Below are 55,844 nucleotides of genomic sequence, written 5' to 3' on the forward strand. Positions count from 1 at the left end.
CCCGGCGTGGGGCGCGCTGTCGGACCGGGTCGGGCGCCGCCCGGTGTATCTCCTGGGCGCGGTGGGCGTGGGCGCGTGGGCCTTCCCGTTCTTCCTCCTCATCGACACCAAGGGCTTCCCGGCCCTGGTACTCGCCGTGACGGTCGGGCTGGTCTTCCACGGGGCGATGTACGCGCCCCAGGCGGCCTTCTTCTCCGAGATGTTCGCGACCCGGATGCGGTACTCGGGGGCGTCGATCGGCGCGCAGTTCGCGTCCGTCGCGGCCGGTGCGCCCGCACCGCTCATCGCCACCGCGCTGCTGGCCGACTACGACAGCGCCACGCCGATCGCCCTCTACGTGATCGCGGCGGCCCTGCTCACCCTGGTGGCCGTGGGCGTCGCCAAGGAGACCCGGGACCGCGATCTGGCCGCCGTCGAACCGACCTCGGCTCCCTCCCCGGGGTCGGCGACGGGGACGGAGAAGGCGAAGCACACGGCCCGTTCGGCCTCGCCCCGGTAGCCCACGGCCGGGGCTGGTGGCCAACGGCCGGGGCCGGTAACCAACGGGCAGCGGTTCAGTAGCCCACGGCCGAGGTCAGGCGGTGCAGCCGTAGGGCCAGCTGGATCTCCAAGGAGCGGGCGGGCGACTGCCAGTCGGGGCCGAGCAGCCGCCCGACCCGCTCCAGCCGCTGCGCCACCGTGTTGACGTGCACGTGGAGGGCGTCCTTCGTACGGGCCGGGCTCATCCCGCCGGCGAAGTACGCGTCGAGCGTGCGGATGAGTTCGGTGCCGCGCCGCTCGTCGTAGGCGATGACCGCGCCCACGGTGCGGTGCACGAAGTCCTGGACGCCGGTGCCGTCCGGGGCGCCCTCGCGGGTCCCGACCAGCAGCAGACCGAGGAAGCCGAAGTCCTCGGCGGCGGCGCCCTGTCCGGCCCGGCCGAGCACCCGCAGGGCGGCCAGACAGCGCCGCGCCTCGGCATAGCCCGCGGCGACGTCCCCGGGCCGTGCGGCGGGCGCGGGAACGGGCGCGGAGGCGCCCACGGTGACCGCGGCGTGCACGGCGGTGCCCAGTTGCCGGGCGGTGCGTCGGGCGAGGGCGTCGGCGGTGTCGCCGTCGGCGAGCGGCAGCAGCAGGACGGTGCCGCCGTCGCGGGCGGCAGCCAGAGCGTGCCGGGTGGCCGCCAGATGGGACGCGGCGGACCACAGCCGCCGACGGCCCGCGGCGTCCTCGGCGGGCGCGCCGCCGGACGTGCTGGATGTGCCGGATGTGCCGGACGTGGTTCCGGGCCCGCTCCCGTGTGTGGCGCAGTGCGGGGTGCCGTGCGGGTTGCCCTGTGCGTTTCCGGACCGGCCTCCGTGCGAGGTGCCGTGTGCGTTGCCGGACCCGGTGGTGGGTGTGCCCGTGCCCGGGGCCTCGATGCCCGCCGCGAGCACCACATGGGGCGTGTCCAGGTCCGCCTGGAGCCGCGCGGCGCGCTCGCGCAGCAGCCGGGGCTCGCGGTCGGGGGCGTCGAGGAGGTCGTCCAGGAGCTCGCCGCGTACCCGCTGTTCGGCCTCGCCCGCCGAACGGCGGGCGAGCTGGAGCAGCGAGGTGACCATCGCGGCCCGCTCCAGGGTGCGCTGGTCCACGGGGTCGAGCCGGGGGTGGCCGCGCAGCACGAGCGCGCCCAGCAGTTCGCCGCCCGCCGAGACCGCGGCGACCCAGTCCTCCTCGCCGTCGCGCACCGCGTGGCCGTCTGCCCGGGACCGATCGACGGCCGCCGCGGGCGCCTCGTCGGCCTCGAGGAACTCCACCGAGCCGCTGAGCACCTCCGCCACCGCGTCGGCCACGTCGTGCACCCCGCCACCGCGGAGCACCAGCTCGGTGAGCCGGTCGTGGACGTCTGAGGCACGCTCGATGACCCTGCTGCGGTCCCGGATGATCTCGTTGGCGGCCTCCAGCTCGGCGAGCGCCGTACGGGTCTCGGCGAGCAGATGGGCGGTGTCGATGGCCACGGCCGCGTGGGCGGCGAACGAGCCGACCAGCGCGATCTGCTCGCGTTCGAACACCCGGGCCCGGCGGTCGGCCGCGAACAGCACGCCGATGACACCGCTGCCGAGCAGCAGCGGCACCCCGAGGATGGCGACGAGCCCCTCGTCCCTGACTCCCGCGTCGATGGCGTGGGTGTGCTGGAACCGCGGATCGTGGAAGTAGCTCTCGGTCACGTAGGGGCGGGCTGTCTGGGCCACCAGACCGCCCAGCCCCTCCCCCATGCCGAGCCGCAGCTGCTGGAAGCGGGCCGAGACCGAACCGTCGGTGACCCTCATATAGGTGTCACCGACCGTCGGGTCGTTGAGCGTCAGATAGGCCACCTCGGTGCCCAGCAGGGAGCGGGCGCGCTGCACGATGGCCTGGAGCACCGCGTCCAGGTCGCGCAGCCCCGCCAGGTCGTGGGCGGTCTCGAAGAGCGCGGACAGCTCGGCCTCGCGGCGCCGTCGCCCCTCCAGCTCACCGCGCACCCGCAGGGCGAGCAGCTTGGCGGCCTCCAGGGCCGCCAGCCGGTCGGCCGGGGCCTTGTCGGCGCGGGCGCGCAGCACCGGGCGCTCGTACGCCTCGGCGGGCGCGCCGCGTACGAGCAGTTCCAGGTAGGGGTTCTCCGGCCGGTCGTCGGGCATGGGCACAGGCATACTCCCGCCGGGCGCGGCGGCGCCAGCCGTAAGGCGGCCCGGTGCCTTGCCGACGGGGCGGCCGGGCAACGGATGGTCCGGTGGCTGAGCCAATTGGCCACCGTCCGGAAGTGGCTGAGCCAATCGGCCACCGTCCGCCGGTGGCTCGGCCAATCCGGCTTCGTGGTCCAGCGGCTGAGCCAATCGGCCATCGAGGGCCGGTGGCCGATCCGCCGGGCCGCTCAGTGGGCGGTCCATCCGCCGTCCATGCTGAGCGAGGCCCCGGTGATGAAGGACGTGTGCGGACCGCAGAGGTACGCGACGGCCTCGGCGACCTCCTCGGGCTCGACCAGCCGCTTGACCGCCGCGTCGGCCAGCATGACCTCGGAGACCACCCGCTCCGGCGCGATTCCGTGGGCCTCGGCCTGGTCGGCGATCTGCCGTTCGACGAGTGGGGTGCGCACATAGCCAGGGTTGACGCAGTTGGAGGTCACCCCGTGCTCCGCACCCTCCAGGGCGGCGACCTTGGAGAGTCCTTCCAGACCGTGTTTGGCGGCCACATAGGCCGACTTGTACGGGGAGGCGCGCAACCCGTGCACCGAGGAGATGTTCACGATCCGGCCCCAGCCCTGGGCGTACATGTGCGGCAGCGCGCCGCGCATCAGCCGGAAGGGCGCCTCGAGCATCACGGTGAGCACCCGGGAGAAGACCTCGGGCGGAAAGTCCTCGATGGGCCGGACGAGTTGGAGCCCGGCGTTGTTGACCAGGATGTCGGTGCCCGCGCCGGCCCGCTCGGCGGCGTCGAGGTCGGTGAGGTCCATGGGGTGGGCCTCGACCGTGCCGGGCAGTCCGGTGGCCGCGGCGACGAGGCCGATGAGGCCCTCGGCGTCCAGGTCGGCGGCCCGCACCCGCGCCCCGGCGGTGGCCAGCCGCAGCGTGCAGGCCCGGCCGATGCCCCCGGCGGCGCCCGTGACGAGTGCGGTACGGCCGGAGAGGTCGGGGCCGCCGGACGGCCGTGAGTCCGGGCCTGGTGTGGTGGACGCGCTCATGAGGGGCACATTAGGCAGCCGTCGGGCCCGGACCGATGTGGGGGTGGCACATACTTCACTCCCCGACGATGGGCTCGAACCATGTCGGGCCGTCCTCGAGCGCCTGCTTGATCCGGGAAAGGGAGAAGTCCTCCATCTCGGGCAGCGCGTCGAGCGGGAACCAGCCGACGTCCAGCGACTCGTCGTCGTTCACCCGCGCCTCACCGCCGACCGCGCGGCAGCGGAAGCAGAGGTCCACGAACTGGCACTTGTCGTCGTTGGGGTAGGTCACCGGCGCCAGGGTCCGTACGAGCACGATGCGTTCGGGAACGCAGCGCACCGCGGTCTCCTCCTCGACCTCGCGGACCACCGCCGTGGCCGGCTGCTCACCGGGTTCGGGGATGCCGCAGATGATGGTCCAGCGGCCGTTGTCGGCCCGGCGGCCCAGCAGCACCCGATCCTGGTCGTCGAAGACCACGGCGCTCACGCCCGGCAGATAGAGCAGTTCATGACCGATGGAGGCCCTGAGGTCACGGATGAAGTCGGGGGTCGGCATGGGCCGAGGGTATCGGGCCGAAATGGGGGCGCGCGCGGCGGCCGTACGGCGCCCTCCACGGTGGGCGTTTCACGACCGACTCATCGTTTCTGCGCACCATATACACATTCCTTACGACAAGCGCTACGGTTTCGGGTGTCATGGCTCGCGCGACGGCCGTAAGGACGTCGGCGCGGTGCCCGTCACGACGGGGGGTCGGCGGGATGACGTCATCAGTGGTGGAGCCTGTCGTGCAGGACCACGGCAGACCGGCCGACGGCTGCGCCGGTGCGTCCGATGTCGCGGGGGTTCTGATCCTGGCCGGTTGCGCCGTGTGGGCGCTGATCGCCGCCATGGGGCGGCCGGCCCGCCCCGAGGGGGTCCTGCTGGCGGTGTTGGCGGTGGCCGCCGGGTACGCCTGCGGCCGGATCGCCGGATCGCTGCTGCCGGTCGCCGGGGCGGCGGCCGCCGGGCTGGCCGGGTTCGGTCTGGCCTGCACCTCGCCATACGGGCTCACCGGCCATGAGGGGCCGGGTGCGGCCCAGCTCACCCTGGCCACGGGCGCGCTCTGCTGCGCGGCCTGGGCCGCCCCGCGGGTCCTCCGCCCGGCGCTGTGGCTGCCGGCCGCGGCGATCACGCTGACGGCGGCGCTGGGCGGCTCGACGGTCGGTTCGGTGGCGAGCGGCGCCGTCCTGGTGTGCTCGCTCATCGCCGCCCGGCCACGGCGGCGGCTGCCGGCGCTCGCCGCGTGCGCGCTGATCGCCACGGTCGCGGTCGGTGGCACCTGGGCGGTGGCCAAGGGCTCGCTCCCGGGCGGACTGCCGCCCGCCCTGCGCGCCCATCTCACCGAGCACCGGATCCGGCTGTGGCAGGACGCCGCCCGTATCGAGGAGACGGATCCGCTGCGCGGTGTGGGCCCGGACCGCTTCGGCGAGCTGAGCCCCGCGGCGGCCCAGGCGCTGGGCCCGGAGGCCAAACCGCATTCGGCGCCGCTCCAGCAGGCGGCCGGTCAGGGGCTGCCGGGGGTGGCCCTGCTGGGCGCGGCCTTCGGCTGGATGCTCCATGCCCTGTGGCGCTCCCCGCGCCCCACTCCCGTGGTCCTTACGGCGGCCGTGACCCTCACGGCCCTGGCCGTCGAGTCCTGTCTGGGCAACGCCCTCAGCTTCTCCCAGGTCACCGCGGGGGCGGGCCTCCTCGCCGGACTGGCGACCGCCCGCCGCCTGGACGACGGCGGCCCGGGCGCCGTGCCATGAGCGAGCCCCGGAGGCCGCGAAGGGGCACGCGTCCCCCGAAACGGAGATCCGTCGGAAGGGCCCTAGACCTGGGAGGTGCGGGCCGCGATCAGCCGCAGCCGGTCGCGGATGACCCGGACCGCCGCCTCCGCGTCGTCCACCGTGACCGTGAAGACCCGGCCGTCCCCGAGGCGGACCACCAAGCCCTCGCCCCGGCGCACGACCACCGCCGTGCCCTTCTCGGGGCGCCAGCGGTAGCCCCAGCCGCCCCACTGGCAGGGGGTGACCTTACGGGCCACATCGGCGTGGACCACGTCGCTGAGCGGGATGCGGCGGCGTGGGAGCCCCATATGGCCGCAGCGGATCTCCAGCACCTCATCGTCGACCCGTACCGCCACATGGACGAAGGCGAGGGTGCCGAAGAGCATCAGCAGCCCGGCGGCGACACAGCCGATGACGGCCATGAGCAGCGGGGCGATGCCCGAGCCCCAGGGCGAGTCGACGGCGAGGTCGACACCGAGTGCCAGGCACGCGGCGCCCGCCACGGCCAGCAGCCACTGCACGCGGTTGTGGGCGCGTCCGATCCAGACCGCGGGCGGCTGCCCGTGGGCGCTCGGCTCTCCGTGGTCGTGGTGCCTCATGGTTGGCAGCGTACTCACCTTCCGGCACCACGGCAGCGGGGTGGGTGAATCCGCTGGTGAGGAGCGTTTCGGTCAGCTCACCGCGCGAGGCACCGCTGTCAAGCGCGGGTCGGGGCGGCGGGTGCCAGCAACACGCCTTCGGCGTAGGTCAGGGCGACCTCGGGCAGGGCGGCCTCGCGTCCGCTGAGGATGACGCTCAGACCGCCCGGGGTGACCGGGCCGTCCGGCGGGAACGGGTCGGCGCCGATCCGGCGCAGGGCCTGGGCGGCGACGGCCCCGGCCGAGCCATGGAGGACGATCGGCGGCGCGTCCGGCCGCTGTACGGCGGTCCGGATCCGGTCGGCGACGAGTTCGTAATGGGTGCAGCCCAGGACGACGGTCGTGACATCGCGCGGGGTGCGGGACGCCGCGGCGGCCACCGCGGCGTCGATCCCCTCGTTGTCGCCGTGCTGCACCGCGTCCGCGAGTCCCGGGCACGGCACCTCGGTCACCTCGACGCCGTCCGCGAAGTCACGGATCAGCCCGCGCTGGTACGGACTGCCGGTGGTGGCCGGAGTGGCCCAGATCGCGATCGGCCCTCCACCGGCCGCCGCGGGCTTGATGGCGGGCACGGTGCCGATGATCGGCAACCCTGGCTCCAGCTCGGCGCGCAGCGCGGGCAGTGCGTGGACGGAGGCGGTGTTGCAGGCGACGATCAGCGCGTCGGGGCGGTGCGCGGCGGCGGCCCGGGCGCAGCCCAGGGCCAGCCCGGTGACGTCCTCGGGGGTGCGCGGGCCCCACGGCATGGTGGCGGGGTCGGAGGAGAGGACGAGATCGGCGTCCGGCCGCAGTCGGCGCATCGCGGCGGCGGTGGGCAACAGCCCGATTCCGGAGTCCATAAGCGCGATCTTCACCCGGTCACTTTAATGGATCGGTCCCGTGCGCCCGGCGGCCGGGCACGCCTTCGGGCAGACTTCGGCGAGTGAGCGCGCTGATGTGGATCGCCGCCGGGTCGTTGGCCGCATGGCTGTGGCTGCTGCTGGGCCAGGGCTTCTTCTGGCGTACGGACGTAACGCTGCCCCGGGGCGGCCCGGACGGCTCGGGGCCGCCGGAGCCGGACGGGTTCGGGCCGCCGGAGCCCGCGGCATGGCCCTCGGTGGCCGTCGTGGTGCCCGCCCGGGACGAGTCCGCGGTGCTTCCGGCCAGTCTGCCCTCGCTGCTCGCCCAGGACTATCCGGGGCCGGCGGAGATCTTCCTGATCGACGACGGCAGCTCGGACGGCACCGGAAAGCTGGCCCGTGAACTGGCCGACGAGCACGGCGGACTGCCGCTGACCGTCGACTCCCCCGGCGAGCCCGGCCCCGGCTGGACGGGCAAGCTGTGGGCGGTGCGGCACGGCATGGCACTCGCCACGACCCGGTTCGCCGCGGACCGTGGGAACGCGGACCGTGGGAACGCGGACCGTGGGAGCGCGGACGGTGCGGACCGTAAGGACGCGGACGGCCGGGGCGCGGACCGTAACGACGACGACGGCGGCGTGGACTACCTGCTGCTGACGGACGCGGATATCGCCCATGAGCCGGACTCCCTGCGGGAGTTGGTGCGCGCGGCCGAGACGAACGGGCTGGATCTGGTCTCCCAGATGGCGCGGCTGCGGGTGGTGACCTACTGGGAGCGGCTGATCGTGCCCGCGTTCGTCTACTTCTTCGCGCAGCTCTACCCGTTTCGGTGGGTCAACCGGCCCCGGGGGCGCACCGCCGCGGCCGCGGGCGGCTGTGTGCTGCTGCGCCGGGAGGCGGCCGAGCGGGCCGGGGTCCCGGAGGCGATCCGGCAGGCGGTCATCGACGACGTGGCGCTGGCCCGCACGGTGAAACGGTCCGGCGGACGGATCTGGCTGGGGCTGGCCGACCGGGTCGACAGTGTGCGGCCGTATCCGCGGCTGGGCGAGCTGTGGCGGATGGTCTCGCGCAGCGCGTACACCCAGCTGCGCCACAATCCGCTGCTGTTGCTGGTGACGGTCGCGGGGCTGGCGGTGGTGTATCTCGTGCCGCCCGCGGCCGTGGTCGCCGGGGTAGTGACGGGGCGCCCCATGCCACTGGCGCTGGGCGCCGCCGCCTGGGCGCTGATGGCGGGCAGCTACATCCCGATGCTGCGCTACTACCGGCAGACGCTGTGGCTCGCGCCGCTGCTGCCCCTGACGGCCCTTCTCTATCTGTTGATGACGGTGGACTCGGCGGTGCGGCACCACCTGGGGCAGGGCGCGGCCTGGAAGGGGCGCACCTACGCCCGCCCCAGCGCCGCGCCCTGACGGCCGCGCCCCGTGCACCGGGGTTTCACTTGCGGCCGGGGGTCCAGTTCATGCCCCAGCCGTAGGCGTGGTCGAGGGTGCGCTGCGGGCTGGTGCCGCGCTGCGGCACCAGATAGCGGGCCTCGCGCTGCACGACGAGCTCGCCGCCGGTGTTGGTGATGAGCGCGAGCGCGCAGACCGGGGACGGGACGGTGCACTCGTCGAGCGAGAAGTCGATCGGGGCGCCGAACTGCGGTTGCAGGGTGACCGTGGCGTGGAGGTTGGCGAAGCTGCGGGCGCCCTCGTAGATGGTCACGAAGATCAGGATCCGGCGGAACAGCTTCTGTTGGTCGAGGTTGATGGTGAGGTTCTCACCGGCCGCCCGGGCACCGGTCCGGTCGTCGGCGTCCAGGTGGATGAAGGGCGGCTGGTGCAGCGAGCCGAAGGAGTTGCCGAGCGCCTGGACCACGCCCTTGCTGCCGTCGGCGAGTTCGAACAGCGCCCCCAGGTCGAGATCGAGGTCGCTGTGCATGGCCATGGCCCGGCCCAGCTTGGAGGCCCACCCCGAGAACTGCTTGTGCACCTGCCAGTTGAGGTTGATCCGCATGGTGCCGGAGGTGCCGCCCTGTTTGGTCAGCGAGACCGACGGCGCCTCCTTCGTCAGGGTGACCTTGCTGAGGCTCACCGGCGCCCCGGCCGGGGCCGGGGCCGCCGGGGCGGTGGGCGGAGGCGGTGGCAGGGGCGTGGAGGCGGCCGTGGGCGTCGGAGGCGGGTACGCCCCGGCGGGCGGGCCGGACGGCGGCGCGGGGGCGGCGGGTGGTGCCGGGGCGGCGTACGGGTTCTGCGCGGCCGGGTACGGGTTCTGCGCCGCGTACGGGTTCTGTCCGGCGTTCGGCGGGGCGGCGGGGGCCGGGGCCGGGGCGGCGGGCTGAGCCGGCGTCTGCTGCGGCTCGTCGACCGAGATGCCGAAGTCCGTGGCGAGCCCCGCGAGACCGCTCTGGTACCCCTGGCCCACCGCGCGGAACTTCCAGGCGCCCTGCCTGCGGTACAGCTCGCCGAGGACGAAGGCGGTCTCGACGGTGGCGTCCTCGCTGTCGAAGCGGGCGATCTCCGCGCCGCCCGCCGCGTTCAGCACCCGGATGTTCAGACCGGGGACCTGGCCGAACGTTCCGCCATCCGCCGAGGCCGCGAGGACCACGGTGTCGACGGCGGGCTCGACCCGGGCGAGGTCCACCGAAAGGGTGTCGGTCACGGTGTCACCCGCGGTCCGCTTCCCCTCGTGGCGCACCGCGCCGGAGGAGTGCGCCGCCTGGTTGTAGAACACGAAGTCCCCGTCGGACCTGACCTTTCCGGACACCAGCAGCAGCGCCGAGGCGTCCACGTCCGGCGCTCCCGGTCCGGCGCGCCAGCCCAGTTCGATCCGCACCGCGTCAGCCGGTACTGGCGTGTTACCGCCCTTGCGCATCGCCATTTCCGTCCCCCTGCCTTTCTGTTCACTCGGATCGGGCCGCTCGGCCGTCGCACAGCGCGGTCGACGGGTGGCTACCCGCTGAAAACGCGCTCTTTACACGATCTCAACGTACCCTGACGACCGATTTTCCCGGGTTCGCTCGGATTGGGGATCCACGGCCACTCCGAACACTGAAAACAACCCTCCTACCGGACTCCCCAATCAGCACATGGTGGGCTTAACTTATGGTCTATGACCTCCCCCCGCAGCACTTACGGTGGCGGCTACTACTCCTCGCCGTCCTTCCCGGACACCCCCATCTACGACAGTCTTGTCGCCGAGCGGGGGACACCGCAGATCGCACCCATCAGGGTGCCGTCGGCCTATGACACCGGAAGTCATCTTCCGGCGCTGCCCTCGGCGCTCCCCGCGCTGCCGGCCGCCCCCTCCCCGCAACCCATGCACCAGGGGTACCAGCAGCACACGCCGCAGCCCACCGGCCTTCAGCAGGCGCACTCGCCCTACATCCCGCCGCAGCCGACGGGACCGCGGGGCTACCCGGGCGCCCAGCAACCGCACACGCAGCGCCCCGCGCCGGCCTCGCCGATGGGGTACGAGGCGATGCGCCCGGCCATGACGCGTCCGGTCGCGCCTCGCCCGGCGGCTCCCGCGCCCTCTCCGTACGACGACCCTTACGGGCGTCAGCAGTACCCGGGCGGCCGGGGGCCGCAGCCGGGAGACGGCTACTGACACACGTCGGGAGGTGATGCGACCGGGCCGTGCCCGGTCGCGGGAAGGTCCGGGCCGGATGGGGTATCCCCGTCCGGCCCCTGATTCGTTGTGAGGGCCGTCCGTGCCCGATTTATGAGGGCCGTTCGGCCCCTCCCCGGCGGCGGGGCGCACCGCGATGCTGGACCGAGCAGTTCCGCGAGCCATCTCCGCCACCGGGGGTGGGCCGGGCTCTCACCCCACTGCGGTGATGAGCATGTCGACCGGTCCCGCCCCGTTCGGCGTGGGGCGCGGGGCCGGAAGGGGACCGGTCTCGCGCTCCGCGCGAAACGCACGCGGCCAGCGTGACGGCCACCGTAAGGGTGTCATCCGGACACCCTTACCGGGCGTCGCCCAAGGGCTCACTGACCCGCTTCGCGCTCCTTGATCCGCTCGGCGATCACCGCGGCCTGGATCCGCCGTCCCACGCCCAGCTTGGACAGGATCGAGGAGATGCGGTTCTTGACGGTCTTCTCGGCCAGGAACAGCCGCTCGGCGATCTGCCGGTTGGTCAGCCCATCGCCGATGAGCTGGAGGATCTCCCGCTCCCGCGGGGACAGCTTCTCCAGTTCCACGGGCCCGCTCGGCGCGGGGCCGCGCAGCCGGGCCATCACCCGGGAGGTGGCGCCGGGGTCCAGCATGGAGCGGCCTTCGGCCACGGTACGCACCGCCGACACCAGGTCGGACCCGTTGATCTGCTTGAGCACATAGCCCGCGGCCCCGGCCATGATGGCGTCGAACAGCGCTTCGTCGTCGTCGAAGGACGTCAGCATCAGGCAGGCGAGGTCGGGGAGACGGGCCCGCAACTCCCGGCAGACCTCGATCCCTTCGTGGTCCCCGCCCTCGCCCGAGGAGCCGAGCCGTACGTCGAGCACCGCGACGTGTGGCCGTACGGCGGGGGCGCGGGCGATGGCCTCGCGGGCGTTGGCCGCCTCGCCGACCACCTTCAGATCGGATTCGGCGTCGAGCAGATCACGCAGTCCGCGCCGCACCACCTCGTGGTCGTCGAGCAGAAAGACCCCGATGGGGCCGTCGGGGTCGGCTGTCTGGGGCACGGCCTCTCCTCCATGGCGCGCGGGTCGCCGGTCGCGATCCGGCTGCCCAGCTTTACGTTCTGGCGCGGGGAAGCGTAAGGGGCCATTCGGCCCCCGGGCCGCCCGCCGCGCCTTCCGGTCCGGTTACGGCGAGATTCCGCCCGCGTAGGGCCCGTACAGGTCCAGCAGCCGGGTGCGGGCGCTCTGTAGCCGGCGCCCGATCACCTGGGCGCAGGCCAGCGCGAGGGCGTAGCCGAGCGCCGGGTCCTCGTCGCACAGCCGGCGCACCGCCTCGGCGTTGAACTCGTGTGCGCGCACCGGGCTGAGCGCCTCCGCGCCCAGGTGCCAGGTGTCCGGCGGGAAGAGCCAGGACCAGCCGATGAGCTCTCCGGGGCCGAGGGTCTCGATCACCGCGGCCCGCCGCCCCGGGACATGCAGATCGAGGGTGACCGCGCCGGTGCGGATGATCCAGAAGCGGTCGGCCTTACGGCCTTCCTCGAAGATGCGGCCGCCCGAGGGGAAGGACACATCGTGGGCGAGCGCCATCAGCCGCTCACGGTGTTCGGTCTTCAGCGCGCTCAGCAGTCCCATCATGACCTCACTCTGCCGTCTCCTCTCCCCCCTCGCCCCTCGGCGGTCACTGTGCGTACGAACTGTGCGTACGAGAGGCAGTCGATCCAAAGCGATACACCATCGATCGGGTATCGCTTCACCCTTACCCATTTTCGGTCATGTTCCCGATATGACACGTCATTCGTGGTCCTCGTGACCAATGAGACGCCGCTCCCCGTACCCTCGGCTGCTTCACCGACCCTGTGTTGTCGCTCGTACTCGTCACCAAACGGGAGGCACTGGTGCTAGCCGACCCTCGTCGTCGGTCCGCCGATCGAGCCGGAGAACACCTGCTCCACCGTCATTTCACCGCCGATGAGCTGCCCCGGCTGCGGGTGCAGGTCGAGGAGTGCGCGGCCTGGGCCGGGCTCAGCGAGACCCGCCGCGGGGACTTCGTGCTGGCCGTGGACGAGATCGCCAACAACGCCATCGAGCACGCGGGCGGCACCGGATCCCTGCTGCTGCGGCGGATCGGCGACGAGCTGGAGTGCCGGATCAGCGACTCCGGGCCCGGCTTCTCCGAGGACGTCATCCCGCGGATCCTGCCGGGGCTGGACGGCGCGACCAGCGGCCGCGGGCTATGGCTGACCCAGCTGGTCACCGACCGGCTGGCGATCAGCGCGGGGGCGGTGGGCGCCGTGGTGACGCTGGCCATGCGGCTGCGCTGAGTGAGCCGCCGGACTCCCTCGGCGACCGCTTCGGCGGGACAATGGGAAGGGACATTTCCAGGTGCCGGCAGGAGAGGCGGTGGGCACGGTGGAGCTTCCCGTGGTCGTCGGGGTCGACGGTTCGGACGCCGCCTCGGACGCACTGGACTGGGCGGCCGAGCTGGCCGGGCGCCGCGGGCTGCCGCTGCGCGTCGTCCACGCCTCACTGTGGGAGCGGTACGAGGGCTATATCCCCGGAACGGCCGCCGACCGCCCCGCCGAGCGGCTCCACAGCGAGGCGGTGCTGGCCACCGCGGCCGAGCGGGCCGGGCGGCGGGTGCCGGCCCTGAAGGTGATGACCGACCTGGCGGCGGACGACGCGGTGACGGCCCTGCTGCGCGCCGGGAAGAGCGCCGAGGCGCTGGTGGTCGGCTCGCGCGGCCGCGGCGAGTTCGCCTCGCTGCTGCTCGGCTCGGTCGGACTGGGCATCGCGGCCCGCGCCCAGTGCCCGGTGGTCGTGGTGCGCGGCCGCCCGGAGAACGTGCGCGGCGGGATGAACCGGGTGGTGGTGGGGATCGCCGAGCGCGAGCGCCCGGGTGAGCAGGAGCCCGCGCCGCCCTCCGCCGCCGTCGCGTTCGCCCTCCGCGAGGCGCGGCTGCGCGGCGGCGAGCTGGAGGCGGTGCACGCCTGGCGCTGCGCGGGCCCGGAGGACCACACGAGGCCCGGGAATCACGGCGGGCGCGGTGACCAGGGCGCGCATGAGGAGCAGGGGGCGCGTGAGGCGCAGGGGACACGTGAGTCGCAAGGGACACGTACGACACACGGGGCACGTGAGGCACAGCGAACACGTGCGACGCACACGGCACGTGAGGCGCAAAGCGCGCGTGAGGCGCATGAGCGGCGCGCCGCCACGCTCCTGGACGAGACGCTGGGCGGCGCCACGGCGGCCGGGCTGCCGCCGGTGCCGGTGGCCCACCGCCCGGTCGAGGGCTCGGCGCGCAAGGCGCTGCTGGACGCCTCCGCGCACGCGGATCTGCTGGTGGTGGGGGCCCGGCGGCGGCAGGGGCACTTCGGTATGCAACTGGGGCTCGTCAACCACGCCGTGCTGCATCACGCCAAGTGCCCGGTCGCCGTGGTGCCGGTTTCCTAGGCTCCGGTCCCCCGGCGGCCCCCGACCCTGGCCGAGTTCCTTCCATCCCCGCCACCACCGGCCCCCGCCCCGGCTACCCTGCTGGTGAGAGGGTCATGGGGGGATGGAGGCCAGGTGTCGGGCAGTGCGGACCAGGGGCGCCATCCGGCCCTCCCCCAACTCCGGCTCGACCAGCTCCTCGACGAGCTCCAGGCGCGGCTGGACGCGGCCCGGTCCACCCAGGACCGGATGCACAGCCTCCTGGAGGCCGTGCTCAGCGTGGGCCGCGAGCTGGACCTGGAGCAGGTGTTGCGCCGGATCGTGGAGTGCGCGGTGGTGCTGGCCGACGCCGAGTACGGCGCGCTGGGCGTGGTCGACCGGCATCGGCTCTCGCAGTTCCTGCCGGTAGGCATGTCCGAGGAACAGGCGTACCGCATCGGCCCGTTACCCAGTGGCCATGGGCTGCTCGGCGAGCTGATCCGCCACCCCCAGCCGCTGCGGCTCACCGATCTGTCGGAGCATCCGGCCAGCTATGGCTTCCCCGAGCACCATCCGCCGATGCGCTCGTTCCTGGGCGTGCCGATCCGGGTCCGTGACGAGGTCTTCGGGAACCTCTATCTGACCGAGAAGCGCGGCGGCGCCCAGTTCGACGCCGATGACGAGGCGGTGCTGGCCACCTTGTCGGTCGCCGCCGGGGTGGCCATCGACAACGCCCGGCTGTACCACGAGAGCCGGCGCCGCGAGCAGTGGCTGGAAGCGCTCGGCGTCATCACCCGTACGCTGCTGGCGGGCACCCCGGCGGGCGAGGTGCTGAGCCTGATCGCCCGGCTCGCCCTCCAGGTGGCCCTCGCCGACTCGGCGGCGATACTGCTGCCGGCCACCGGCACGGACTCGCTGATGGTCGAGGTGGCCGAGGGGCATGACGCCGAGCTCATCGGCGGGCTCGTGGTGCCGTCCGACGGCTCGCTGGCCGGGCTCGCGGCCCGCACCGGGCGCCCCGCGGTCGCCTCGGACGTACGGGTGGACTCGCGGGCCCGGTGCTGGCCGCTGCCGGCTCAGGAGAGCGAGTTCGGCCCGGTGGTGGCCGTACCGCTGGTCGCGGGCGAGCGGGCCTCCGGTGCGCTGCGGCTGTGCCGGCTGGCCGGGCGGCAGCCGTTCGACGACCATGAGGTGGAGCTGCTCTCGGGGTTCGCGGCGCAGGCGGCCCTGGCCCTGGAACTGGCCCGGCACCGCGCCGAGTCCGAGCACATGGCGCTGCTCCAGGACCGGGACCGGATCGCCCGGGACCTTCACGATCTGGCCATTCAGCGGCTCTTCGCGACCGGGCTCACCCTCCAGAGCGCGGGCCGGCTGATCGAGCGCCCGGAGGCGGCCGAGCGGGTGGGGCGGGCGGTCGACGACCTGGACGAGACCATCAAGATCATCCGTTCCACGATCTTCGCCCTGCGCACGGTCGGGGACGACGGCGGTGAACCCGCGACGCTGCGGTGCCGGCTGGTCAAGGCCGTCCGCTCGGCCTCGGACACCCTGGGCTTCGCCCCGTCGCTGCTGATGGACGGCCCGGTGGACACCGATGTGCCGGACGAGACCGGCGACCATGTGCTGGCGGTGCTGGCCGAGGCGCTCAGCAACACCGTGCGGCACGCCCATGCCCAGCGGGTGGAGGTGCGGCTGACCGTCGGCGCCGACATCACCCTGGAGGTCACGGACAACGGGGTGGGCGCCGGTGGCGCCGCCCCCAGCGGAGGACTGATCAATATGCGGTCACGGGCCGAACTCCTGGGCGGCACTTTGGACATCGAGGCGCCGGAGGCGGGCGGCACCCGGCTGATCTGGTGCGTCCCCTTGCACCGCCGACGGCCCGCCGGAACGGCGAAAGGGCTGGCTCCGTGATATTGCTCTCTCTCCGTCGAATACGTCGCATATCCGGCCCGCCATGCGGTACTCACGAATGGGGAAGGGGGTATGTGATCCATGCGAATGATCTGGGGGCTGTGGCGCTGGCGGCGCAACCCGCTGCGCCGTAAGACGGACGTGCTGGAGGCGTGCGCGGCGCTGGTCGCCGCGGTGCTCATCCTGCTCGTCGCCCCCGCCGTCGGCTGGACGTCGGGGTCCCTGGCACACGGGGCACTGGTGAAGGCCGCGCAGAAGCAGCGCGCCGAGCGTCATCCGCTCTCGGCCACCGTGGTGAAGGTGCTGCCGCATCCGCCCATCGACTCCGATCCCGAGACCGCTTCCGCGAGGGACGCCCATCGCCGCGTCCTGGCCCGCTGGACGGGGCCGGACGGCAGCAGCCACGAGGGCACGCTGGGCGCTCACCCCGGCGCGGATCGCGGTGAGCGGTTCCGGATCTGGACCGACGACCACGGCCGCCCGGTGGGCCGCCCGCTGGACACCGCGACGGCCGCCACCCACGCCGTGCTGGCCGGAATCGGCGCGGCCGGGGTGACGGTGCTCCTGGTGGACGGTGCCCGGCGGCTGGTCGTATGGCGGCTCATGCGCCGGCGCTACGCGCAGTGGGGCATCGCCTGGGAGCGAGCCGGTCAGGACTGGGGACGGGCGGACGCCGACAGCTGACCTGTGCGAGCGGGCGACGCCCGGCCTGGAGTTGTCATACGAACACACAACTCCCCCCGTGCTCCACAGCCACGTCAACTCATGGCGCCTCGCGCACGCTACGGTGGGGCATTCCATATGCGCAGCGGCAGTCAGCAGCGGCGGTCAGGCGCGCACACCGGCAACGCACGAGGTGGGGGCACAGCAGCACCATGGCACAGGGCTCGGTCGTCCAGGTGACGCACAGCGGAACGTCTCGGTGGCGGCGCCGCACCGGAGAGTACGCCTCCCTCACGGCGGCCCTGGAGGCCGCCGGGGACGGCGATGTGCTCTCCATCTCGCCCGGCACCTACCGCGAGAATCTGGTGGTGGGCCGGGCCGTCACCCTGCGCGGGCCCGAGGGCTCGGCACGCGGTTCGGTGCGGATCGCGCCGGTGGACGGAGTCGCGCTGACGATACGGGCCTCCGCCGTGGTCCAGGATCTGCATGTCGAGGGCCAGGATTCGGCCGCCCCCGCGCTGCTGATCGAGGACGGCACCGCGGAGCTGACGGACGTCCGGGTGGCCACGCGCTCTGCGGTCGGCATCGAGGTGCGCGGCGGCGCCCGCCCGACCGTGCGGCGCTGCACCGTGGACAACCCCGCGGGCGTCGGGCTCAGCGTGCTGGACGGCGCGAGCGGGGTGTTCGAGGAGTGCGAGGTGGTGGCCGCCGGGCAGTCCGGGGTGGCGGTGCGCGGCGGCGCCCGCCCCCGCCTGGACCGCTGCCGGGTGCACCACGCGTCCGGGGCGGGGTTCTCGCTGACCGGCGAGGGCTCCTCGCTGGAGGCCGTCGGCTGTGAGGTGTACGAGATCCGGGGCGCCGGAGTACAGGTCTCCGGGCGTGCGACCGGGAATCTGACCGACTGCCGGGTGCACCGTACGACGGCCGACGGGGTCAATCTGGACACGGACGCGGTGCTCACGCTAGCCGACTGCGAGATCCATGACATCCCGGAGAACGCGATCGACCTGAGGTCGCGTTCGGTACTGACCCTTACCCGCTCCACGGTGCGCCGGTTCGGGCGCAACGGCCTGTCGGTGTGGGACCCGGGCACCCGGGTGGACGCCAACCAGTGCGAGCTGCACGAGAGCACCGGCGACTATCCGGCGGTGTGGGTGAGCGACGGGGCGACCGCGGTGCTCGACTCGTGCCGGGTGCGCGAGGTGCCGGACGCGCTGTTCGTCCTGGACCGGGGGTCGCGGGTGGACGTGGTCGACAGCGATCTGTCCCAGGTGCGCTCCACCGCGGTCTCGGTCAGCGACGGGGCCATCGTCCAGCTGGACGACTGCCGCATCCGGGAGGCGGCCACCGGGGCGTGGTTCCGTGACCACGGCAGCGGCGGCACGCTCGCCAACTGCACCATAGACGGCGCGGCCACCGGAGTGATCGTCACCAAGGGCGCCGATCCGACGGTCGAGCGCACCACGGTCTCCGGGCCGACGGAGGCCGGGTTCTATGTCTCCGCCGAGGGCCGCGGCACCTTCACCGGCTGCCGGGTGACCGGCAGCGGGGGCTATGGCTTCCACATCATCGACGGCTGCCGCACCACTCTGACCCGGTGCCGTACGGAGCGCTGTGCGCGCGGGGGTTACGAGTTCTCCGAGGCGGGGCCGATCGCCGAGGACTGCACCAGCGACGAGAGCGCCACCACGGCCCTGGGCTCCCCGGGCGTGCCCGCCCAGCCCCAGCTCACCGCGCCCGCCGTGGAGACCGCCTCGACGGGCGGGCTGCTGGGCGGCGTCCCGGCGCAGCGCGCCGCCCAGACCTCCGCGCCCGCCGCCGAGCCCCCGGTCGCCGTCCGCCCGTCCACGGCGGTGCTGGGCGAACTGGACGCGCTGGTCGGGCTGGAGAGCGTCAAGCGCGAGGTGCGGGCCCTCACCGACATGATCGAGGTGGGCCGGCGGCGCCAGGAGGCCGGGCTCAAGGCCGCCTCCGTCCGCCGCCATCTGGTCTTCACCGGCTCCCCCGGCACCGGTAAGACGACGGTGGCCCGGCTCTACGGGGAGATCCTGGCCTCCCTCGGGGTGCTGGAGCGCGGCCATCTGGTGGAGGTCTCCCGGGTGGACCTGGTCGGTGAGCACATCGGCTCCACGGCCATCCGCACCCAGGAGGCGTTCGACCGGGCGCGCGGCGGGGTGCTGTTCATCGACGAGGCGTACGCCCTCTCGCCGGAGGACTCCGGCCGGGACTTCGGCCGCGAGGCCATAGACACGCTGGTCAAGCTGATGGAGGACCACCGGGACTCGGTCGTGGTCATCGTCGCGGGGTACACGGCGGAGATGGAGCGCTTCCTGTCCGTCAACCCCGGTGTGGCCTCCCGTTTCTCGCGCACCATCACCTTCGGCGACTACAGCCCGGAGGAGCTGCTGCGGATCGTGGAGCAGCAGGCCGAGGAGCATGAGTACCGGATCGGCGAGGGGGCGTCGGAGGGGCTGCTGAAGTACTTCACGGCGCTCCCCAAGGGCCCGGCGTTCGGCAATGGGCGCACCGCCCGGCAGACCTTCGAGGCGATGGTGGAGCGGCACGCGGGCCGGGTCGCCCAGCTGAGCGACCCGACCACGGACGACCTCACACTGCTCTACCCCGAGGACCTGCCGGAGCTCATCTGACCGACGGCCTCCTCCGCCGCCGGTGGCGGCGTCTGCTCCGGGAGCCGGGCCAGCAGCCCGGATCGCTCCCGGTCGAAGACGGGGTCGGCCTGGTAGTCGCCGTGCCCCAGGATCGGCGCGGGCAGCGGGTGTTCGGTCGTACGGCCATAGGCCAGCGGGTCCTTGAGCGCGCCGCAGTCGACCTCGGGCCCGCTGCCGTCGGGCAGCTTGATGGGGCCGCCGATGGGGTCGGTGTAGCGCCATAGATTGCGCCAGCAGCGCACCTCGCCGTGGAGCGAGAGCAGCTGGGTGGGGCCGAAGTAGGCGGGGAACCACCGCCCGTAGAGCCGCTCCAGCGGTGAGCCGTAGGTGAGCAGCGCGACCTGGCCGCGGGTGCGGGGGTCCACCTGCCAGACCGCGGCGGCGGCCAGCACACTGCCCTGGGAGTGGCCGGAGATGACCAGCCGGCCGCCGTACCGGCGGGTCCAGGTCTCCATCCGCCAGGTGAGATCGGGCACCGCACGCTCCGCGTAGCACGGCGGCGCGAAGGGGTGGGCGGCGCGCGGCCAGAAGGTGCCCACGTCCCACAGGATGCCGATGGTGCGGCGGGCGGAGGGGCTGCGGTAGGCGCGGCGGGCCCAGGTGACCAGCATCAGGAAGGCCAGCCCCATCAGCCAGGAGCCCAGCGCCTGCGCGGTCTGGGCCGCGGCGTCCACGGCCCCGGGCGCACCGTCGGCGGCCCGGCCCGGCACCTCGTTGGTGACCCAGGCCGCGGTGACGGCCAGGGCGCCGAACAGCAGGGTGAGCAGCGCGACGGGGCCCACGATCCAGGGGGCGGAGTCGGTGAGGCCCGCGCGGGCGATGGTGCCCGCGATCCGCCGGGTGCGTACGGCGTCGGGCCGCTCCCCCGGATAGCCGTCCATGATGGTCGGCAGCAGCCGGTTGCGCACCCGCCACACCCTTACGGTGAAGACCACCAGCAGGACGACCAGGACCAGCAGCAGCGCGGGGATGGCCGTGGCCAGCCAGGTCAGCAGCACCGGCGGCGCTATCCCCGGCCCCTCACCCGGGGTGCCACCGCCGTCCAGCCAGTCGGCGAAGCGCTGGCCGACACCGCCCGCCAGCACCGCGCCGAGCCCGCAGGCGAGCACGGCGACGGCGGGCCCGGCGAGCCCGTACAGCGGGGTGCGGCCGGGCGCGGCCCGGTGCAGGACCAGGGCGCAGACCGCCATGGTCACGATCAGCGCGCCCTCCCCGATGGCGATGGCGCAGAACGCCTCGTTGCCCGGCAGCTGGCCGGTGGAGACCCAGCCGGGGCGGGACCAGCCGGCGTACAGGACGGAGAGTGCCAGCAACGCGAGGGCCGTGCCGGGCAGCGCGGTGATGGTGAGGCGGTCCAGCTCCCCGTCGATCTTGGACTCGCTGCGGCCGCGGTAGCACACTACGGCCACCACCGTGACCGCGCCCGCGCAGAGCAGGGTCAGCAGCGTCCAGCCCGCGGTGTCCTGGAGCCCGCTGCCGCCCGGTTCGCGGTCATGGGTGGTGGTGGGCAGGGTCAGGCCCGCCGCGATGGTGAGGAAGCCCGCGGCGGTGTGCGCGGCGCGCAGCCGGGCGACGACCCTGCGGCCGTACCAGAAGCCGGGCAGGCACAGCGCGGGACGGTTGCCCGACTCGGGGGCGGACTCGTCGACGGGGCGCTCCAGCGGCGGGGAGGACTCGTACGCGCTCCAGGTGCGGTTGGACAGGTACCACAGCAGTCCGGTGAGCGCGCCGGGCAGCACCGCGGCGAGCGCGAGCCTGCGGCCGGGCTGGCTCCACCAGCCGTGGTTCTCCGGGGACAGGAAGCCGAGCCAGGACTTGCCCCCGGCGCAGTCGGCCGAACCGGCGCACTGCCAGGCGACCAGGTCCAGGGCCACCTCGCAGGCCCCGGCGATCAGCAGCACGGTCAGGGTCAGCGCCACCAGCCGGACGAGCAGGCCATAGGTGCGCACGGTCCGCTCGCGCCGGTCGGCCGGGGGCCGCATCCAGTGGGCGAGGTTGGCGACCATGAACGGCAGTAAAAGCAGCCACAGTGCGCGGGAGCTGTTGCCCGAGGTGAGGTTGCACCAGACGTACGCCTCGCGGATCGGGCCGTCGCGGTCCGGGCCCTCGCGGTCCTCCGGCGGGCGCTGCTCGGCGTCGATGTCGTCCGCCCTGCGGTAGACCGCCGCGGTCTCGTCGCCGGTGACCAGGCTGGTGCGCGGATCCCCCAGCATCTCCTCGGGGGTGGTGCCGCCCACTCCGTGAACGAGGAGTTCCAGATCGGGTGGTGGCGCCCCGCCCTCGCGGGCCGTCATCGCCCGTTCCGACGCGTCGGCCGGTGTGTCCGTACGCATGGTCGATGCCACCGTGTCCCCCGATCCGGTGTGGTGCGGTCGTTCTGGCTCCAGGATTGTGCCCATCGGCCACCTTCCCCGACCCTGACACGGCGGGCGTGGCGAAATCGTAACCCCGGGTGCACCGGCACTCGGCTGTCCTCGCCTCATGCGAAGCTGTCCTCGCCTCATGCGAAGATGAACGCGCGGGCGACGAGGGCCGGCCGGAGGGAGACGTGGCAGGGTGAGCGACAACCAGAACCTGCTCGCGGAGCAGCGGCGTGCCCTGATTCTCGATGAGGTCAGGCGGCGCGGCGGGGTGCGGGTCAACGAGCTGACGCGCAAGCTCAATGTCTCGGACATGACGGTTCGTCGCGATCTCGACGCGCTGGCCAGGCTGGGCGTGGTGGAGAAGGTGCACGGCGGGGCCGTGCCGGTGGCCGAGGCGAGCACGTACGAGCCCGGGTTCGAGGCCAAGTCGGGCCTCGAGCTGAGTGCCAAGGAGGACATCGCCAAGGCGGCGGCCGCGATGGCCACGCCGGGCACCGCGATCGCCCTGGCCGGGGGCACCACGGCCTTCACGCTGGCCCAGCAGCTGCTGGAAGTGCCCGATCTGACGGTGGTCACGAACTCGGTCCGGGTGGCCGACGTGTTCTACAACGCCCAGCGGTCGGCGGCGCTCGGCGGGGTGGGCCCGCGCCCCGGCGCGGCCACCGTCGTGCTCACCGGCGGGGTGCGGACGCCGTCGGACACGCTGGTGGGACCGGTCGCGGACGCGGCGGTGCGCTCGCTCCACTTCGATGTGCTCTTCCTCGGGGTGCACGGGATATCGGTGGAGGCGGGTCTGTCGACGCCGAATCTCGCCGAGGCGGAGACCAACCGCCACTTCGTCAGGGCCGCGCGGCGGGTGGTGGTGGTCGCGGACCACACCAAGTGGGGCACGGTGGGGCTGAGTTCCTTCGCCTCGCTGGACCAGGTGGACGCGCTGGTCACCGACCCGGGGCTGCCGGAGGAGGCGCGGGCGGAGATCTCCGAGTATCTGCCGGAGCTGGTGGTGGCGGGCGAGCCGGTCCGCACCGCAGACATCTGACACCCCGCCAGCTATCGTGTGTCCATGACACACCGGTTGCGTTCCGTCGGGCTGGAGTACGCCGAGACCGCCCCGGTCCGGCTCGCCTTCGTCGCCAAGGTCTCGGCCACTCCGGAGGCGGTGTTCGAGGCGTTCACCGATGTCGAGGGCTGGCCGCGGTGGTTCCGGCAGGTGAAGGACGCCCGCTCCACGGACGGCGGCAAGGGCAGGGAGATCCGCCTCGTGGGCGGCACCCTCTTCCGCGAGACGGTCATGGCGGCGGATCCGCATGAGCGCTACGCCTACCGTGTCGACGAGACCAACGCACCGGGGCTGCGGGCGCTGCTGGAGGAGTGGACGCTGCGCCCCTCGGACGGCGGGACCGTGGTGCGCTATGTCTTCGCGGTGGACGGCACGGCGGTGCTGCGCGGCGCCGTACGGGCGATGCGGCCGGGTCTGCGGCGCGCGTTCCACCAGGCGGTGCGGAACCTGGACCGGATGGTGGCGGCGGCCTGACGACGGCCGTAAGGGCGAGGCGGTGGCCGTAAAGGCGTGATGGCGGCCGTAAGGGCGCCAATTGGCGACCGTAAGGGCGTGACGGCGGCCATCCGCGCGTGGCGGCGGCCGTAAGGGCGGAGGTCAGTCCGTCCAGTTGCCCGTGGTGAGGAAGATGTCGAGCGTCTTCACATACGGCTCGATGTCCAGCCCCTGCTCCTCGAGCCACGCGTCCGAGAAGTACTTGTCCAGATACCGCTCTCCCGGATCGCAGAGCAGCGTCACCACGCTCCCGGTCCGCCCCGCGGCGACCATCTCCGCGACGATCCGCAGCGCGCTCCACAGCCCCGTCCCGGTGGAGCCGCCCGCCTTACGGCCGATGACCCGCTCCAGGGCGCGCACGGCCGCGACGCTCGCCGCGTCCGGGACCTTCATCATCCGGTCGATCGCGCCCGGTACGAAGCTGGGCTCCATCCGGGGGCGGCCGATGCCCTCGATGCGTGAGCCGTGGTCGCTGGAGGCCTGGGCGTCGTGGTGGACCCAGCCGTCGAAGAAGCAGGAGTTCTCCGGGTCGGCGACGCACACCCGGGTGTCGTACTGCATGTAGTGGACATAGCGGGCGATGGTCGCCGAGGTGCCGCCGGTGCCCGCCGTGGCCACGACCCATGCCGGCTCTGGATAGCGCTCCAGACGCAGCTGCTGATAGATCGACTCGGCGATGTTGTTGTTGCCGCGCCAGTCCGTGGCCCGCTCGGCGTAGGTGAACTGGTCCATGTAGTGACCGCCGGACTCCGCCGCGAGAGCCGCGGACTCCTCGTACATCGTCCGCGGGTCGTCCACGAAATGGCACTGGCCGCCATGGAATTCGATCAGGCGGCACTTCTCCCGGCTGGTCGTGCGGGGCATCACCGCGATGAAGGGCACCCCGATCAGCTTGGCGAAGTACGCCTCGGATACGGCGGTCGAGCCGCTGGACGCCTCGATAACGGGCTTGCCCGGCCGGATCCAGCCGTTGCACAGCCCGTAGAGGAACAGCGAGCGCGCCAGGCGGTGCTTGAGACTTCCCGTGGGGTGGGTGGACTCGTCCTTGAGGTAGAGGTCGATCCCCCAGCGCTCGGGCAGCGGAAAGCTCAGCAGATGGGTGTCCGCGGACCGCTGGGCGTCGGCCTGCACCTTACGGACGGCTTCCTTCAGCCACTCGCGGTAGCCGTGGTCGCTGCGATCCACGTCGATCGTCTCGATACTCCCGCGCGCCGTGCCGTCCAACGCCCACTCCTCCTGCTTGTGCCTCATGCCCAGCCCAGGTGGCATACTCATGCCGTTTCGATCCTCATTGTCCCCCAGTGCGCCCTGGTGTCCGGGGCCGGTCACGGGCACACTGCGCAACAGGGAAAATGAGAGGCGGCGGCACAGTGCCAGTCGGAGCCATCGGGGAGGCGGTTGTGATGGCCGATACGGAGTTCAACGCCAGAGGAGTGCGGATCGAGCGATTCCTTCGCTCGGTCACCCGCGCCGGACAGGTCATGATCAAGGACGGCAGACTGCAATTGCTGACCAGTTACGGCAGCGAGATCGACAGCGCGCCCGTGCAGTCGGTGCGTGCGAGCAAGCCCTGGTTCGTGGACGGGGACCAGGCCATGGCCACCGTGAACGGCACCCGTTACCGCCTCACCCTCCGCTCGCAGGACGCCAAGTCCGCCTCGGCCAAGTCCGGCTCGGGCGCCGCCAGCCGCTTCCTCGACGCCGTCCGGTCCGCCCGGGGGCATGCCTCGAAGAGGTGACGCGGCCGAGTTGCGCGTGCGCGCGGTGGGACCGACCCTGGACGAGTATCAGTATCACTGAGGGTCAACAAGCGGTGACGCTGAGAACCGTCCCACCGGTCGCGCCCAGCAGCCACCACTGCTGAACGTGTTCGTCGCCCGCATCTGAATCAGGCTAGCCCCACGTCTTCAGGGAGTCGCAGCCGTGATCAGTCGTCCTAGCAGGCATTGCACGGTGGAGCTCCAGGCCCTGCCGTCGCGGATCGGACAGGTCCGCAGAATCGTGTCGGCGCAGTTGCGCTACTGGCATCTGGATCCGCTCATCGACCCGGCGGCGCTCGGCGTCACCGAACTGCTCACCAATGTCCATCGGCACGCCGAGCCGGACAAGCAGTGCACGGTGGAGATCGCCCTCATGCTGGACCGGCTGACCGTTTCGGTCCGCGACCAGGATCCGCGGCTGCCTCGCGTTCAGGCGTGTGATCCCTTCGCCACCCACGGCAGGGGGCTCGCGCTGGTCGCGGCCGTCAGCCAGAGCTGGGGGATGCACGCGCGGGACGACGGCGGCGGGAAGGTCGTCTGGTTCACGCTGGCCGTGCCGCGCCCCACCGCCCCCGCGAAGCCGCCCTTCGCCTCGCACGGAACGGGCCGCACCGCTGGAACGGTCCGCACCGCGCCGCCCCTTCGTACGGACGCCTCCCGTCCGACGCCGACGCCCACCAAGCCCCTCACCGGCCCCGCACCCGCCCCCGCACCGGCGCCCGTCACCCCGGCACCCGTCACCCCGGCGCCGGCGCCGACACCCGCGCCTGTCGCCCCCGAACCCGTCGCCGCGGCACCGGCCCCCGCTGTTGCCGCTCCGGCCCCGGCACCGGCCGCTGCCGCCGCCCCGGCGCCAGCGGTGCGCGAGCGGGCCCCCGCGGCAGCCCGGTCGGCGGCCTCCCGCTGAGCATGCGAGCGTCCCGCCTCCGGCGAGGCGGGACAGCCCGGATACGCCCGGCGGCCCGTACCGCCCCGGCCTCCGCCGTCGCCGTCAGAGGGCCCCGCCCTTCGTCGCATGGCGGCCGAACTGCTCGTCCAGAACGGACAGTCGGCGCCAGTACTCGTCCTCGTCGATCTCGCCGGCCGCGAAGCGACGGCCCAGCACCGCGATCGGCGATCGCTCGCCGAAGTCCACGGGGCCGGGGCCGTGCCGCCAGGGGGCGCGGCCGCGCCATCCGGCGCGCCGCAGCACGAAGACCGCGCCGCCGACGACCAGCGCCCACATCAGCGGGACGAGCAGAATCCACGGGCCGGGGCCATCGCCGTCGGCGAAGCCGTGCGCCAGGGTGTTCATGGTGATCGCGCTCCTCGGGAGTGGGTTTCTCATGGCCCTCATCTCGTGGCCACTCCCGAGGATCACTCCCTTACGGTGCCCCGGTCGTCGTACGGCCGACGACAGTTCCGGTACCTCCCGGGGAGTACGCACACCGGCTCGGCGCCCGACCTCACTCTGTACCTACTAGTGTGTACGATCGACGGAGCCGAGAACGAACACGCACGCGAACCCACGCCCCGCCGACAGGAGTTCACCGATGCTCGCCATGCAGTACCGGATCACCCTGCCCGCCGACTACGACATGAAGATCATCCGGCACCGGGTGGAGACGAAGGGGCCATTGCTCGACGACTTCTCAGGGCTGGGCCTCAAGGCGTACGGCATCCGGGAGCGCGGTGTGGACGGCTCGCCGGTCCATCAGTACGCCCCGTTCTATCTGTGGACCGCGCCCGAGGCCATGAACCGCTTTCTGTGGGGCCCCGGATTCCAGGGCGTCGTCCGGGACTTCGGCAGGCCCTCGGTCGAGCACTGGCAGGGGCTCGGCTTCGAGCGGGGCCCGGCAGCGGGCACCGTGCCGCGCGCGGCCACCCGCCACGCCGAGCCGGTCCCGGCCGCCGCCGATCCCGCCTCCGCGGTCGAGGGCGCCCTGGCGCGGCTGGCCGAGCGCGCCCGTAAGGACGGCGTCCACACGACGGCCCTCGGCATCGACCCGCGCGGCTGGGAGCTGATCCACTTCACGCTCTGGGAGGAGTCGGCACCGCCCTCGGAGCCCGGCGACCGCTACCAGGTGCTCCATCTGTCGGCCCCGGACCTGGACGCGCTGCCCCAGGGGCGGCACTGGTGACCAGCTGGAGGGGTCAGCCCACGCCCAATGCCGCCAGCGGATCGTCCAGCACCGGCTGCCACGCCAACTCCGCCGCTCCGACCAGGCTGTTGTGGTCCAGCGTGCACGGCAGAATGGGTACGCCCCCGCTCCGGCCCCACAGGCTGCGCTCCGCCACCACCGCGCGCAGCCGCTCCGGATCGGCCTCCAGGAGCTCGCGGTGCAGCCCGCCGAGGATGATGCGGTCCGGGTTCAGGATGTTGACCAGACCGGCGAGTCCCAGGCCGAGGCGGTCGATGAGCTGCTCGGTGGCCGCCCTTACGGACGGCGCCGTGGCGTACTCCTCGCGCAGCAGATCGCGGGCCTGCTGAAGCAGGGAGACCTCCGGGCCCGGTTCGCGCCCGGCCGCCGTGAGGAAGGCGAGCGGATCGGCCTCGATGTCCAGACAGCCACGGCTGCCGCAGTGGCAGGGCGGGCCCTCGGGGTTGACGGTCAAATGGCCCACCTCGAGGGCGAGCCCCGCGCTGCCCGTGTGCAGCCGTCCGTCGAGCACCAGCGCGCCGCCGACGCCCCGGTGCCCGGTGGCGACGCAGAGCAGGTGCTGGGCGCCGCCGCCCGCGCCATGGCGGTGTTCGGCGAGCGCGGCCAGGTTGACGTCATTGCCCGCGAAGCCGGTGACCGGCTCGCCGTCGTCGCCGCGGATCCCGGCCGCGGCCAGGCTGCGGTTGAACAGCTCGCGCACGGGGGCGCCCGCGGGCCAGGCGATGTGCAGCGGGTTCAGGGCGGTGCCCTCCGGTTCGGCGACCGCGGACGGGACGGCGAGCCCCGCACCCACACAACGGCGGCCGGTCTCCCGCAGCAGCCGGGCACCGGCCTCGACGACCGCGTCGATCACATGCGCCGGGTCGGCGGGCACGGTCATACAGCCGGGCGCGGTGGCCACGGTCTGCCCGCCGAGCCCGACCAGCGCCGCCCGGAAGCCGTCGGCGTGCACCTGGGCGGCGAGCGCGACCGGCCCGTGGGGCGCGATCGACAGCCGGTGCGAGGGACGGCCCTGTGCCCCGGCGGCCCCGAGCGGCCGCGAGTCGACCTGGATCAGGCCGAGCGCCTCCAACTCGGCGGCGACGGCGCCCGCGGTCGCGCGAGTCACCCCGAGTTCGGCGGTGAGCACGGCGCGGGTGGGGGCGCGGCCGGTGTGGACGAGTGCCAGTGCCGGGCCAAGAGCGCTTCGGCCGCGCTCGAGCCTTGTCCGTGTCTGGGTCACGCCTCTATTCTCACTTTGTGCCGACTCCAAACAAAACACGGACGGCCACTTCGGGCGCGCGCCGTTCGGTCTCCACGGATCACGGCCTCGCCCGCCTCCGCGCCGCCATCACCGCGTTCTTCTTCCTCGACGGATTCGTGTTCGCCGGGTGGGTCGCCCGGATCCCCGCGATCAAGGATCAGACGAGCGCATCGGAGGGCGCCCTGGGGCTGGCGCTGCTCGGCGTGTCGGCGGGCGGTACGGCCACGATGATGGCCACCGGACGCCTGTGCCGCCGCTTCGGCAACCATCCGACGACGGTGGCCGCCGGTGTGCTGCTCGCGGGCTCGGTCGCGCTGCCGCCGCTGACCCACTCCGCGCTCGCCCTCGGGCTGGTGCTGCTGGTCTTCGGCACCGGATTCGGCGCGCTCAACGTGGCCATGAACAGCGCGGCCGTCGACCTCATCGCCGCCCTGCGCCGCCCGGTCATGCCCGGCTTCCACGCCGCGTTCAGCCTGGGCGGGATGGCCGGGGCCGGGCTGGGCGGGCTGATCGCCGACCATCTCTCCCCCACCCGCCATCTGTCGCTGCTCGCGGTCTTCGGGCTGCTGCTCACGGCCGCCGCGGGCCGGACACTGATCTCACTGCCGGTGCCCACGCCGCGGGCCGGCCCGGGGCCCGGGGCCGGGTCCGGGCAGGCCACCGACCCCGAATCGGCCCCCGGCGCACAGCGGCCGGGCCGCGCCCGGTGGCTCGTCGCCGTGTTCGGCCTGATCGCGCTCTGCACGGCGTACGGCGAGGGCGCCATGGCCGACTGGGCCGCGCTCCATCTGCACCAGGACCTCGACACGTCCGCCGGGCTCGCCGCCGCGGGCTACGCCGTCTTCGCCCTGATGATGGCCGTCGGGCGGCTGAGCGGCACCGCGCTGCTGGAACGGCTAGGCCAGACCAGGACGTTGATCGCGGGCGGTGCCACGGCCGCGGCCGGAATGCTGCTGGGCTCGCTCGCGCCCGCGATCTGGCTCGCCCTCCTCGGCTTCGCGGTCACCGGGCTGGGGCTGGCCAACCTCTTCCCCGTCGCCATCGCGCGGGCGGGCGCGCTGACGGGGCCGGGCGGGGTCGCCGCGGCCTCCACGCTCGGCTACGGCGGCATGCTGCTGGGCCCGCCGACGATCGGCTTCCTCGCCGACTGGTACTCGCTGCCGGTCGCGCTCACCACGGTCGCGGCGCTGGCGGCCGTGGCGGCCGTCGTCGCGTACGGCACGCGGAACGCCGAGCGCACGGCCGGAAGTTGACATTCCGGCGCCCCGGCCGGGCGCTGTCGGAGGCGGCTGGCATGATTCCGACATGGAGACTGCCGAGTTGATCGAAATCGTGGACCGCGAGGGCCGGTTGCTGGCCGACGCCGCGGCCGAGGCCGGGGTCGACGCCCCCGTGCCCACCTGCCCCGACTGGCGCGTCCGTGATCTGCTGTCCCACATCGGCCGGGTGCACGGCTGGGCCGCCCGGTTCGTCGCCGAGGGCCTGACCGAGCCGGTCCGGCCCACGGTCGAGGCGGCACCGGCCGACGCCGAGCTGGTGTCGTGGTACCGCGAGGTCCATGGCCGGCTGGTCGACGCCCTCACCCATGCCGACCCCGAGGTGAAGTGCTTCACCTTCCTGCCCTCCGAGGCCCCGCTGGAGTTCTGGGCCCGGCGCCAGGCCCATGAGACGGCCATCCACCGGATCGACGCGGAGTCGGCGCGCGGCGGGGACTTCTCCCCGTTCACCCCGGAGTTCGCGGCCGACGGGGTCGATGAGCTGCTGGTCGGTTTCCACAGCCTGGACCGGTCCCGGGTGCGTACGGACACCCCGCGCACGCTCCGGGTGCGGGCCACGGACCAGGGCTCGGTCTGGACGATGCGGCTGTCCCGGGACGCTCCACGCACCGAGCGCCACGGCGAGGGGGCGGCCGACTGCGAGCTCAGCGGCCCGGCCCGCGACCTCTATCTCGCGCTCTGGAACCGGCTGCCGATCACCGCGCTGACCACGGAGGGGGACGAGAAGCTGGCCGAGCTGTGGCGGGAGCACTCGGGGATCTGACCGCCCGGCCGCTCGGGGCGCGACCGCGACCGCTCGGGCAGACCAACCGCTTGGGTAGCCCAAACACCAGAGTTACCGATGAGTAATAACCCGTGTTAGCTTCCTGTCATGTCACGTCGATCGATGTCGCCGCGCGGACTGCGCCGCGCGATGAACTGGTGGCCGCCCTATCTCTTCGCCGGAGTGCGGGTGGTCCACCTCGCGGAGGACTGGAGCAGCGCCCGCGTCAGGCTGCGGCTGCGCCGCTTCAACGCCAACTACGTGGGGACCCATTTCGGCGGCTCGCTGTTCTCGATGAGCGACCCGTTCTGGATGCTGCTGGTGATGCGACGGCTCGGCCGGGACTACATCGTCTGGGACAAGGCCGGTGAGATCGACTTCGTCTCGCCCGGCCGCGGTGACGTGTTCGCCGACTTCACGCTCACCGAGGAGCGGCTGGAGGAGATCCGCGAGGCCACGGCGGACGGCGGCAAGGCGCTGCCGTGGTTCGAGAACGAGGTGGTCGCCGCGGACGGTACGGTCGTGGCACGCGTACGGAAGCAGCTGTATGTGCGCCGGAAGCACCATGATGGGCAGCGTGGGCCGGGGCCTGGCAGGACCGACCCGGCGGTGGCCACCGGACACCAGGCGAAGGGCTGAGACGAGATGACCGGACCCCGTACCCAGGACGAACGCGACGCGCTCACCATCGAGATAGTGTTCGCCCTGGTCACGGCCGGTCTGCTGGCGGCCGCGCTCTACGTGGCGGTCGCGAGCCCCGCCCTCTTCGGCGACCTGGACCGGGCCCACGAGCGGGCCTGGCAGACAGCCGCCTTCGCGGTGGCCATCGCCGGATTCGCCATCCGCCTGGTGCGGGCGCTGTGGCCCTTCTCCCGGCAGAAGCGCTGATGCCCCAGGACCAGGGCCAGAGCCACGGCCAGAACCACGGCCAGAGCCAGGACCCGCAGCCCGCACGGTGGCAGTGCGCCGGGGCACGCTGGGGCCGCGGCGGGCCCGCGCTGGTCTGGCGCCATCCGGCCCAGGGGGAACGGCTCTCCCCGCTGACGCCGGACCGCCCGCTCTCGTTCACCACCGGGCCCCGGCGCGCCTGCGTCGGCGTCCGAAGGGGCGCCCGGCACACCCCGTGCCCCGCCGGGGCCGAGGTCCCCGCCTCCGCCGTATCGGCGCAGTGCCCGGACTGCGCCCGGCTGGACCGCTCGTACTCCGTGGCCGCCGACACCCGTACGGACGATCCGCGCCCTTACGACGTCTATCTCGCCTGGTTCGGCCCGGACTTGGTCAAGGTCGGGATCACCGCGGCCGAGCGGGAGGGGGCACGGCTGCTGGAGCAGGCCGCGCTCTCGTACTGTCTGCTGGGTCGTGGCCCGCTGATGGCCGCGCGCCGCGCCGAGGCCGTGCTGGGCGCCGCGCTCGGCGTCCCGGACCGCTTCCCGTACGCCGCCAAGCGCACCGCCCGCGAGACCCCGCCGCCCCCGGAGCGCCGGGCCGCCGACCTCGCCGCGCTCCACCAGCGGGCGCGTGGCCTTGGCGGTCTGCCGGAGTCGCTGGCCCTGGCCCCGTTCGAGCCGGTCCACCATGACGTGGCGTTCCATCTGGACCGGGTGCGCCCAGCGCCGGGGCTGATCCAGCTCGTCCCCGAGGCCACCGTGGCCGGTCATATCGACGCCGTGGCGGGCCCGGACATCCATCTGACCTCGACGGACGGCCGGGCCCTGCTGCTGGACACCCGGCAGCTGGCGGGCTGGCCACTGGCGGCGGCCGAGCCGGACGCCCCGACGACGGCGCCGGTGGCGCGGCGGGAGCGGGAGGCGGAGGCCCCGGAGGGGCTGTTCTGAGCGGAGGGGCCATTCCGAGCGCACACGGCCTCGCTCAGCCGAGCCAGCCCGGCCGGACCAGGCCCGACTCATAGGCGAGCACGACGAGTTGGGCGCGGTCCCGGGCGCCCAGTTTGACCATCGTCCGGCTCACATGGGTCTTCGCGGTGAGCGGGCTGACCACGAGCCGCCGGGCGATCTCCTGGTTCGACAGCCCCATCCCGACCAGGGCCATCACCTCCCGCTCCCGCTCGGTCAGCTCCGCCAGCGCCGCCGCGGGCGCGGGTTCCCTGGACCGGGCCGCGAACTCGGCGATCAGACGGCGGGTCACCCCGGGCGACAGCAGCGCGTCGCCGCCGACGACCGCGCGCACCGCCCGCAGCAGCTCATCCGGTTCGGTGTCCTTGACCAGGAAGCCGGAGGCGCCGGAGCGGATCGCCTCGAAGACGTACTCATCGAGTTCGAAGGTGGTCAGCATGACCACCTTCACCTCGCCGAGTGCCGGGTCCCCGGTGATCCCCCGGGTGGCGGCGAGGCCGTCGAGCACCGGCATGCGGATGTCCATGAGGACGACATCGGGGCGCCGCTCCCGTACGAGCGCCAGCGCCTGCTCCCCGTCGGCCGCCTCGCCGACCACCTCGATATCCGGCTGCGCGGCCAGCAGGGCGCGGAATCCCGCACGGACGAGGAGCTGATCGTCGGCGAGCGCGACACGGATCACGGTACCGGGCCCGTCCTCATCCCTCATGGGATCCCCTCCCACCCTTGTCCCTCATGGGGTCTCCCTCCCACCCTTGAACGGGATCCTGGCCCGGACGCGGTAGCCGCCGTCCGGGCGCGGGCCCGCCTCCACTGTGCCGCCGAGCGCGGCGGCCCGCTCGCGCATGCCGACCAGGCCGTTGCCACCGCCCGTCGCCCCGTCCCCGGTCGCGGGGCCGTCGTCGTCCACCCGCAGCTCCAGCTCACCGGGGGCATGGTGCAGCAGCACACGGGCGTTCCGGGAGCCGGAGTGGCGGACGATGTTGGTCAGGGCCTCCTGCACGATACGGAACGCCGCGAGATCGGCGCCCGGCGGCAGGGCCGTCCGTACGCCCTCCACCTCCACCCGCACCGCGAGCCCCGCATCCGCCGCCTGCCCGGTCAGCTCCGCCAGCCGGTCCAGGCCGGGCGCGGGTGAGCGCGGCGCTGCGCCGGGCGCGCCGGAGCCGGAGGTCCGCAGGGTGTCGAGGACCTGGCGGACCTCGCCCAGCGCCTCCTTGCTGGCCGCCTTGATGGTGGTCAGCGCGGTGCGGGCCTGCTCGGGGTCCTGGTCGAGGAGGGCGAGCCCGACGCCCGCCTGGACGTTGATGACCGAGATGCTGTGGGCGAGGACGTCGTGCAGTTCGCGGGCGATCCGCAGCCGCTCCTCGTCCGCCCGGCGGCGCGCCGCCGCCTCCCGTTCGGCCCGTTCCCGGGCCCACTGCTCACGGCGTACGCGGACGAGTTCGGAGGCGGCCACGATCGCCGCCGCCCAGGCGGTGACCACCAGCTCCTGCCCCCATCCGACGGGCCCGTCGTCGCCCGGCGGCAGCCAGCGGTAGAGCCAGTGGCCGATGAGCAGATGGCTCCCCCACAGCAGCCCCAGCGCGCTCCACGCGGCGATCCGCCGCCCGGCCGCGATGGCCGTCACACAGGCGACGACGACGCTGAGGAAGACGGGCCCGTACGGATATCCGGCGGCGAGGTAGACGGCGGTCACCAGCGCCGTGCCGACCACGACCGCCCCGGGACGGCGATGGCGCATGAGCAGCAGCGCGGGCCCGGCGAGCAGCAGCGCGGCGCTCCCGGGCCCGAGGGCCGCCCGGGCGGACTGATCATGCGCGGCGAACCCGGTGCCCATCATCTGGATGACGGCGATGGCGACCGAGGAGCGCCAGGGCAGGGCCGAACGCGATGGGTCGAAGGGTGCCCGGCGCCGCCATCCGCCCGGCCACTGCCCCGGGCCGTGCTCCCCCGTGAATCCGTGCATACGGGCAACGCTAAACCGGCGGCGCGGCCCTGGCGTCCCCCCTGCGCGGTGCCCGCGCCTACTCCCGGCGGAGTAGGCGCCCATGCCCTGCCGGACAAGCCATGGCCACCACGAGTGAATCGGGTCCGGATCCGGCACCGATCGCGGGACAGAACGGCCCGGCAGGGTCGCGCCCCGGCCCTACCCCCGGTCCATCGCCCCCAGGGCCCGGCGGGCGGCCGGGTGGGTGCGGACGAGGTCGGCCAGCGTGGTCGTCCCGCGGGTGATCTTCGTGAAGGCGCGCCACGCCGGGCGGAAGCCGGTGATCGCCGCGTGGAACATCCCGGGGCGGCGGGCGAAGACCGTGTGCAGACGGCGGCCGACACCCATCTCCACACCCAGCCCCGCCTTGATCGCGAAGGCGTAGTTCAGGGCCTGACGGCGGGCGTCCACCGCGTCGTGGGCCTCGGCGACGCGCACCGCCCACTCCCCCGCGAGCCGGCCCGAGCGCAGCGCGTAGGAGATGCCCTCGCGAGTCCACGGCTCCAGCAGCCCGGCCGCGTCGCCGCACACCAGGACCCGGCCGCGCGACAGCGGCGAGTCGTCGGAGCGGCAGCGGGTCAGATGGCCGGAGGAGATGCTCGGCTCGAATCCGGCGAGGCCGAGCCGGGCGATGAAGTCCTCCAGGTAGCGCTTGGTCCCTGCGCCCTCGCCGCGTGCCGAGATGACGCCGACGGTAAGGGTGTCGCCCTTGGGGAAGACCCAGCCGTAACTCCCCGGCATCGGGCCCCAGTCGATGAGCACCCGGCCCGCCCAGTCCTCCGCGACGGTCTCCGGAACCGGGATCTCCGCCTCCAGGCCGAGATCCACCTGGTCCAGCTTCACGCCGACGTGCGCGCCTATGCGGCTCGCGCTGCCGTCGGCGCCGACCACGGCCCGCGCCAGCACCGTCTCACCGTCGGAGAGCACCACGGCGACCGTGCGCCGGTCCGGCACGGCCGGGCCGTGCTGCTCGACGCGGGTGACCGCGACGCCCGTACGGACCTCGGCGCCCGCGTCCCTGGCGGCGTCGACCAGGGCCGCGTCGAACTCCGGCCGGTTGATCAGTCCGAAGAGCGCCTGCTTGGAGCGGCGGGTGCGGGACAACTTGCCGTTCAGCGAGAACGTCACCGCGTGCACCCGCTCCCGCAGCGGCAGTTCGAAACCCGGCGGAAGGGCGTCGCGCGAGGGGCCGATGATGCCACCGCCGCAGGTCTTGTAGCGCGGCAGCTCGGCCTTCTCCAACAACAGCACCCGGCGCCCGGCGCAGGCGGCGGCATGGGCCGCGGAGGCACCCGCGGGGCCCGCGCCCACCACGACGACGTCCCATACCGTCTCATTGTCCGGGGCTGCGTTGTCGCTGCTCACGTGTGGATCCGCTCCCAATCGACCGACCTGATGCGCCTACCCGGCATCCTACGGCTCCCCGGTGGATGACCCCGCTGTGGGATGATCGGCCACGCGTCATCAAGCCGTACATACGTGCCCATCGCCGCGCATCCCGCCGCCGGCCCGTCGCACCCCAGGAGGGTCCCCCATGGAGAAGGCGCCTCTCGCCGCCACCGTCGCCGCCCTGCAACCGCGCGCCAGGGCCGAGCTGGCCGAGCTGGTGGCCTTCAAGTCGGTGGCGGACCCGGCGCAGTTCCCGCCCGGCGAATGCGAGGCGGCCGCCCGCTGGGTCGCCGACGCGCTGCGCGCCGAGGGGTTCGAGGACGTGGCGCTGCTGGACACGCCCGACGGCACCCAGTCCGTCTACGGCTTCCTGCCCGGTCCGGCCGGCGCCCCGACCGTGCTGCTCTACGCGCACTACGACGTGCAGCCCCCGCTGGACGAGGCCGCCTGGCACACCCCGCCCTTCGAGCTGACCGAGCGCGACGGCCGCTGGTACGGGCGGGGCGCCGCGGACTGCAAGGGCGGCGTGATCATGCATCTCACCGCGCTGCGCGCGCTCAAGGCGAACGGCGGGGTCCCGGTCAACGTCAAGATGATCGTGGAGGGTTCGGAGGAGCAGGGCACGGGCGGTCTGGAGCGCTACGCCGAGGCCCATCCGGAGCTGCTGACCGCCGACACCATCGTGATCGGCGACGCGGGCAACTTCCGGGTCGGGCTGCCGACGGTCACCGCCACGCTGCGCGGGATGACGCTGCTGCGGGTCTCGGTGGAGACCCTGGAGGGCAATCTGCACTCCGGCCAGTTCGGCGGGGCGGCCCCGGACGCGCTCGCCGCGCTGATCCGCGTCCTGGACTCGCTGCGCGCCGAGGACGGCTCGACCACCGTCAAGGGCCTCGACGCGGACGCGGCGTGGGACGGGCTCCAGTACCCGGACGAGGAGTTCCGCAAGGACGCCAAGGTGCTCGACGGGGTCGGGCTGATCGGCTCCGGTACGGTCGCCGACCGCCTCTGGGCGCGCCCCGCGGTCACCGTGCTCGGCATCGACTGCCCGCCGGTGGTCGGCGCCACCCCCTCCGTCCATGCGGGCGCGCGGGCGCTGATCAGCCTGCGGGTGCCGCCGGGCGTGGACGCGGCCGAGGCCAACCGGCTGCTCGCCGAGCACCTCCGGTCCTCGGTGCCGTGGGGCGCGCGGCTTTCGGTGGAGCAGGTCGGCCAGGGCCAGCCGTTCCGCGCGGACACCACGAGCCCGGCGTACGCGGCGATGCGGGAGGCGATGCGCCTGGCGTACGACGGCCAGGAGATGGCCATCGCCGGGCAGGGCGGCTCGATCCCGCTGTGCAACACACTGGCCTCGCTCTACCCGGAGGCGGAGATCCTGCTGATCGGGCTGAGCGAGCCGGAGGCGCGGATCCACGCGGTCAACGAGAGCGTCTCGCCGGAGGAGTTGGAGAAGCTCTCGCTCACCGAGGCGCTGTTCCTGGGGATGTACGCGGCGGGCAGGGGCTGATCACCTTCATCCCGCCCGGCCGGCGGGCCGCCCTCGCGGGCCGGCGTGGTCAGAGCCCGTGGGGACGCCCGCTTCGAGATACAGCGGGCGGCCCTGCTCACGGGCGCGCAGCGCCCAGCGCAGCCGGCTCAGCCGCACCGGTGGCAGCAGCGCGGCGGCCTCGCTCTCGGTGACGAAGCGCCAGCCGCGCAGTTCGGAGCCGGGCAGCAGCACCTCCTGGGCGGCCGCGCTGGAGAGCTTGCCGCCGTCGAAGAGCAGCCGCAGGCCCCCGTAGCCGGGCGGCTGGGGGCGTTCCCAGTCGGCCACCAGCAGCCGCAGCGGTTCGTCCAGCCGTACCCCCAGCTCCTCGGTGACCTCGCGCACCCCGGCGCACATCGGGGGTTCGCCCGGTTCGACGACGCCGCCGGGGAACTCCCAGCCGGGCTTGTAGGTGGGGTCGACGAGCAGCACCCGGTCCTCCTCGTCGAAGAGCAGGACCCCGGCGGCCAGCGTCTCCGCCTTCGGCTCCGGGGTCTGCACGATGTCGCAGATCCCGGCGCCCTCGCGGACCGCGTCGGCGATGTGCTGGGCGGTCTGGCGCGGGGTGAGCCCGGTGGTGTCCACGACATGGGCATCGGTGGTCAGCCAGGTCAGGGCCGCCTGGTAGGGCGCGAGATGGGCCAGGCACCACCGGCGTACGGACTCGCTGGCGTCCGCGTCCCCGGGTATCTCCTCGCGTTCGGCTATGCGCTCGCGAAGGATCGTTTCATCGGTGTGCAGCAGAACATGCCGTACGGGAATGCGACGGGCCGCGAAACCGCCGAAGATCTCATCCCGGTACTCCTGTCTGAGGACCGTCATCGGGACCACGAGCGGGCCGCCGACCTCCGCGATCAGCGCCGCTCCGGTGTCCACCACCAGCCGGCGCCAGGAGGGCAGATCCTGGTAGTCGGACACCTGCTCAAGACGTTTCCGCGGGAGCATCATCCGCAGCCCGTTACCGACCAGCTCCGGGTCGTAGAACGTGCTGCCGGGCATGAAGTCCACCAATTCGCGGGCCGCGGAGGTCTTACCCGCACCGAACGCACCGTTCAGCCAGACGATCACATTTCCCCCTATTCCATCGCCTCCTGACAGTTGCCCGCATCACCCTGTCATGGAAACGCGCGAAGACGACCGAGTGACGGATCGCGTCGCTCCGGACGGGTTGGGCGGGGGCGCGGGGCGGGGCGGCGGAGTGCGGTCGGGGATCTTGTGGCCCTTGTGCCACAGGGGTCACCGTGGCCGCATGAGCCACAGTGACCCCTGTCGTATCAGCCCTTGCTGGCGCCGAGGGTGAGTCCGGCGATGAAGTGGCGCTGCAACAGCAGGAAGACCAGCACCGTGGGAAGTGCCACGATCACCGAGCCCGCCGCGAGCAGGTTGTAGTCGGTGAAGAACTGGCCGCGCAGATTGTTGAGCGCGGAGGTGATGGGCAGCTTGTCACCGTCGGAGATGAAGACGAGCGCCCAGAGGAAGTCGTTGTACATCCAGGTGAATTGCAGGGTGGCGAGCGCGGCCAGCGCGGGCCGGCACAGCGGAAGCGTGATGTTCCAGTACTGCGTCCAGACCCCCGCCCCGTCCACCCGCGCCGCCTCCACGATCTCATCGGGAATGGTGCGCATGAAGTTGGCGAGGACGAAGACGCAGAATCCCACCTGGAAGGCGACCTGAACGGCGAGCACGGCCCAGTAGGAGTCGTACATCGTCATCGAGTCCGACATCCAATAGGGCAGATTGATCTTGGTGAAGAGCACATAGAGCGGGGTGACGATGACCTGCTGCGGCAGCAGATTGCCCGCCGTGAACACCATGAGCAGCACCAGCCCGCCGCGTATTCTCAGCCGGGTCACACAGAAGGCGACGAACGAGGCGAGAAACAGCGTCAGCAGGACCCCGGGCACCGCGATGATGAGCGAGTTGACGAAGTACTTGCCCATCCCGGAGTCATTGAACGCCTTGGCGTAGTAGTCGAACGACAGATGGCGCGGCAGCGAGAAATAGCCGTATTTCGCGGTCTCCTCGTACGGCCGCAGCGACGCGTAGACGGCGAGCAGCAGCGGGGCGAGGAAGGCGAGCGACACGACCATCAGAAAGGCGTGCAGCCCGAGCCGGCCGCGGGTCACCCGGCGCTTACCGGTGCCGGTCACCGGGGTCACGGTCCGTGCGGAGGCGGGCGGAGTGGTGACGGTCATCCCTTCTTCCCCCCTCGCAACTCCTGGACCAGATAGGTCACGATGAATCCCAGGGACACGGTCAGCAGGACGACGGCGATCGCGGAGCCGAATCCAATCCGGCTGGCCTCGCCGATGATGTTGTCGGTGACCAGCACCGAGAGCAGTTCGAGCCCGTTACGGCCATGGTTGATGGCATAGACGATGTCGAAGGCGCGCAATGCCTCGATCACGGTGATGACGCCGACGATGATGTTGACCGGCCGCAGGGTGGGCAGCACCACCCGGAAGAAGGTCTGGGTCTCGCTGGCGCCGTCGATCGCGGCCGCTTCCTTGAGCGAGGGATCGACGGATTTCAGCCCGGCCAGATAGAGGATCATCACATACCCGGTGTGCCGCCAGGCGGCCGCAAGCAGCACCATCCAGATATTGAGGTCCGGATCTCCGAGCCAGTCCACCGGGTCGTTCTTGTTGGCGAGGATCGCGTTCAGCGCACCCTGGTCACGGGAGAAGACGAGCTGCGCGATGAAGCCGACGATGGCGAGGGAGAGCACCACCGGCATATAGAGGGTGGACTGATAGAAGCGGCTGAACCGGACACCCTTGTCCAGCAGTACGGCCAGCAGCAGTCCGAAGGGGGTCGCGACCAAGCCGAGAAAGGCGACCCAGAGCAGATTGTTGCGGACCGCCGGCCAGAACGGCGGATAGTCGGTGAAGAGGGTCTTGTAGTTGTCGATGCCCACCCAGTGGATATCGCCGATGCCGTCCCAGCTGGTGAAGGACAGGCCGATGGAGGCGAGGGTCGGACCCCAGATCAGGGCCAGGTCGAGCAGGATGGGTATGCCCAGCAGCACGCCGATGACGGCGAGGTCGCGGGAGGTGAACCTCCGCGGACCCCGCCGTTTGGCACGCCGCGCGGTCGGGAGCGGCACGGCGCGAATCTCCTAGTCGCTGGCGAAGATGGTCTTCTTCTGGGACTCGATGTCCTTGGTGAGGGAGTCGATGTCGTTCGGCTTGTTGATGAACTGCTGAATGGCCCGGATCATCACCTGGGACGCGAAGTCCGGCCGGGTGTCGCGGTCCATGAACTGCGATATCTGCTTGGCGTTCGAGACGAGGTCGACGGCCTTCTTCTGGAGCGCGTTGTACGAAGAGGTGGACGCCTTGTCGTTGACGGCGATGTTGTTCGGGTCCCGCTTCAGGTAGATCTCCTCGGCGGCGGGGGTGGCGAGGTACTTCATCAGCTCCTTGCCCTCCTTCTGCCGCTTGGACTTCTTCGCCAGCAGAAAGCCGTCGATCGGTGCCTCCACCGCGTCCTGGCCATAGGCGGAGTCGATCTCGGGGAAGGGGAAGAAGTCCAGATCATCGCGGTCGGCGGCGGAGAACTGCTGCCCGGGGTGGGGCAGCCCGAAAACCGCCATACCGGACTTCTTCTGTGCCAGGCTCTGGGCGGCCTCCTGCCAGGTCCGCCCGTTGGCACCCTTCTGGTGGTACGGCATCAGCCCGCGCCACAGGTCGAAGACGTTTCGGACCTTGGGATCAGTCCAGGACTCCTTGCCGCCCATGAGGGAGATATGGAAGTCGTAGCCGTTGGCCCGCATATTGAGATAGTCGAAGGTCCCCATGGCGGGCCAGCCGTCCTTGTCGCCGAAGGCGATGGCGTCGAGGCCGTCCTTGTCCATCCGCTTGGCGAGCGCCCGGAACTCGTCGAAGGTCTTCGGCACCTCGTAGCCGTGCTGGGCGAAGACGCTCTTCCGGTAGAAGACGGCCCAGGGGTAGTAGTAGTACGGCACGAGGTACTGCTTGCCGTCCTTGCCGGTGGACTGCGCCTTGAGCGCGTCGGAGAACCCGTCGAAGCCCTTCCAGAGGTCGCTGATCTCGGCGAGCTGCCCCTGTTCGGCGAAGAACTGCATGCGGTACCCGGCGAACCACATGAAGACGTCGTCGGGGGTGCCCTTCAGATAGCGGTTGATGCCCTCCTGGAAGGCCTCGTGGTTGACGGTATTGACCTTGACCTTCTTGTCCGACTTCTTCTCGTACGCGTTGAACACCTCGGCGAACGCCTTGCGGGGCACGGCGTCGGAGGCGTTGGAGCCGATCTTCACTTCGTTGCCCGGACCACCGCAGGCGGTCAGCAGCGTCGGAAGGGCTACCGCGCCGGCTCCGACCGCGGTGCCTCGTAGTAGCGCACGGCGGGAGATCCGATGTCCTGACGATGACGGTGCCATGTGCCCCTCCACAGAGGTTCAATCAAACACAACCGAACGCGAGTGAGGGGATCTCATCCGGCGGCCACGCGAATCGTCAAGGGTTTTGACGAGATATCGAACAACTGTTATCGCATCTCTTCCAACAGACTCCAACAGGGTCTACCGTAAACGCTCGCATGTGACGCAGCCATGACACTGCGTTACCCCCGTTGAGAACGGAGGACCCGCATCATGCGCCACCGCTGTTTTCGACCCGCGAGACGAAGAGTCATCGGAGCACTGAGCGCCGGATTACTGGCCACGGTCGGCCTGGCCCTCCCGGCCGTCGCCCAGCCCGCGCATCGCGCCGAGGTCACCACACCGGCCTCCGACCCGGGCGCCGCGCCCGGTGACGGGCTCGCCCTCACCCCTCCGATGGGCTTCAACAACTGGAACTCCACCCACTGCCGCGCGGAGTTCAATGAGGCGATGGTCAAGGGCATCGCCGACATCTTCGTGGCCAAGGGACTGAAGGACGCCGGATATCAGTACGTCAACCTCGACGACTGCTGGGCACTGCCGCAGCGCGATGCCAACGGCAAGCTGGTGCCCGATCCGGTCCGCTTCCCGAACGGCATCAAGGCCGTCGCCGACTATGTCCACTCCAAGGGACTGAAGATCGGCATCTACACCAGCGCGGGCACCAAGACCTGCAACAGCGCCGGCTTCCCCGGGGGGCTCGGCCATGAGAAGTCCGACGCCCAGCAGTTCGCCGACTGGGGCATCGACTATCTCAAGTACGACAACTGCAATAACCAGGGTGTCGACGCCAAGCAGCGCTACCGCACCATGCGCGACGCCCTGAAGGCCGCGACCGAGACCACCGGCCGCCCCATCGTCTACAGCATCTGCGAATGGGGCGAGAACAAGCCCTGGGAGTGGGCCGGGGAAGTCGGCCATCTGTGGCGGACCACGGGCGACATCAGCGACAGCTGGGGCAGTATGCTGTCGATCGCCAAGCAGAACCTGCCGCTCGCGAAGTACGCCGGGCCCGGCCACTGGAACGACCCGGACATGCTGGAGGTCGGCAACGGCGGGATGACGGCCACCGAGTACCGCAGCCACTTCTCGCTGTGGTCGATCATGGCCGCACCGCTGCTGATCGGTACCGATCTGCGCAAGGCTAACGCCGAGACCTATGAAATCCTCGGCAATCACGAAGTGATCGCCGTCGATCAGGACCCGCTGGGCAAGCAGGGCACCGTGGTCTCCTCCGAGGGCGGGCGCTGGGTCATCGCCAAGGAGATGGCGGACGGCAGCCGCGCCGTCGCGCTGTTCAACGAGACCGACCGGCCGCAGCACATCGCCACCACGGCGACCGGGGTCGGGCTGCCCCGGGCGACCGCGTACCGGCTGCGCGATCTGTGGGCGCACAAGGACTACAACACCGCCGGAGCCATCTCGGCCACCGTCCCGGCCCATGGCACCGTGCTCTACCGGGCCTCGGCCGACACTCGCTGGGCCTCCTACCCGCCCGCCGCCGAACTCGGCCTCGACGGCACCGCGCTGACCGAGGCCGGGGCCGCGACCCAGGTCGACACCACGCTCACCGACCTCGGCCGCACCCCGGCCCAGCAGGTCTCGGTCCGGCTCACCGGCCCCGACGGCTGGCGGATCAAGGCCACCTCCCCGACCCGCGCCGCCTCACTGCCCACCGGCTCGAAGCTGGCCACGCGCTGGCAGGTGACCGCGCCCGCCGGGGCCGCGCCCGGTGCGTACGACCTGACGGTCAGCGCCGACTACCGCTCACCGGGAGGCGACAGGGCCGCCGCCCGGCTGGTCTCGGCGGTCCATGTGGTGGTCGCGCCACCCTCCGGCAGCTCGTACGCGAGCGATCTGCCCTGGCTGAGCGCGCTCAACGGCTGGGGCCCGGTGGAGAAGAACACCAGCGTCGGCGAGAACGAGGCGGATGACGGCCATCCGCTCACCCTCGGCGGCACCACGTACGACAAGGGCCTGGGCGTGCACGCGCCGAGTGAGGTCACGTACTACACCGGCGGCCGGTGCTCGCGCTTCACCGCGCGGGTCGGCGTGGACGACGAGGAGGGCACCGCCGGGACGGTCGGCTTCGAGGTCTGGGCGGACGACGCCAAGGTGGCATCGTCGAAGACGCTGACCAACGCCGATCCGGCCGCCGCCCTCGACGCCGCCATCGGCGGGGCGAAGACGGTCCGGCTCGTCGTCACCGACGGCGGGGACGGGGTCACCAGCGACCACGGGGACTGGGCCGACGCGGCCTTCGCCTGCTGACCAGATCCACCGATGAGACCCACCGATGAGATCCACCGATGAGATCCGTCCCTTCCCGCGGCCGTCCCGGGCTCAGCACTCGGGCAGCCCGGGAAGGGGCGCGTCATTGTCGCCGCCCTTGACGTAGACGACGCTCACATAGACATCGCGATGGCCGTTGTCGTCGTCGGTCCTGGCCCACCACACGTTCGTCCACTTGCCATAGGTCTCCCGGCGGCCCAGGTTCTCCTGGCAGTAGAAGTAGTTCACGCCGTGCTTGAGGGTGCCGACCGGCTCACCGCCGTGGGTGTACGAGGTGGCGTCGCGCCACACCTCGCAGTCGTACCGCCCGCCCTCGACGCCATGGCAGACGGGTGCGGCGCCCGAGGGCGGCGCGGATGAGGCCGCCGGGCCGCCCTGGTCGCCGTCGCCGCCGCTCGGAGTGGATGAGGCCGTGTCATCCGGCCGCGCACTGCCCTGCCCGGCCGTGGCGCTCGCCTTACCGCCGCCCGGCGCGGCGGTCTTCCCCCGGCCCGCCGTTTCGCTCGGCGGATCCTTCGTGCGCGCCGACTCCGTGGTGTGGTCATCACCTCCGACCAGTGCGTACGTCACCCCGCCGCCGATGAGTGCGACCGCCGCGGCCGCGGCCGCGATGAGCGCTCCGCGGCGCCTGCGCCCCGCACTTCGCGCACCGGCCCCGCCACCCGCGCCCGGCTCCCCGCTCACCAGCGGCTCCGCCACGGGCGGCGGGCCGAAGCCCGGAGGCGGGGCGGACGGGGTCGGGGCGGACGGGGTCGGCTCGCTCGGTGGAACGGACGGCGGCCCGACCGCGTCGCGCGGCGTCTCCCCCGCCGCCACCTCCGCCAGCATCCGGCGCGCCTCGGCGGCGGACGGCCGCCCTCGCGGATCCTTGTCCATCAGCGCGCGCAGCACGGGCGCCAGCGGCCCGGCCAGCCGAGGCTCGGGCAGCGGCTCATTGACGATCGCGGTGAGCGTGGACCATACGGAGGTGCGGCGGAACGGCGCCGAGCCCTCCACCGCCGCGTACAGCGTCATCCCCAGCGCCCAGACGTCCGAGGCCGGGCTCGGGTCCTGGCCCTGGGCGCGCTCGGGCGCGAGATAGTCCAGGGAGCCGATCAGCTCGCCGCTGCGGGTCAGCTTGGTGGTCGCGCCGTCCTCGGGCGCCTCCAGGCTCGCGATGCCGAAGTCCGTGAGGACGACGCGGCCCTCGCGGTCCAGCAGCACATTGCCGGGCTTCACATCCCGGTGCAGCACCCCGGCACCATGGGCCGCGCCGAGCGCGTCCGCGACCTCGGCGCCGATCCCCGCGGCCTCCCGGGGGTCGAGGGTGCCCCGCTCGTCGAGCACATCGTCGAGCGAGGGCCCGTCGATCAACTCCATGACGATGAGCGGCAGCCCGCCCTCCTCGGCCACGTCGTGGACCGTGATCACACCGGAGTGCCGGATCCGGGCCGCCGCCCGCGCCTCCCGCTGCATCCGGGTGCGCAGATCGGCCAGTTCGGCGCTGGAGGCGTCGGTGTGGGTGCGCAGCACCTTGACCGCGACCTCCCGGCCGAGCACCGCGTCCACCGCCCGGCAGACCACGCCCATGCCGCCCCGGCCGAGACGGCCCGTCACCCGGTACCGCCCGCCCAGCAGCCGCCCGGACAGATCGCCGCCCATGTCCGCCGGTGCCACCGCTCCGCCTCCCCTCGCGCGCTCCTCGATCGCGCCCGGCCACTGCCGGGCTCAGGGCGAACAGCTTAGGGGCAGACGGTGACAGCGGGTCATGGCCAAACGGTGAAGGAGCGGGGCTCAGTCCCCGGTGGGACAGGCTCAGTCGCCGGCGGAAGGGGCTCAGTCCCCGGTGGAAGGGGCTCAGCCCCGGTGGGACAGGCTCAGCCCCCGGTGGGAGGCGTGTCCGCCACCGGGCCGAACCCCTCCAGCCGCGCCTCCTGCGCCGCCGCGGCGGCCGCGCCCACCAGGCCCGCGTCGGTGCCCATCTGCGCCGGGACGACCTCCAGCCCCTGGACGAACGACAGGGTCGCGTAGTCGCGCAGGGCGCGCCGCAGGGGCGCGAAGAGCACGTCCCCGGCGCCCGCCACGCCGCCGCCCACGACCGCCACCTCGATCTCGACGAGCGCCGCGGTCGCGGCGATCCCGGCGGCCAGGGCCTGGGCGGCCCGTTCGAAGGAGGCCCGCGCGACGGGGTCCCCGGCCCGCGCCGAGGCGGCGACGGCCTGGGCGCTGGTGTCACCGTCCGGCCCCGGGCGCCAGCCGCCGTCCAGGGCGCGGCGGGCGATGTTGGGGCCGCTGGCGATCCGCTCCACACAGCCGCGTCCGCCACAGGGGCACGGGTCCCCGTCCAGCTCCACGCTGATGTGACCGATGTGCCCGGCGTTTCCGGTGGGTCCCGGGTGCAGCCGACCGCCCAGGACCAGCCCGCCGCCCACACCGGTGGAGACCACCATGCACAGCGCGCTCTTACGGCCGCGTGCCGCGCCCTGCCAGTGTTCGGCGGCCGTCATCGCCGGTCCGTCCCCGACCAGCGACACCGGCAGTGCGCCAGTGGTCTCCCGGACCCCGGCGACCAGCGGGAAGTCACGCCAGCCGGGGATGTTGACGGGGCTGACGGTGCCCACGGAGGCGTCCACCGGGCCCGCGCTGCCGATGCCGACGGCGGCGACCCGCGACCAGTGCGCGGTGGCCGCGAGCTCTTCGAGCACGGCGGTGACCTGGCCCATCACCGTGGCGCCGTCCTCCTGGGCGCGGGTGGCGCGGCGGGTTCGTACGGCCAGCTTTCCGCTCCCGTCCACCAGAGCGCCCGCGATCTTGGTGCCGCCGATGTCCAGTGCGGCGATGAGGTCACGTGGCATAGGTGTCGACTCTCCTGGTGGGCATGCTGGTGGGCATGGACGCGTTCAGTGTGCGGCAATAGTCTTCCCGGCGCTGACAACGTTGTCCAGGGGCTATGCTCGTCACTCCTTCCCCCACGACGACCAGCGACGGGACGAGCGCACTGTGACCGACACCGCCCCGGGCACCGCCAGCCGCACCCCCACACGCCGTTACGGCACCCGGCCCACGATGAAGGACGTCGCCGCACGGGCGGGGGTCGGCCTCAAGACCGTCTCCAGAGTTGTCAACGGCGAGCCGGGCGTCACCCCCGACACCGAGCGCCGCGTCCAGGAGGCCATCACCGCGCTCGGCTTCCGCCGCAACGACAGCGCCCGCATTCTGCGCAAGGGCCGTACGGCCAGCATCGGACTGGTCCTGGAGGATCTGGCCGACCCCTTCTACGGTCCGCTGAGCCGCGCCGTCGAGGAGGTCGCCCGGGCCCATGGCGCGCTGCTGATCAACGGGTCCAGCGCGGAGGACCCCGAGCGGGAGCAGGAGCTGGTGCTCGCGCTGTGCGCGCGCCGGGTCGACGGCCTCGTCATCATCCCGGCCGGCCATGACCACCGCTATCTGGCGCCCGAGATGGCGGCCGGGATCGCCACCGTCTTCGTCGACCGGCCGGCGGGGCGCATCGACGCCGACGCCGTGCTCGCCGACAGCTTCGGCGGTTCCCACGACGCCGTCGCCCATCTGATCGCCCACGGCCACCGCCGGATCGGCTTCCTCGGCGACCTGCCGGGCATCCACACCGCCGCCGAGCGGCTGCGCGGCTATCACGCGGCGATGAGCGAGGCCGGGTTGCCGGTCCATGACGCCTGGGTCTCGCTCGGCCCCACCGATCCTGAGCGGGTCCGGGCCGCGGCCACCGCGATGCTGGACGCCACCGAGCCGGTCACCGCGCTGTTCGCGGGCAACAACCGGGTCACCGTCACGGTCGTACGGGTCCTGGCCGAGCGCCCCGCGCCCGCCACGCCGGTGGCCCTCATCGGCTTCGACGACTTCGAGCTCGCCGATCTGCTCTCGCCCGGGATCACCGTCATAGCCCAGGACTCGGCCCAGCTCGGCCGGACCGCCGCCGATCTGCTCTTCCGCCGCCTCGACGGCGCGGGCGGGGACCCCCGGCGGCTCGTCCTGCCGACCCGGCTGATCCCGCGCGGCTCGGGCGAACTGCCCCCGCCCGCGGCATCCTGAGCGACCCCTCCCCCAACGGCACGCCTTCCACGGACGTCCGATCGGCCCTCCCCGAACGGCGCACTTCCCCCGAACGGGCACTTCCCCCGAACGGGCGCTTCTCCCGAACGCCTGAACGGCCCCGCTCCGGTTGCCTCGGTCCCCCACTCCCCCGAGGGTGGAGGCGGAGGGCCCGGGGCCTGTCCGACGGAACGAGGGAGACGCGATGAGCGGGCGCCGAACGCGGACGATCTGCGCGGTGAGCCTCATGGCCGTGCTGGCGCCGGCCGCCGCCGGCTGTTCGGACGACGGGGGCACCCCGTCGTCCGAGGTGTCCCGGGCCTCCGCCGCCATCGCGTCCGCGAGGGCGTCGGCCCAGGCCGAGCTGGACAAGATCAAGGGCGGCTCCCAGGCCAAGCGCGAGGTGAAGGTCGGCCGGGTGAGCCGCGATGGCGCGGGGCGGGCCGTGGCCCCGCTGACCGTGACCAACGGGAGCAAGCACCCGGCCGGCTACGCCATCGAGGTCAACTTCCGCGACACGAGCGGGGACTTGGTGGACGCCGTCGTCCTGCGCCTGTCCAAGGTGCCCCCGAACCAGCCCACTCCGGCCACCGCCCGCAGCCACCGCAAGCTCACCGGCCGCATCACGGCGAACGTGGGCACGGCGGTGCGGTACTGACCGTACTGGCCGCCGCTGACCGGCACTGACCACCAGGACCCGAGAACCCAAGGACCCGAGGACCCGAGGACCCGAGGGCCCAAAGCCCCAGAGAGACCCGGAACCAGGCTCGAAAGGCGCAGAGGCCATGTCACAGGTGCACCACCGGTTCGCGGACATCCAGGGCCGACGGCTGTTCTACCGCGAGGCCGGTCCCGCGGACGCCCCCGCGCTCGTCCTCCTGCACGGCTTCCCCACCAGTTCGTTCATGTTCCGCGACCTCATCCCGCGCCTGGCGGACCGCTACCGCCTCATCGCCCCCGACCACCTGGGCTTCGGCTTCTCCGACGCCCCCGGTGCCGACGAGTTCGACTACACCTTCGACGCCCTCACCGACCTCACCGCCGGGCTCCTCGACCACCTCGGCCTCGACCGCTACGCCCTCTACGTCCAGGACTACGGCGCGCCCATCGGCTGGCGCCTGGCCCTGCGCGCCCCCGAAGCGGTCACCGCGATCGTGACGCAGAACGGCAACGCCTACGACGAGGGCTTCGTCGCGGACTTCTGGCGCCCGGTGTGGGCCTACCAGGAGGATCAGAGCCCGAAGAACGAGGAGGCCATCCGCCAGGCCCTCTCCCTGGACCTGATCAAATGGCAGTACCTCACCGGAGCTCCCGACGAGAGCCTGGTCAGCCCCGACACCTGGCACCACGACTTCCAGCAGGTGTCCCGCCCCGGCAACGACCTGGTCCAGCTCGAACTCTTCCGGGACTACGCCACCAACAGCCCCCTGTACCCCCGGGTGCACGAGTACTTCCGCGCCCACCAGCCGCCCCTGCTCGCCGTATGGGGCCGCGACGACCCCATCTTCGGCCCCGACGGCGCCCGCGCCTTCGCCCGCGACAACCCGAAGGCCGAGGTGCACCTCCAGGAGGGCGGTCACTTCCTCCTCGAAACCGGCCTGGACGAGGTGGTCCCCCTGATCCGGAAGTTCCTCGGCGCCCACGTGGGCGCGCGCTGAACCACGCGGCGTGTGGGCGGCCCCTGCTTCAACCGCCCCGGCCGTGTGCGCCCGTGCGCCCCGTGGCGGCCAGCAGGGCGATCACCCCGAGGGCCGCCAGCAGGATCAGCACCAGGAAGAGCACCGTCAGCACGGTGGGGTGGTTCCACAGGGCGAACACCGCGACCGGCACCAGCAGGGCCGTCGTCGTCAGACCCCGCCGGTGGTCGGCGGTCCAGGTGCCGGCCCGGCCGGTGCGCATCCCGTGGGCCGCGCCCCAGCGGGCCGCGCTGTCGGCGAGGATCTCGGCCCGGCCGCGTACGGTGCTCGGCAGCCGCCCCGGCCCTGCCAGGTAGGCGCCGAGCGCGACCACGAGGCCGAGCACCAGCACGGTGAGCACGGTGACCCGCAGGAAGCGCACCACCGTGTCGAAGAGGACCGAGGCGGCCTCCCTGGACAGCACGCTCGTCGGCACATGGTCGAGGTAGTAGCGGCGCCCCACCATCAGGACCAGCGCCAGGGCGAGGGAGGCGAGCGCGGTGCCCAGGGCCGCGCGGGCGAGCGCCCGGCGGCGCCGGCGGGCGAGCAGCACGCCCGTACCGCCGAGGGCCACGGTCAGCGCGGGCAGCCAGTTCCCGGCCAGGTCGAGCAGGCGCGCCGACCGTCTCATGGTGTCGAGCCGGTCGGAGTGGAAGAGGACGAGCCGCTGGTGGATGTCCGGGACGCCGGTCACCGCGGGGAGCCCGGCGTCCACCAGCTGCTGTCTGACCCGCTCCACGGCGGCGCCGACGTTGAGGGTGACGGTGTGGCCCTCGACGCCGACCGGCCCGCCGCCCTTGCCGGTGAGGGCGCCCACGACGGCGGTGTGGGCGGCCCGGTTGGCGCCCGTCCACACGGCGGGGAACTGTTCGCTGCGCACGATGTGGGCGGCCACCTTCCGCACCGCCTGGTCCAGGGCCGAGTCCAGCTGCGGGGCCAGCCCCTCGATGGTGTCGGCGGCCCGCTCCGGAAGGCCGTGGGCGCGCAGCCAGGAGGCGATGTCGGCGGTGATCTCCTGGCTGTTGTGGCGGATGTCGACGGCCTGGCTGACCTGTTCCACGGCGGTGTCCTGGATCGCCGGGTCCTTCGCGAGCGGGGCGACGGTCGCCACGTAGCGGTCGGTGTCCAGGACGATGTCGTGGACCCAGACCGTCAGCACGGACACCGGTACGAGGAGGCAACCGAGAAGGATCAGCAGGGCCGACACGGCGCTTCTGGCCATGACACCCATCTCCCGCCTTCACCGGCGGGGCCGCATCCCGGGTGACACGTGCGGGTGAGCGGATGTGACCAAGCGGATCAGCGGCCCCGGCGGGACGGGCCGATCCGCGCCCGATCCGTGGGCTCCCGCGGATCCGGTGTTGCGGGGTCGGTCAGGAGGCGGCCGGGGCGGCGCGGCCCGCCAGCGCGTCGAGTTCGGCGCGGCCGAGCCCGGTCAGCCGCTCGACCTCGGTGCCGTCGAGCGCCCCGCAGTCCAGCCCGCGCACCAGATGGCCGCCGAGCGCTTTCGCGGTGGCCGGTTCGTCGGCGATGCCGGTGGATCCGGCCGTACGGTCCACATACGCGGCGAGCCGTTCCGCGGCCGCCTCCAGGCCCTCGCGGTAGAACGCGTAGACGGCGGCGTAGCGGGTCGGGAGGTGGCCGGGATGCATGTCCCAGCCCTGGTAGTACGCGCGCGCCAACGACCGCCGGACCAGGCGGTGGTGGAGCCGCCAGGCGTCGTGGACCCGTTCGGTGGGGCCGACCGGCAGCACGTTGGTGGAGCCGTCGGAGAGCCGTACGCCGGTTCCGGCGGCGGCGACCTGCATCACCGCCTTGGCGTGGTCGGCCACGGGGTGGTCCATGGCCTGATGGGCGGCGCCGACGCCACAGGATGCGCTGTAGTCGAAGGTGCCGTAGTGCAGCCCGGTGGCCCGCCCCTCGGCGGCGTCGATCATCCGGGCGACGGTGGCGCGGCCGTCGGGGCCGAGGATGGCCTGGGTGGTCTCGATCTGGATCTCGAAGCCGATGCGGCCCGGGGCGAGTCCGTGCGCCTTCTCGAACTCCTCGCACAGCCGGGCCATCGCGGTGACCTGCTCGGCGTACGTCACCTTGGGGAGGGTGAGCACCAGGCCGGCCGGCAGCCCTCCGGCCGCCATCAGCCCGGTGAGGAAGATGTCGAGGGTGCGGATCCCGCGGTCGCGTACGGCGGCCTCCAGGCACTTCATGCGGATGCCGGCATAGGGCGGCGCGGCGCCCTCGGCGCAGGCGGCCGCGACGAGCGAGGCGGCGCGGGCGGCCGCGGCGTCCTCCTCGGCGTCGGGGCGGGGTCCGTAGCCGTCCTCGAAGTCGATCCGCAGATCCTCCACGGGCTCGCGCTCCAGCTTGGCCCGCACCCGGGTGTGGACGGGCTCGGCGAGTTCGCCGGGGAGGCCGAGGACGGCGGCGAAGGAGGCGGCGTCGGGCGCGTGCCGGTCGAGGGCCGCCAGCGCCTGGTCGCCCCAGTCGCGCACCGTACCGGCGGTGAGGAGGTCGGCGGGGACGTAGACGGTGTGAACGGGCTGACGGGTGCCCGGATCGCCGGGGTAGCGGCGGGCGAGCTCGGCGTCGACGGCGGCGAGTGAGTCGGCGATTGACGCCCGTACGGCACCGGGCAGGCTGGTCCGTACCGTCTCCTGAGGCTCCATGTCCGTTCGCCACCCTTCCCGCTCTTTCCGCTGTACGGAAACGATGATCCGTACGGTGAAGTTAGCCAGCCATGGAACGGCGGGTCAACACCCTCCCGGCAGCGGCGAGGCCCCGCACGCGCATCGCGTACGGGGCCTCGCGGAGGTCCGGCGGACGTCAGCCCTTGCGGGACTTGACCTCCTCGGTCAGCTGCGGGACGACCTCGAACAGGTCACCGACCACGCCGTAATCGACCAGATCGAAGATCGGAGCCTCGGCATCCTTGTTGACCGCCACAATCGTCTTCGAGGTCTGCATACCGGCCCGGTGCTGAATCGCACCCGAGATACCCGCCGCGACGTACAACTGCGGCGAGACGGTCTTACCCGTCTGACCCACCTGATTGGTATGCGGATACCAGCCCGCGTCCACCGCCGCACGCGAGGCGCCAACCGCCGCGCCCAGGGAATCGGCCAGCGCCTCGACCACGGGGAAGTTCTCCGCACCACCCACACCACGGCCACCGGAAACCACGATCGCGGCCTCGGTCAGATCCGGACGCCCCGTCGACTCACGCGGCGTACGCGCCACCACCTTCGTACCGGCGGCGTTGTCGGAGAAAGACACCTCAAGCGCCTCGACCGCACCCGCGGCCGGGGCGGCCTCCGGCGCGGCCGAGTTGGGCTTGACGGTGATGACCGGCGTACCCTTGCTGACCCGGGACTTGGTGGTGAAAGCGGCGGCGAACACCGACTGCGTCGCCACCGGACCCTCCTCCCCAGCCTCCAGGTCCACCGCGTCGGTGATGATGCCCGAACCGATACGGACCGCCAGCCGGGCCGCGATCTCCTTACCCTCCGCGGAGGACGGGAACAACACAGCGGACGGCGACACGGCCTCATACGCCGCCTGAACCGCGTCCACCTTCGGCACCACGAGATAGTCGGCGAACTCCGGCGCGTCCGCGGCCAGCACCCGCACCGCACCGTACTCCGCCAAAGTGGACGCCGTATCCGCGGCACCGGCACCGAGAGAGACCGCGACAGGCTCGCCAATGCGGCGGGCCAGCGTCAACAGCTCCAGCGTGGGCTTGCGGACGGCACCGTCCACGTGATCGACAAAGACAAGGACTTCAGCCATGGGAATCGCTCTCCTGCGACATGCGAAAGATCTGGACGATAGGGACGGCGCGGCTCAGATGAACTTCTGACCCGCCAGGCGGCTTCAGATGAATTTGCGCTCCGCGAGAAAGGCAGCGAGCTGCCTGCCGCCCTCACCCTCGTCCTTGACGATCGTGCCCGCCGTACGGGCCGGACGCTCAGTGGCACCCTCCACGGCCGTCCAGGCACCCTCGAGACCGACCTCGTCCGATTCGATCTCCAGGTCCTCCAGGTCCCAGGACGTCACCGGCTTCTTCTTCGCCGCCATGATCCCCTTGAACGACGGATACCGGGCCTCACCGGACTGGTCGGTCACCGACACCACCGCCGGAAGCGACGCCTCCAACCGCTCGGTCGCGGTATCCCCGTCCCGGCGCCCCTTCACCGTGCCGTCCCCGACCGACACCTCCGACAGCAGCGACACCTGCGGCACGCCGAGGCGCTCCGCCAGCATCGCCGGGAGCACGCCCATGGTGCCGTCGGTGGAGGCCATCCCGCAGATCACCAGGTCGAAGCCGGTCTTCTCGACCGCCTTGGCCAGCACCAGCGAGGTACCCAGCGCGTCGGTGCCGTGCAGATCGTCGTCCTCGACATGCACGGCCTTGTCCGCACCCATCGACAGCGCCTTGCGCAACGCGTCCTTCGCATCCTCCGGACCCACGGTCAGCACCGTGATCTCCGCGTCATCCGCCTCGTCGGCGATCTGGAGGGCCTGCTCGACCGCGTACTCGTCCAGCTCCGAGAGCAGACCGTCCACATCCTCACGATCAACGGTCAGATCCTCGGCGAAGTGCCGGTCGCCGGTGGCGTCGGGCACATACTTCACACAGACAACGATCCTCAAGCTCACGCCGGCTCTCCTACTGCATCGTCTCTACCGAGCTGCCTTGTTGCTGGCAGCATAGGCGCCTTCGGGGGCGGGACCCGGGCGGTACCGCGGGCGGTTTTCCTGCCGGGCGGCCCATGCACCGCAGCAAAATATTACTCGTCAGTACACCCAGCTCGTTCCCCATACGCAACCCGCTTGAACTGTGACCTTGCCAACGGCGGTGATCAACGCGAGGCGTACATGCCAACCAGGGAGGCGCGGATCGGCCGCGGAGCGCATGGCGGGTCAGTCGCGGAGCGCGTTGAAGCGCCCCTGGTGGTACAGGAGCGGACGGCCGGTCCCGGCCGCCGTACCCGCGGTGACCTCGCCGATCAGCACCCGGTGGTCCCCTGCGGGTATCCGGGCCACCACCCGGCACACCAGCCACGCCAGTACCCCGTCGAGCACCGGCACGCCCTCCGGTCCCGAGCGCCAGCCGGTGGCCGGTCCGAAGCGGTCGGCACCGCTGCGGGCGAAGGTCGCGGCCAGCTCCCGCTGGTGGTCGCCCAGAATGTGGACACCGACGTACTCGGCATCGGAGAGCACCGGCCAGCTCGAGGAGCCGGTGCCCACGCCGAAGGAGAGCAGCGGCGGCTCGGCGGCCACGGAGGCGAGGGAGGTGGCGGTGAAGCCGACCGGGCGGGTGCCCTGGGCGGTGATCACGGCGACGCCGGAGGCGTGCCGGCGGAAGACGGAGCGGAAGAGGTCGGACGTCGTCAGCGGGGACGTGCCGAGGTCGTGCGTTGCCGTCATGGAGTTGTCCTTCTGCCGGAGGTACGGGCGGGGGGCTGCGCTTGTCCTCGTTCGCTCACCCGCCCGGACACCGTGCGCCGGCGGTCCGCATCAGGTCCACGTGCACACGTCCGTAAAGAAGGGGTCCAGGCCGCATGCCGTTCACCCTGACCACGCCGGGTGCGGACCGTCAAGTGGGGCCGGGGCGCGGAGGCTCACACGGCATCACCCAGAGCGGCGATGACATCGGCCCGGCGCGGCGGCCCCGAGGCTCGCCGTACGACCCGCCCGGCCGCGTCGAGCACCAGCACGGTGGGGGTACGGGCGATGTCCAGCGCCCGGACGAGCTCCAGCCGCGACTCGGCGTCGATCTCGATATGCGCCACGCCGTCCACCATCGCGGCCACCTCGGACAGCGTCCGCCGGGTGGCCCGGCAGGGCTGGCAGAAGGCGCTGGAGAACTGGACCAGCGTCGCCCGCTCCCCCAGCTCCGCGCCGAGCTCGGCGGCGCCCAGCCGCCGGCTTCCGTCGCCGTCTCGCACCCGTCTCCTCCCGGTCGGACCTCCCTGGTGCAGCGTCCTGAACGGCCGGGAGATTCCCCGGCGGCTCCCCGACGTGATGAGGATCTCTCGGCCGGGCCGCACCGCGCGGTAGCACAAAGAGACGACATCGGGCACCATCTGCCAGAAGCCGGATACCTACGGCCGCGTAACTTCCGCCGGGAGAACCCTCCCCAGGCATCGACGAAGGGTCCTCGATGGCAGAGCTCGTCTACCCGCCGGTGATCGGCATCGCCCGCACCATGTTCAAGGCGCTCGATCTGCGCTTCGACATCAAGGGCACCGAGAATGTCCCGCAAACGGGTGGCGCGGTTCTGGTGAGCAACCACATCGGCTATCTCGACTTCGTCTTCTGCGGGCTGACCGCCCGTCCGGCCAAGCGGCTGGTGCGGTTCATGGCCAAGGAGT

52 protein-coding genes and 1 pseudogene (2 of these 53 running past the window's edge) are annotated in these 55,844 nt (G+C 72.5%); 25 read left to right on the forward strand and 28 right to left on the reverse strand.

The window, feature by feature from the left end:
- Positions 1–499 carry the end of an MFS transporter gene (locus ACJX2R_RS08020; RefSeq protein ID WP_413099450.1) on the forward strand. Its footprint begins 935 nt before the window's first position, so only the last 499 of its 1,434 coding nucleotides appear in the window; its start codon lies beyond the left edge, outside the window; the stop codon is at positions 497–499.
- A gap of 55 nt (positions 500–554) precedes the next feature.
- Here the strand turns inward: ACJX2R_RS08020 and ACJX2R_RS08025 are convergent, their stop codons facing one another.
- The 3 genes from ACJX2R_RS08025 to ACJX2R_RS08035 all read right to left on the reverse strand — a co-directional run bounded on the left by ACJX2R_RS08025 (position 555) and on the right by ACJX2R_RS08035 (position 4,211).
- Complete coding sequence (locus ACJX2R_RS08025) at positions 555–2,648, reverse strand: helix-turn-helix domain-containing protein (protein WP_413099451.1); 2,094 nt, start codon at positions 2,646–2,648, stop codon at positions 555–557.
- Between the two features lie 221 nt (positions 2,649–2,869).
- Positions 2,870–3,676 carry a 3-hydroxybutyrate dehydrogenase gene (locus ACJX2R_RS08030; RefSeq protein WP_413099452.1) on the reverse strand — a complete coding sequence of 269 codons (807 nt, stop codon included), beginning with the start codon at positions 3,674–3,676 and terminating at the stop codon, positions 2,870–2,872.
- 55 nt (positions 3,677–3,731) lie between these two features.
- Positions 3,732–4,211 carry an NUDIX hydrolase gene (locus ACJX2R_RS08035; RefSeq protein ID WP_413099453.1) on the reverse strand — a complete coding sequence of 160 codons (480 nt, stop codon included), beginning with the start codon at positions 4,209–4,211 and terminating at the stop codon, positions 3,732–3,734.
- A 203-nt stretch (positions 4,212–4,414) separates the two neighbouring features.
- Here ACJX2R_RS08035 and ACJX2R_RS08040 point away from each other — a divergent pair, with 203 nt between their 5' ends.
- Positions 4,415–5,443: an O-antigen ligase family protein gene (locus ACJX2R_RS08040; protein WP_413099454.1), complete on the forward strand. Its 1,029-nt coding sequence runs from the start codon at positions 4,415–4,417 to the stop codon at positions 5,441–5,443.
- Between the two features lie 62 nt (positions 5,444–5,505).
- On the opposite strand, the gene ACJX2R_RS08045 is transcribed toward ACJX2R_RS08040, so the two are convergent.
- Positions 5,506–6,063 carry a hypothetical protein gene (locus tag ACJX2R_RS08045; protein ID WP_262704627.1) on the reverse strand — a complete coding sequence of 186 codons (558 nt, stop codon included), beginning with the start codon at positions 6,061–6,063 and terminating at the stop codon, positions 5,506–5,508.
- A gap of 98 nt (positions 6,064–6,161) precedes the next feature.
- Complete coding sequence (locus ACJX2R_RS08050; RefSeq protein ID WP_413099455.1) at positions 6,162–6,956, reverse strand: glutamate racemase; 795 nt, start codon at positions 6,954–6,956, stop codon at positions 6,162–6,164.
- Positions 6,957–7,024: 68 nt separating this feature from the next.
- On the opposite strand from ACJX2R_RS08050, the gene ACJX2R_RS08055 reads away from it, so the two are divergent.
- The gene (locus ACJX2R_RS08055) at positions 7,025–8,350 is read left to right on the forward strand and encodes a glycosyltransferase (protein WP_413099456.1); all 1,326 of its coding nucleotides are present in this window, start codon (positions 7,025–7,027) and stop codon (positions 8,348–8,350) included.
- Between the two features lie 25 nt (positions 8,351–8,375).
- Here the strand turns inward: ACJX2R_RS08055 and ACJX2R_RS08060 are convergent, their stop codons facing one another.
- Complete coding sequence (locus ACJX2R_RS08060) at positions 8,376–9,794, reverse strand: TerD family protein (RefSeq protein ID WP_413105797.1); 1,419 nt, start codon at positions 9,792–9,794, stop codon at positions 8,376–8,378.
- 237 nt (positions 9,795–10,031) lie between these two features.
- Here ACJX2R_RS08060 and ACJX2R_RS08065 point away from each other — a divergent pair, with 237 nt between their 5' ends.
- Entirely contained in the window at positions 10,032–10,529 is a 498-nt protein-coding gene (locus tag ACJX2R_RS08065) for a DUF6643 family protein (RefSeq protein WP_413099457.1), read from the forward strand.
- 380 nt (positions 10,530–10,909) lie between these two features.
- On the opposite strand, the gene ACJX2R_RS08070 is transcribed toward ACJX2R_RS08065, so the two are convergent.
- On the reverse strand, positions 10,910–11,602 hold the full coding sequence (locus tag ACJX2R_RS08070; RefSeq protein WP_020873494.1) for a response regulator: 693 nt from the start codon (positions 11,600–11,602) through the stop codon (positions 10,910–10,912).
- A 123-nt stretch (positions 11,603–11,725) separates the two neighbouring features.
- Positions 11,726–12,175 (reverse strand): Crp/Fnr family transcriptional regulator, encoded by a 450-nt coding sequence (locus tag ACJX2R_RS08075; protein WP_262704623.1) that lies wholly within the window; start codon positions 12,173–12,175, stop codon positions 11,726–11,728.
- A 260-nt stretch (positions 12,176–12,435) separates the two neighbouring features.
- Between ACJX2R_RS08075 and ACJX2R_RS08080 the strand changes: the two genes are divergently transcribed.
- From ACJX2R_RS08080 to ACJX2R_RS08100, 5 genes are all read left to right on the forward strand, one after another.
- Positions 12,436–12,861 (forward strand): ATP-binding protein, encoded by a 426-nt coding sequence (locus ACJX2R_RS08080; protein ID WP_171072568.1) that lies wholly within the window; start codon positions 12,436–12,438, stop codon positions 12,859–12,861.
- 61 nt (positions 12,862–12,922) lie between these two features.
- Positions 12,923–13,990: a universal stress protein gene (locus tag ACJX2R_RS08085; protein ID WP_413099458.1), complete on the forward strand. Its 1,068-nt coding sequence runs from the start codon at positions 12,923–12,925 to the stop codon at positions 13,988–13,990.
- Positions 13,991–14,104: 114 nt separating this feature from the next.
- Positions 14,105–15,862, forward strand: a complete 1,758-nt coding sequence (locus ACJX2R_RS08090; protein WP_413099459.1) for a GAF domain-containing protein — start codon at positions 14,105–14,107, stop codon at positions 15,860–15,862.
- A gap of 81 nt (positions 15,863–15,943) precedes the next feature.
- Positions 15,944–16,546 carry a hypothetical protein gene (locus ACJX2R_RS08095; protein ID WP_413099460.1) on the forward strand — a complete coding sequence of 201 codons (603 nt, stop codon included), beginning with the start codon at positions 15,944–15,946 and terminating at the stop codon, positions 16,544–16,546.
- A gap of 191 nt (positions 16,547–16,737) precedes the next feature.
- Positions 16,738–19,173 carry a right-handed parallel beta-helix repeat-containing protein gene (locus ACJX2R_RS08100; protein ID WP_413099461.1) on the forward strand — a complete coding sequence of 812 codons (2,436 nt, stop codon included), beginning with the start codon at positions 16,738–16,740 and terminating at the stop codon, positions 19,171–19,173.
- Here the strand turns inward: ACJX2R_RS08100 and ACJX2R_RS08105 are convergent.
- Positions 19,143–21,527: a hypothetical protein gene (locus ACJX2R_RS08105; RefSeq protein WP_413099462.1), complete on the reverse strand. Its 2,385-nt coding sequence runs from the start codon at positions 21,525–21,527 to the stop codon at positions 19,143–19,145. The two genes, ACJX2R_RS08100 and ACJX2R_RS08105, sit on opposite strands and share 31 nt — an antisense overlap.
- Positions 21,528–21,750: 223 nt before the next feature.
- Between ACJX2R_RS08105 and ACJX2R_RS08110 the strand changes: the two genes are divergently transcribed.
- Positions 21,751–22,596, forward strand: coding sequence for a DeoR/GlpR family DNA-binding transcription regulator (locus tag ACJX2R_RS08110; protein ID WP_262704619.1), 846 nt, complete (start codon positions 21,751–21,753; stop codon positions 22,594–22,596).
- 24 nt (positions 22,597–22,620) lie between these two features.
- A complete protein-coding gene (locus tag ACJX2R_RS08115; RefSeq protein WP_262704618.1) occupies positions 22,621–23,091 on the forward strand; it encodes an SRPBCC family protein in 471 nt (156 codons plus the stop codon).
- A gap of 123 nt (positions 23,092–23,214) precedes the next feature.
- Here the strand turns inward: ACJX2R_RS08115 and ACJX2R_RS08120 are convergent, their stop codons facing one another.
- Positions 23,215–24,363, reverse strand: a complete 1,149-nt coding sequence (locus ACJX2R_RS08120; RefSeq protein WP_413105798.1) for a PLP-dependent cysteine synthase family protein — start codon at positions 24,361–24,363, stop codon at positions 23,215–23,217.
- A 152-nt stretch (positions 24,364–24,515) separates the two neighbouring features.
- Between ACJX2R_RS08120 and ACJX2R_RS08125 the strand changes: the two genes are divergently transcribed.
- Positions 24,516–24,851 carry a hypothetical protein gene (locus ACJX2R_RS08125; RefSeq protein WP_413099463.1) on the forward strand — a complete coding sequence of 112 codons (336 nt, stop codon included), beginning with the start codon at positions 24,516–24,518 and terminating at the stop codon, positions 24,849–24,851.
- Positions 24,852–25,035: 184 nt separating this feature from the next.
- Positions 25,036–25,476 (forward strand): annotated as a pseudogene (locus tag ACJX2R_RS08130) (ATP-binding protein); the annotation flags it as partial.
- 387 nt (positions 25,477–25,863) lie between these two features.
- Here the strand turns inward: ACJX2R_RS08130 and ACJX2R_RS08135 are convergent.
- Entirely contained in the window at positions 25,864–26,166 is a 303-nt protein-coding gene (locus tag ACJX2R_RS08135; RefSeq protein ID WP_020873481.1) for an SHOCT domain-containing protein, read from the reverse strand.
- Between the two features lie 238 nt (positions 26,167–26,404).
- On the opposite strand from ACJX2R_RS08135, the gene ACJX2R_RS08140 reads away from it, so the two are divergent.
- Positions 26,405–26,992 (forward strand): DUF4865 family protein, encoded by a 588-nt coding sequence (locus ACJX2R_RS08140; protein WP_413099464.1) that lies wholly within the window; start codon positions 26,405–26,407, stop codon positions 26,990–26,992.
- A gap of 13 nt (positions 26,993–27,005) precedes the next feature.
- Here the strand turns inward: ACJX2R_RS08140 and ACJX2R_RS08145 are convergent, their stop codons facing one another.
- Entirely contained in the window at positions 27,006–28,235 is a 1,230-nt protein-coding gene (locus tag ACJX2R_RS08145; protein WP_262704614.1) for an ROK family protein, read from the reverse strand.
- Positions 28,236–28,252: 17 nt separating this feature from the next.
- Here ACJX2R_RS08145 and ACJX2R_RS08150 point away from each other — a divergent pair, with 17 nt between their 5' ends.
- The 5 genes from ACJX2R_RS08150 to ACJX2R_RS08170 all read left to right on the forward strand — a co-directional run bounded on the left by ACJX2R_RS08150 (position 28,253) and on the right by ACJX2R_RS08170 (position 32,131).
- On the forward strand, positions 28,253–29,509 hold the full coding sequence (locus ACJX2R_RS08150) for an MFS transporter (RefSeq protein WP_413099465.1): 1,257 nt from the start codon (positions 28,253–28,255) through the stop codon (positions 29,507–29,509).
- A 52-nt stretch (positions 29,510–29,561) separates the two neighbouring features.
- Positions 29,562–30,296, forward strand: a complete 735-nt coding sequence (locus ACJX2R_RS08155; RefSeq protein ID WP_413099466.1) for a maleylpyruvate isomerase family mycothiol-dependent enzyme — start codon at positions 29,562–29,564, stop codon at positions 30,294–30,296.
- Positions 30,297–30,404: 108 nt separating this feature from the next.
- Positions 30,405–30,935 carry a DUF4442 domain-containing protein gene (locus tag ACJX2R_RS08160; RefSeq protein ID WP_413099467.1) on the forward strand — a complete coding sequence of 177 codons (531 nt, stop codon included), beginning with the start codon at positions 30,405–30,407 and terminating at the stop codon, positions 30,933–30,935.
- Between the two features lie 6 nt (positions 30,936–30,941).
- On the forward strand, positions 30,942–31,184 hold the full coding sequence (locus ACJX2R_RS08165) for a DUF6332 family protein (protein WP_413099468.1): 243 nt from the start codon (positions 30,942–30,944) through the stop codon (positions 31,182–31,184).
- Positions 31,184–32,131: a DUF2797 domain-containing protein gene (locus ACJX2R_RS08170; RefSeq protein WP_413099469.1), complete on the forward strand. Its 948-nt coding sequence runs from the start codon at positions 31,184–31,186 to the stop codon at positions 32,129–32,131. The genes ACJX2R_RS08165 and ACJX2R_RS08170 overlap by 1 nt, the downstream gene beginning before the upstream one ends.
- Before the next feature lie 34 nt (positions 32,132–32,165).
- Here the strand turns inward: ACJX2R_RS08170 and ACJX2R_RS08175 are convergent, their stop codons facing one another.
- The 3 genes from ACJX2R_RS08175 to ACJX2R_RS08185 all read right to left on the reverse strand — a co-directional run bounded on the left by ACJX2R_RS08175 (position 32,166) and on the right by ACJX2R_RS08185 (position 35,504).
- The gene (locus ACJX2R_RS08175; RefSeq protein WP_044582312.1) at positions 32,166–32,831 is read right to left on the reverse strand and encodes a response regulator transcription factor; all 666 of its coding nucleotides are present in this window, start codon (positions 32,829–32,831) and stop codon (positions 32,166–32,168) included.
- 51 nt (positions 32,832–32,882) lie between these two features.
- Positions 32,883–34,118, reverse strand: a complete 1,236-nt coding sequence (locus tag ACJX2R_RS08180; RefSeq protein ID WP_413099470.1) for a sensor histidine kinase — start codon at positions 34,116–34,118, stop codon at positions 32,883–32,885.
- 180 nt (positions 34,119–34,298) lie between these two features.
- Positions 34,299–35,504 carry a geranylgeranyl reductase family protein gene (locus ACJX2R_RS08185; RefSeq protein ID WP_262704607.1) on the reverse strand — a complete coding sequence of 402 codons (1,206 nt, stop codon included), beginning with the start codon at positions 35,502–35,504 and terminating at the stop codon, positions 34,299–34,301.
- A gap of 169 nt (positions 35,505–35,673) precedes the next feature.
- On the opposite strand from ACJX2R_RS08185, the gene ACJX2R_RS08190 reads away from it, so the two are divergent.
- The gene (locus ACJX2R_RS08190) at positions 35,674–37,035 is read left to right on the forward strand and encodes a dipeptidase (protein WP_413099471.1); all 1,362 of its coding nucleotides are present in this window, start codon (positions 35,674–35,676) and stop codon (positions 37,033–37,035) included.
- A 6-nt stretch (positions 37,036–37,041) separates the two neighbouring features.
- Here the strand turns inward: ACJX2R_RS08190 and ACJX2R_RS08195 are convergent, their stop codons facing one another.
- The 4 genes from ACJX2R_RS08195 to ACJX2R_RS08210 all read right to left on the reverse strand — a co-directional run bounded on the left by ACJX2R_RS08195 (position 37,042) and on the right by ACJX2R_RS08210 (position 41,455).
- The gene (locus ACJX2R_RS08195) at positions 37,042–38,121 is read right to left on the reverse strand and encodes an NUDIX hydrolase (RefSeq protein ID WP_262704605.1); all 1,080 of its coding nucleotides are present in this window, start codon (positions 38,119–38,121) and stop codon (positions 37,042–37,044) included.
- Between the two features lie 206 nt (positions 38,122–38,327).
- Positions 38,328–39,248 carry a carbohydrate ABC transporter permease gene (locus tag ACJX2R_RS08200; protein ID WP_413099472.1) on the reverse strand — a complete coding sequence of 307 codons (921 nt, stop codon included), beginning with the start codon at positions 39,246–39,248 and terminating at the stop codon, positions 38,328–38,330.
- A complete protein-coding gene (locus ACJX2R_RS08205; protein WP_262704603.1) occupies positions 39,245–40,159 on the reverse strand; it encodes a carbohydrate ABC transporter permease in 915 nt (304 codons plus the stop codon). The genes ACJX2R_RS08200 and ACJX2R_RS08205 overlap by 4 nt, the downstream gene beginning before the upstream one ends.
- Before the next feature lie 12 nt (positions 40,160–40,171).
- Positions 40,172–41,455, reverse strand: coding sequence for an ABC transporter substrate-binding protein (locus tag ACJX2R_RS08210; protein ID WP_262704602.1), 1,284 nt, complete (start codon positions 41,453–41,455; stop codon positions 40,172–40,174).
- Positions 41,456–41,668: 213 nt separating this feature from the next.
- Between ACJX2R_RS08210 and ACJX2R_RS08215 the strand changes: the two genes are divergently transcribed.
- Positions 41,669–43,726: an NPCBM/NEW2 domain-containing protein gene (locus tag ACJX2R_RS08215; RefSeq protein WP_413099473.1), complete on the forward strand. Its 2,058-nt coding sequence runs from the start codon at positions 41,669–41,671 to the stop codon at positions 43,724–43,726.
- A 72-nt stretch (positions 43,727–43,798) separates the two neighbouring features.
- Here ACJX2R_RS08215 and ACJX2R_RS08220 read toward each other — a convergent pair whose 3' ends face one another.
- Positions 43,799–45,388, reverse strand: coding sequence for a serine/threonine-protein kinase (locus tag ACJX2R_RS08220; RefSeq protein WP_413105799.1), 1,590 nt, complete (start codon positions 45,386–45,388; stop codon positions 43,799–43,801).
- A 215-nt stretch (positions 45,389–45,603) separates the two neighbouring features.
- A complete protein-coding gene (locus tag ACJX2R_RS08225) occupies positions 45,604–46,581 on the reverse strand; it encodes an ROK family protein (protein WP_413099474.1) in 978 nt (325 codons plus the stop codon).
- 145 nt (positions 46,582–46,726) lie between these two features.
- On the opposite strand from ACJX2R_RS08225, the gene ACJX2R_RS08230 reads away from it, so the two are divergent.
- The 3 genes from ACJX2R_RS08230 to ACJX2R_RS08240 all read left to right on the forward strand — a co-directional run bounded on the left by ACJX2R_RS08230 (position 46,727) and on the right by ACJX2R_RS08240 (position 49,452).
- On the forward strand, positions 46,727–47,794 hold the full coding sequence (locus ACJX2R_RS08230; protein ID WP_413099475.1) for a LacI family DNA-binding transcriptional regulator: 1,068 nt from the start codon (positions 46,727–46,729) through the stop codon (positions 47,792–47,794).
- A gap of 205 nt (positions 47,795–47,999) precedes the next feature.
- On the forward strand, positions 48,000–48,452 hold the full coding sequence (locus ACJX2R_RS08235) for a hypothetical protein (RefSeq protein WP_413099476.1): 453 nt from the start codon (positions 48,000–48,002) through the stop codon (positions 48,450–48,452).
- A 127-nt stretch (positions 48,453–48,579) separates the two neighbouring features.
- Positions 48,580–49,452: an alpha/beta fold hydrolase gene (locus ACJX2R_RS08240; RefSeq protein ID WP_413099477.1), complete on the forward strand. Its 873-nt coding sequence runs from the start codon at positions 48,580–48,582 to the stop codon at positions 49,450–49,452.
- A gap of 28 nt (positions 49,453–49,480) precedes the next feature.
- Here ACJX2R_RS08240 and ACJX2R_RS08245 read toward each other — a convergent pair whose 3' ends face one another.
- The 7 genes from ACJX2R_RS08245 to ACJX2R_RS08275 form a co-directional block, all read right to left on the reverse strand.
- Positions 49,481–50,692, reverse strand: a complete 1,212-nt coding sequence (locus ACJX2R_RS08245) for a hypothetical protein (protein WP_413099478.1) — start codon at positions 50,690–50,692, stop codon at positions 49,481–49,483.
- A gap of 151 nt (positions 50,693–50,843) precedes the next feature.
- On the reverse strand, positions 50,844–52,136 hold the full coding sequence (locus tag ACJX2R_RS08250) for a DUF6986 family protein (RefSeq protein ID WP_413099479.1): 1,293 nt from the start codon (positions 52,134–52,136) through the stop codon (positions 50,844–50,846).
- Positions 52,137–52,293: 157 nt separating this feature from the next.
- The gene (locus ACJX2R_RS08255; protein WP_413099480.1) at positions 52,294–53,256 is read right to left on the reverse strand and encodes an electron transfer flavoprotein subunit alpha/FixB family protein; all 963 of its coding nucleotides are present in this window, start codon (positions 53,254–53,256) and stop codon (positions 52,294–52,296) included.
- A gap of 84 nt (positions 53,257–53,340) precedes the next feature.
- Positions 53,341–54,126 carry an electron transfer flavoprotein subunit beta/FixA family protein gene (locus ACJX2R_RS08260; protein ID WP_413099481.1) on the reverse strand — a complete coding sequence of 262 codons (786 nt, stop codon included), beginning with the start codon at positions 54,124–54,126 and terminating at the stop codon, positions 53,341–53,343.
- Between the two features lie 264 nt (positions 54,127–54,390).
- Positions 54,391–54,897 (reverse strand): flavin reductase family protein, encoded by a 507-nt coding sequence (locus ACJX2R_RS08265; protein WP_262698943.1) that lies wholly within the window; start codon positions 54,895–54,897, stop codon positions 54,391–54,393.
- Between the two features lie 55 nt (positions 54,898–54,952).
- Positions 54,953–55,033, reverse strand: a complete 81-nt coding sequence (locus tag ACJX2R_RS08270; RefSeq protein ID WP_317259516.1) for a putative leader peptide — start codon at positions 55,031–55,033, stop codon at positions 54,953–54,955.
- A 58-nt stretch (positions 55,034–55,091) separates the two neighbouring features.
- Positions 55,092–55,451, reverse strand: coding sequence for a TlpA family protein disulfide reductase (locus ACJX2R_RS08275; RefSeq protein ID WP_413105800.1), 360 nt, complete (start codon positions 55,449–55,451; stop codon positions 55,092–55,094).
- Between the two features lie 182 nt (positions 55,452–55,633).
- On the opposite strand from ACJX2R_RS08275, the gene ACJX2R_RS08280 reads away from it, so the two are divergent.
- Positions 55,634–55,844: the 5' portion of a lysophospholipid acyltransferase family protein gene (locus ACJX2R_RS08280; protein ID WP_210945995.1), read on the forward strand. 521 nt of this gene lie beyond the right edge of the window; only the first 211 of its 732 coding nucleotides appear in the window; the start codon lies at positions 55,634–55,636; its stop codon lies off the right edge, out of view.

The organism is Streptomyces sp. Inha503 (genome assembly GCF_047215865.1).
Classification (GTDB): Bacteria; Actinomycetota; Actinomycetes; order Streptomycetales; family Streptomycetaceae; genus Streptomyces; species Streptomyces lycopersici.

Excerpts from the sequence above, each read along its gene's own strand:
- ACJX2R_RS08025 (WP_413099451.1), bottom strand. The coding sequence starts at position 2,648 with ATGCCTGTGCCCATGCCCGACGACCGGCCGGAGAACCCCTACCTGGAA.
- ACJX2R_RS08030 (WP_413099452.1), bottom strand. The coding sequence starts at position 3,676 with ATGAGCGCGTCCACCACACCAGGCCCGGACTCACGGCCGTCCGGCGGC.
- ACJX2R_RS08035 (WP_413099453.1), bottom strand. The coding sequence starts at position 4,211 with ATGCCGACCCCCGACTTCATCCGTGACCTCAGGGCCTCCATCGGTCAT.
- ACJX2R_RS08040 (WP_413099454.1), top strand. The coding sequence starts at position 4,415 with ATGACGTCATCAGTGGTGGAGCCTGTCGTGCAGGACCACGGCAGACCG.
- ACJX2R_RS08045 (WP_262704627.1), bottom strand. The coding sequence starts at position 6,063 with ATGAGGCACCACGACCACGGAGAGCCGAGCGCCCACGGGCAGCCGCCC.
- ACJX2R_RS08060 (WP_413105797.1), bottom strand. The coding sequence starts at position 9,794 with ATGCGCAAGGGCGGTAACACGCCAGTACCGGCTGACGCGGTGCGGATC.
- ACJX2R_RS08065 (WP_413099457.1), top strand. The coding sequence starts at position 10,032 with ATGACCTCCCCCCGCAGCACTTACGGTGGCGGCTACTACTCCTCGCCG.
- ACJX2R_RS08075 (WP_262704623.1), bottom strand. The coding sequence starts at position 12,175 with ATGATGGGACTGCTGAGCGCGCTGAAGACCGAACACCGTGAGCGGCTG.
- ACJX2R_RS08095 (WP_413099460.1), top strand. The coding sequence starts at position 15,944 with ATGCGAATGATCTGGGGGCTGTGGCGCTGGCGGCGCAACCCGCTGCGC.
- ACJX2R_RS08100 (WP_413099461.1), top strand. The coding sequence starts at position 16,738 with ATGGCACAGGGCTCGGTCGTCCAGGTGACGCACAGCGGAACGTCTCGG.
- ACJX2R_RS08105 (WP_413099462.1), bottom strand. The coding sequence starts at position 21,527 with ATGCGTACGGACACACCGGCCGACGCGTCGGAACGGGCGATGACGGCC.
- ACJX2R_RS08115 (WP_262704618.1), top strand. The coding sequence starts at position 22,621 with ATGACACACCGGTTGCGTTCCGTCGGGCTGGAGTACGCCGAGACCGCC.
- ACJX2R_RS08120 (WP_413105798.1), bottom strand. The coding sequence starts at position 24,363 with ATGAGGCACAAGCAGGAGGAGTGGGCGTTGGACGGCACGGCGCGCGGG.
- ACJX2R_RS08125 (WP_413099463.1), top strand. The coding sequence starts at position 24,516 with ATGGCCGATACGGAGTTCAACGCCAGAGGAGTGCGGATCGAGCGATTC.
- ACJX2R_RS08135 (WP_020873481.1), bottom strand. The coding sequence starts at position 26,166 with ATGAACACCCTGGCGCACGGCTTCGCCGACGGCGATGGCCCCGGCCCG.
- ACJX2R_RS08140 (WP_413099464.1), top strand. The coding sequence starts at position 26,405 with ATGCTCGCCATGCAGTACCGGATCACCCTGCCCGCCGACTACGACATG.
- ACJX2R_RS08155 (WP_413099466.1), top strand. The coding sequence starts at position 29,562 with ATGGAGACTGCCGAGTTGATCGAAATCGTGGACCGCGAGGGCCGGTTG.
- ACJX2R_RS08160 (WP_413099467.1), top strand. The coding sequence starts at position 30,405 with ATGTCACGTCGATCGATGTCGCCGCGCGGACTGCGCCGCGCGATGAAC.
- ACJX2R_RS08165 (WP_413099468.1), top strand. The coding sequence starts at position 30,942 with ATGACCGGACCCCGTACCCAGGACGAACGCGACGCGCTCACCATCGAG.
- ACJX2R_RS08170 (WP_413099469.1), top strand. The coding sequence starts at position 31,184 with ATGCCCCAGGACCAGGGCCAGAGCCACGGCCAGAACCACGGCCAGAGC.
- ACJX2R_RS08180 (WP_413099470.1), bottom strand. The coding sequence starts at position 34,118 with ATGCACGGATTCACGGGGGAGCACGGCCCGGGGCAGTGGCCGGGCGGA.
- ACJX2R_RS08190 (WP_413099471.1), top strand. The coding sequence starts at position 35,674 with ATGGAGAAGGCGCCTCTCGCCGCCACCGTCGCCGCCCTGCAACCGCGC.
- ACJX2R_RS08200 (WP_413099472.1), bottom strand. The coding sequence starts at position 39,248 with ATGACCGTCACCACTCCGCCCGCCTCCGCACGGACCGTGACCCCGGTG.
- ACJX2R_RS08210 (WP_262704602.1), bottom strand. The coding sequence starts at position 41,455 with ATGGCACCGTCATCGTCAGGACATCGGATCTCCCGCCGTGCGCTACTA.
- ACJX2R_RS08215 (WP_413099473.1), top strand. The coding sequence starts at position 41,669 with ATGCGCCACCGCTGTTTTCGACCCGCGAGACGAAGAGTCATCGGAGCA.
- ACJX2R_RS08220 (WP_413105799.1), bottom strand. The coding sequence starts at position 45,388 with ATGGGCGGCGATCTGTCCGGGCGGCTGCTGGGCGGGCGGTACCGGGTG.
- ACJX2R_RS08225 (WP_413099474.1), bottom strand. The coding sequence starts at position 46,581 with ATGCCACGTGACCTCATCGCCGCACTGGACATCGGCGGCACCAAGATC.
- ACJX2R_RS08235 (WP_413099476.1), top strand. The coding sequence starts at position 48,000 with ATGAGCGGGCGCCGAACGCGGACGATCTGCGCGGTGAGCCTCATGGCC.
- ACJX2R_RS08240 (WP_413099477.1), top strand. The coding sequence starts at position 48,580 with ATGTCACAGGTGCACCACCGGTTCGCGGACATCCAGGGCCGACGGCTG.
- ACJX2R_RS08245 (WP_413099478.1), bottom strand. The coding sequence starts at position 50,692 with ATGGCCAGAAGCGCCGTGTCGGCCCTGCTGATCCTTCTCGGTTGCCTC.
- ACJX2R_RS08250 (WP_413099479.1), bottom strand. The coding sequence starts at position 52,136 with ATGGAGCCTCAGGAGACGGTACGGACCAGCCTGCCCGGTGCCGTACGG.
- ACJX2R_RS08255 (WP_413099480.1), bottom strand. The coding sequence starts at position 53,256 with ATGGCTGAAGTCCTTGTCTTTGTCGATCACGTGGACGGTGCCGTCCGC.
- ACJX2R_RS08265 (WP_262698943.1), bottom strand. The coding sequence starts at position 54,897 with ATGACGGCAACGCACGACCTCGGCACGTCCCCGCTGACGACGTCCGAC.
- ACJX2R_RS08270 (WP_317259516.1), bottom strand. The coding sequence starts at position 55,033 with ATGCGGCCTGGACCCCTTCTTTACGGACGTGTGCACGTGGACCTGATG.